Below are 57,671 nucleotides of genomic sequence, written 5' to 3' on the forward strand. Positions count from 1 at the left end.
AAGTCAACATGCAATGTTGATTTTATTTCTAAACTTACCACCTAAACCAGAACTCAACCATTTTAGCTAAATCCTTGTTTATCAACAAGTTTTTATCAACATCACCGCCGATGGATGTGCATTATAGGCGAAATATTTACGCTTGCAAGCCCTTTGATAAAAAAATTTAATCATCCGATTATTTTTTATTCATTTTACCTTTTTTAGCTATAAATTTCGGCCAAAAGTGTTTAAATACTCTCTTAAAATGTGCGCTGGGTCGAATGACCCTGCTTTCTCTTTTTTGCTTTCAGTATTCAAAGCACTAGGATCTTTTATGCGTCAACAACAATATGTATGGATTAGCCTGCTGACTTTAGGGATGGCCTCCCCTGCTTTTGCCAATGAATCTGCAGTAGACAGTTCTACCCGCACCACAGCAGAAGCAGACTCATCTGCAGCAACCAGCAAAGCCCCTTCACGCTTTGAATCCTTAAAAGAGCTGAAAAATATTAAAGCACAAGATTTGAAAGTGAATGCCAATGCCGCACAACCGGAAAGTGTTAAAGATCCACTACAACCTTTAAACCGTCAGGTCTATGCCTTAAATGATGTGTTAGACCGCAATATCGCCCGTCCGCTGGCTGTGCAATATACAGAAAAAGTTCCTGGCGATGTGCGTGGTTCTTATCGTAACTTCCGTAAAAACCTGGGTGAACCATGGAATGCAGTAAACCAGCTGATTCAGGGCCGTCCGCTCAGAGCAGCAAAAACGCTGGGCCGTTTTACTGTAAATACCATCACCACTTTAGGTCTGGCTGATCCGGCCCGTCGTTTGGGAATGGAAACTGAAGATGAGGATTTTGGTACCACTTTAGGCTATTTCGGGGTGCCGTCTGGCCCGTATCTGGTTTTGCCGATTATTGGCCCTAGTACCTTCCGTGATGGTTTTGGCCGTCTGGCTGACAGTCAGGCCCGTCCACAAAAATACATTCTAGAAGATCATGATGGACTGTACTGGACCGAGCAGGCTTTACGCGGCATTGATGCCCGCTCCCAGATTCTGGATGTAGAACAGGTGTTACAAGGAGATCGCTATGCCGCCATCCGTGATATTTACCTGCAGCGTAAAAACTTTGAAATTGCCGAGAAAAAAGGCCTAGAGGCCGAGAGCATTTCATTTATTGAAGATGTCGAAGACGACTACATCGAAGATGAAGAAAACTTTGATTCAGTTGCACCGCTCACTGAATAATTTGTAATACTTCTTTCTGGCGGGAAGTTCAACTTCCCCTAGTAATTCATTGATTGTTATAGTACATCTATCCCCTAAAGCGCATAGGATTATATTCTACATTTATGTATTTCATTCAGCCCACACGTGATATTCCCTATCTAGATCAGGTGATTGACACACTGCCCAGTGTGCAAATGATTCGCATAGATGACATCGACCTATATGATCAGACCATCATTGCCATTGCCGATGTACAGGATTATTTAACCCATCGCTGGAATTTACCGACCATTGTTTTGGGCTTTGAAGATGAAGGTCTGGCCCTGTCGCAAGCCTGGGAACAAGGCGCTCTGGCCGGCTGGATCTGGAGCAAACTGCCAGCAGAGCCGCAGCAGGCCCTGCTTAAAATTGATGCGCAATATAAACGCAATCAGGACAGCCGTGATTTACCCTCGGCTGCAGAGTTACAAAAACGTTTGCTGCCGAATCCGATTGAACTGGTCAATTATGAAATTGAAACCCTGTTTCAACCTTCGGCCTATTTATCTGGCGACTGGTTCGATTACTGGAAAATTAGTGACAAAGAGCTGATTTTTTATCTGGCCGATGTGTCCGGACATGGGGTAACCAGCAGTTTATTAACCTCGTGGATGGCGGCTTTTCATGGCCGCTCCAAAACCCCGCGCGAGTTACTGAAAAAACTGAACGGGATGCTGGTACAGGAAAATATTGAAAAGCATATCACCATGATTAGCGGGATTTTAAACCTGGAAACCCATCAGCTGCGCTGGTCCAGTGCCGGACATTATCCGCCTGCGATTATCTTTGAGCCAAATCAGCCACCGAAAATCTTAAACACCAGCAGCTTCCCGTTGGGCCTGACCGAAGACCTGGAAGTAGAAGAATATGAATGCGTGCTGTCACGTCAGGCGCGCTTTATTATCTGTTCAGATGGTGCGCTGGAACCCTATGTTGGCGGACTCAATGAACAGTTTGAACAACTGGTCTATCACTTGCAGAATCAGTCCTTTAAAGCGCCAGAACACGTGGCCGACGATATTGCCATCCTCAGTTTGTGCCGACTGAATTAATCACTTAATCAACCACTTAAAACCATCCTTAGACTTATGTCCATAGCAGACACTTGAGTCTGTGGTGTCCCTATGGGATAATTTTATCTATCCTTCTCTGCAAATGGCATTTATATGTCAACAGGTCATGTTGAATACGCAAGTTTGGATGGAACGCATATTTTCAAGCTGATCGGCGAAGTGCGTGCCCAATCTTGTATCAGTTTAGACAAACTACTCAGTAAAATTGAACAGCAAACCAATGTGGTCGGCGCCATTGTCGATTTAACTCAAACCACATTTATTGACAGTACTGTTTTGGGTGTTTTAGCAAAACTCGGGCTAAAACTCAAACAGGTACATCAGATTCAGGCGGTTATGCTGTCGACCAATCCGGACATCACCACACTGGCCAATAGCATGGGCTTGGGGCAGGTGTTTGTGATTCTGAATTACTGTGGCGATCCGAGTGTCTGCACCCGTGCCCTGATTGAAGAGCATGTGACGCATAGCAATATGCTCTCGACCGTACTGGATGCCCACAAAACCCTGATGAAACTCAACGACAGCAACCAGAATATGTTTGAACCCCTGGTCAAACAGCTACAAAAAGAACAGGACAACTTGGAACAGGTGTCTAATCAGCAAAACGTATAATTTTCAGTTTGGGAGAATGCCTGCATGACTTTCGTTTCTGTTGCACAGATGAACTCGCAAAATGATATTGAAGCCAATTTCAATACAGTCGAGCAGCTGATTCAGCAGAGTAAAGCCGCCGGCAGTGAACTGCTGGTTCTTCCTGAAAATTTTATCTGTTTTGCTGCCGGCAAGCAGCGCGAAACTGCAGCCCAGTTTGAATCTATTCAACAACGTCTGGAACAACTGGCCCATCAGCATCAAATCTGGCTGGTGGCGGGTACCCTGCCATGTCCATTCCGCCCGGATGGTTCGGTCATTGAAGATGGCCGGGTACGTACCGTTAGCCTGTGTATCAGTCCTGAAAAAACCGAAGCCCGTTATGACAAGATTCACCTGTTTGATGTACAGGTCGGTGATGCAGTCGGGGGGTATCAGGAATCCAAATTCTTTGAACCAGGCCAAGATGTGGTGGTGGCCAAAACCCCGTTTGGTACTATTGGCCTGATGGTCTGCTATGACCTACGTTTCCCGGAACTGGCGCTAAAACTGCGTGCACAAGGCGCCAATCTTCTGACAGCACCTTCTGCTTTTACCTACACCACTGGCCAGATGCACTGGCAGCTGCTGCTACAAGCACGTGCCATGGACAGTCAGTGTCAGGTTTTAGGTGCTGCCCAGCAAGGCTGGCACGGCGAAAAACGTCAAACCTGGGGTCATTCTGGTGCGACCAATTCCCGTGGACAATTACTGGCCATGGTGCAGGACGAAGGCGCGCAACTGATTACAGTCGAATTTGACCTGAAAGAACAGCAACAGGTACGCGAGTCAATGCCTTTAATGCAGCATCGCGTGTTAGTCAATTATTAAGTCTTTCCCTTGATCTCGCTGATATTGTTATCGACGTAAGCTTTCAACTTGCATATAATAATGATTCTTATTTTCAACAACAAATTATCCTGATGTTTAAAATCGTGATCACCAGTCTGGGGCTGCTGTGCTCGACACTGGCCTTGGCCGAGCTAAGTATTTCTGAAAAAATGTGTCCTGTGATTTATTCTCAGGTCAATCCGGAGATGGCACGTCTGCCGGTTCCAGCCACACCGAATCAGATGAATCTTCCGGCCTTTGGACAGGGACTGATTGGCTGGGGCAGCGGCCCGGAAGGTGCGCAAGCGCGTTTAGATTCCATCACAGCTGCCGATGTGCATCAGATGCAAATTCAAGGTTTAACCCTGGAGATGGTACAGGCCTGGCAGGCATTTTATACTCATGAAAGCCAGCGCAATCCCGGCAATCCGACGGCACCCTTACGCGCCCTCTTAATGCAAAAAATCGTCAGCCTGTGGTAGGGACTGACGATTTTTTTAAACAGGCTCTACAGCTCTGCTAGTCTGCCGCTTCATTGGTGACACGTAACACTTCTTCGACTGTGGTTTTACCGGCCAGTACTTTACGCAAACCATCTTCACGAATCGAACCAGATTGCTGGCGCGCATAGTTTTCCAGTTCATACTCTGCAGCATTGCCATGAATCAGGCGGCGCATGTGATCATCTACCGGTACAATTTCATAAATGGCGGTCCTGCCAGTAAATCCGGTATGCGCACACTGCTCACAGCCTTTCGGTTTCGGCAGGCGCAACATGGTTTCACTGCTAACAGGTTTAAACAGTTCTTTTTCAAAGTCATCGGCATCATGCCAGGTGGCACAGTGCGAGCACAAGGTTCGGACCAGACGCTGCGCAATCACACCAATCAGGGAACTGGACAGCAGGAAAGGTTCAATGCCCATATCTTTTAAACGGGTTACGGCACCAATCGCAGTATTGGTGTGTAAGGTTGATAATACCAGATGACCAGTCAGCGAAGCCTGTACCGCAATTTCTGCAGTTTCCAGATCACGGATTTCCCCGACCATCACCACATCCGGGTCCTGACGCAGCATGGCTTTTAAAGCACGCGCGAAAGTCATATCGACCTTGGTGTTGACCTGAGTCTGCCCAATCCCTTCCAGCTGATATTCAATCGGGTCTTCAGCGGTCAGAATATTTTTCGAGCCATCATTCAGGTCCGATAGTGCTGCATACAAAGTCGTGGTTTTCCCCGAACCGGTTGGACCAGTCACCAAGATAATGCCATGCGGACGATGTACCAGCTGTTTTAGCCGGTCATAATCATTTTGCATCAGGCCCAAATGGGTCATGTTCAGCCGTCCGGCCTGTTTATCCAGCAGACGCATCACCACCCGTTCACCATGCGAAGATGGCAAGGTCGATACCCGCACATCGACTTCACGGCCCGCCAGTCGCAGCGAAATACGGCCATCTTGCGGAATGCGTTTTTCAGCAATATCCAGTTTGGCCATGACTTTAATCCGCGATACCAGTAACGGCGCCAGCTCACGACGCGGCTGTACAATTTCACGTAATTGTCCATCTACCCGCAAACGCACCGATAAGCGTTTTTCAAACGATTCAATATGAATATCCGACGCACCGACCCGAATGGCTTCGGACAGCAGTGCATTAATTAGCCGGACAATGGGCGCATCATCTTCCTGATCCATTAAATCTTCGGCTTCAGGCACCGAGTCGGCCAGACTGAGTAAATCCGGATGATCTTCCAGACCTGCCGCAACCTGTTGTGATTCCCCGGTATCGCCGGCAAAACTGCTGCTTAACAGCTGATGAAATTCCTGATCGGTACATAACTGGAACTGGGCCGGATGCCCGAGAAAACGGCGCGCCTCCTGAATAGCCAGCAGCGGCGTATTTTCACGGCGCACGATAAAAGCATGATCCCCCTCATAGCGAATTAGCACGCCATGGCGTTTTGCAAAACTATAGGGAATTTGTAATTGTTTAAGTACTTGCATCAGCGATTATAATAATGATGAAAAAATCTCATTTGAGTGTACTCTAAGCTTATGACAGCGTGAAGTCTGTTTTTAGGGTTTTAAATTGAAAGGAAGACGCCCTTGCCGCATCCGAATGAATTACTGAATCATGATGAATTGCCCGATTTAAAATGGTGGGGCGAACACGAGTTTGAACTGCATCAGCCCAAAGCCTGGCAATTTGGCTCCCTGCTGTTTCGTTTAACACGCGGCATGCAGGAGTGGCGTCTGGAATATCATCGTCCGCAGGTGCAGTATGACTATGAACAACAATGGCATCGCATCAATGACCCGAATTTTTCCTTTCCGCAGCCGGTGAAAATTGAACGCTACATGTTCAAATCGACCACCAACAAACTCCAGCTGATGCCACGTCTGGCAGACCGTTCAGTGGTGATTAAACCGGTCGATCCGATTTATATTCCGGCTGGCCAGCGTGGCACGCTGTACATTAGTACCCCGTTATGGATTGCCGGTTTTGTCGATGGTCAGCGCGAGCCGATTTTTGATTTGCCGGTGATTTTGCCCAAAGATACCTGGTTTGGACCGAATCACCGTTATGGCGAAATCTGTTATGCCACCGCGGTGGATGGCCGGACCGAGCTGCACCAGCTACGCCCGCGCGCTTTTCGTGCCATTACGCCTATCGAGTTTCATAATATCAGCAACCAGCAATTGCGCTTTGACCGGATGAATGTACCGGTGCCGGCACTGCCGCTATTTTTTAGTGAAAGTACCGGACGTTTATGGACCTCCCAAATTAAAGTCTTGCACGAAGGTTCTGACCGGCCACCACGGGTACGAATTGAAAACCGTACCCCACCGCATGCCGGTGAAGTGATTTATGTGCATCCGCCACGTGAAACCGCGGGGGCGTTATTTAATATGTTTGATTCATTCTTCTAGGGAGTAGACATGGCCGATTCCAATATCCCTAAAGAAATTACCAATAGCCTGAAAGGGATTTTCACCAATATCAACACCGAGCGCCTGACTGAAATTCTGGTGGCGCTGGTGCTGTGCTTCTTAGGCTTTCTGGTGGCGCGTTTTGTCTCTAATGCCTTTATCCGCACCATTGGTAAACGCTTTAATGCGCATCAGAGTCTGGTCTGGCGTCGCGGGATTTTCTATTTTATTTTCCTGATTTTTGTGATGGCCAGCCTGAAAGAAGCCGGCTTTAAACTTAGTGTCTTCCTGGGTGCAGCCGGTATCTTAACCGTGGCGTTGGGTTTCGCGTCACAAACTTCGGCTTCCAACCTAATCAGCGGTCTGTTCCTGATTGGTGAAGGTTCCTTTGAAGTGGGTGACACCATCCAGATTACCCTCATTCGTGGTCATACCGTAGAAGGTGAAGTGATTTCGATTGACCTGCTCTCGGTGAAACTGCTCACCCAGGACAACGTGTATGTGCGTTTACCGAACGAACAGCTGATTCGGGCGCCGGTACACAACCTGTCCAAATTCCCGATCCGGCGGATTCCAATTACTCTGGCCATTAATTTCCATGAAGATATTATCAAGGTGCGTGAAGTGCTGCTGGATGTGGCCAATAAATATCCATTGGTGCTGGCCGATCCGAAACCTGCGGTGACAGTAACTGCCTTCCGAGAATCCTCAATTGAACTGTTATTTGCGATCTGGTGCCAGCAGGAAAACTTCCTGCGAGTGCGTGATGAAATGCAGGAACGGATTCGTAATGGCTTTGTCGATAACCAGATTGAAATTCCGGTACCGAAAATGGGCTTTGTCGATCATCCGCTGTCCCGACCGCTGGAAAATGCAGAGATTGATCAATATGCCAATGAAAAAGCCCTGAAACGTGAACCGGATGTAAAATAAACTTTGTAATATTAGCCTTCTCCACCAAGAGAAGGCTTTTTCTATTCAGAGGGTGAGCGTTCAACCGGTTGTTCTGGATCGGGCATTGGCGCAATATAGGCAATAATCAGCATCACCGCACCGGCAGCTAAAAATGAAATGACCCGGGTTAAAGTGCCAATATGCGACAGATCAAACAGCACCAGCTTTAAGTTGACAATCACCAGAATACTGCCGCCCAGGACCCAGACCGAGCGTAACTGTTTGCGGCTGGCCCAGCTCATGGTGACAAATGCCAGGCTGACCCAAAGTAAAGTCAAACTCAGTTGCACCGTGCCATTACGCCACAGCGCCAGTTCATTCAGCGGCGTTCCCACATAGACATGCAAGCCACGCAGCACAATATAGCTACTCAGCCACAATAAACTCAGCACCATCAACACTGCGGCCATACTGCGGTCCAGCCCGGCCTTAACCTGTAACGACAGCATCCATAAAAAGCCGACCAGCATGGCGATGCTGACCAGATCAAAAGGATTTAAGATGGGCAGCAGATAGCCATGAAACGCCTGCTGGCTTAACAGCTGCGAACAGATCATCCAGGCCAGCATCAACAGCAAACTGCTTCGGGCCTGCCAGAACATCTGCCAGTCGGGCTGTGCCTGCCAGTAACACCAGCCGCAAAACAGCAGCGGTAAAATCACCATACTGATATACGGTTGCTGCGGTAATAAAGTCAGACTGGTCAGTAGCAGACTGAGTAAAGTACCGGCACTGACCCATTCTTTTTCGGTTCGTACACCTAAAAGCGGCCTTAACCAGAGCAGACTGAGGATGATGCCAGCTCCGGCAAACAACAGCCGCTCATTGAAAGATGCCCAGACAATACTACCCTGCTGCATCCGCAGCATGACAATTCCTGCCGCAAACAGCAGCAAGGGAACCAGGCCCGACCATTTGCTGAATAACCAGGCCACCCCGGCCTGTCGGCGTAACAGGATTTCATTCACAACCCAATAGGCCAGACTCAGGCTGAACAGGCTCAGCACCGCACTGAGCTCGCCGGACCATTCATCTTGGAGCAGCACCAGCAGCATGGTGGTCGCCAGCAACATCAGCAGACATTGAAAGCCAATCATACTGCTACTAAGTTGTTGCTGAAATTGCAGCCGGCTATTGGACAGCAATACCACGCCCACATAGCTCAGGCACAATACCCAGAACATGGCGCGTGGAAATACAATCAGCTCCACCAGATAATACAGGCTCGACAGCCCCGCCACGACCAGCAGGCCCATGGCTAGATACAGACTGATTTTGGACTGCCGCACCAGCCCCAACAGGAAAATCAGCAGGCCTTCAATGGCCCAGCCCATGACACTTTTTTCAGCCGGCAATAAAATCGGCGGAATTAGGGCCAGAAAAATTAAGGTCAGGCTTAAATAGCTGTGCGCAATTAGCTGTACCGTTTGATGGTTTCTGGATAATCGGTACAACACGGCGAACAGCAGTGCAAACAGCAGACTGAGGCCCGCCTGCCAGGCTGTGTCCTGGAAATGCAGCACATATAAACTGCTATAGGCCAGCAACGGTGCAGCAAAAATCAGCCCAATATCCAGCGCCGGTTTAAGCTTAAACTTGTCTAAATCCTGCTGTGCCAATAACTGGCTAAAACGAAAACCCAGCCAGATAAAGATAGCGGCATGTGCCAGAATCAGCACGGTCATCAGGTCGCGGTCAGCATCGCTGCCATGCACAAAGGCATAGCTGCCACCGACCAGCACGGTCATTAAAAAAGCAATCTGATTCAGAAACTTCCACGGTCGCAGGCTGCTGAGCACGGCCACCGCAATATTAATCACCAGATAATAGCCAATAAATTCCGGTGCAGTTGCATCACGCACCGGTAAGGTAAATGGTGCAAGATAGGCCATCACCATGGCCATTAACGCCAGTTCAACCGACTGCTGTCTTAAACTCAGCCATAACGTCAGGGCCATTAGTAGCAGAAAATAGCCACTGGCAATCAGCAAGTTTGGAATTATTGCATTGTAATAGGCAAAGAATAAGGTCAGACACAAGGCTGCCAGCCCGAGCCCTTCCAGCCCCAGGGCAAAACTGCGATTGCGCTGCTGCAAGCGATAACCCAGTCCGGTCACGGCAGCACTACTCAGCGCGACCATGGCCAGTTTGGTGGCCAGGCTCAGCTGCCAATGTTCCGTGGCAAAACGCAGCAGCAGAATAATGCCGATCACCAGAATAGAAATCGCGGTTTTCAGCACCGGATTACCCTCAAAAATCCAGTGTTTGATTTGCTGGACTAAATTGGGAGCGGGCGCTGGTGCAGCTTCAGCTGTTGCACTAAACGGTAAAGGCGGTATGTCCGACTGTACCGAAGAAGCCGGCTGCGGCAAAAAATGCTGGGCCTGTTGAATCTGACCCAAATACTGTTCCAGACGCCGCAGCCAGCGCAGAAAAAAGAAAATCCAGGCCGCAGCGCCAGCGGCAATCATCCAGCCCCAATCCAGCAGCCCACCGACCACGGCAATAATCGAGGAGAGATACAGCGGCACTTTGGAGGTGGCACGAAATGCAATTAATCTTTGTTCGCCTAGCGCCTGGGCCGGTTGCTGAATAGCATCGACATAGTGCATGACACTCATCAGCAGTGCAAAACCACAGACATAGGTCAGCAGTGGAAATGATAAAAACCACGCGCTGATGGCGACAATCATCAGGCTCATCAACCAGATCATGCGGATTTCGCTCTGCCCTCTCAGCATCTTGTTTTATTCCTTTATTAATTGTGCTGATCATACAACAACTTGCACAGTGCTTATTTTATATTCATCAGATATTCGGTAACCTGCATATACAATCATCACTCAGCGTGCGTGTGTAAAATCACGTACAATAAACAGGTTTTTTGGATTAGGAAACTTTCAATGCCACCATTTGTCTTGGTCGATGGGTCTTATTTTTTATTTCGTGCGTTTCACGCCTTACCCCCTTTAACCACGTCAACCGGTATACATACCAACGCCATCCGTGGGGCAATTTCCGCAATCCAGAAACTGATGCGCCGTACCCAGCCCACCCATATGGCGGTGATTTTTGATACCCCGGAACCAACGTTCCGTCACGAACTGTCACCCATTTATAAAGGTGACCGTCCAAGTATGCCAGATGAACTGTCACAGCAGATTCCTTATTTACACGCCTTAATTCGCGCACTGGGGATTCCTCTTTATATGCTGCCGGGTGCCGAAGCCGACGATATTATTGGCACGCTGGCCAAACGCGCCGAAGCCGAAGGTCATCAGGTGTTAATTTCCACCGGCGACAAAGACATGGCTCAGCTGGTGACCGACAAAGTTACGCTGGAAGACAGCTTCAAAGAGAAACCAATGGATGTGCAGGGTGTCTTTGAGAAATTTGGCGTCTGGCCGAATCAGATTGTTGATTATCTGACCCTGATGGGCGATGCCTCGGACGGGATTATGGGTGTTCCGGGCGTGGGTGCTAAAACTGCCGCCAAACTGCTGACTGAATACGGCTCTTTAGGCGGAATTCTAGAAAATGTCGACAAAATTAAAGGTCGCGTTGGCCAGAATATTAAAGACAATGTCGATGGTATTGCCATTGATCATCAACTGGCCAGTATTGTCTGCGATCTGGACATGGGCCTGACCTTTGCAGATCTGAAACTATGCGATCCGAATACCGAAGAATTGCGCCGTCTGTATACCGAACTGGAGTTCCGGAACCAGCTACAGTCGCTCGATCATCCGAACAACCCGAACAGCAACAGCTATAAACAGGTCAGCCAGGCCATTAGCCAAACCCCAGCGGCCGCAGAAGTCGCTACTGAAGATCAGGCCCAGCTCAGCAGCAGTGAAGACCAGCTAGGTGAAGCCACCTATCATACGGTGTTAAGCCCGGCAGACTGGGATGCGCTATTCCAGCGTTTAAGCACCGCCACACGTTTTGCCTTTGATACCGAAACCACCAGCCTAGATTATCGGATTGCCCAGATTGTCGGCTTCTCGGTGGCTTTTGATGCTACGGAAGCCTTCTATGTGCCTTTGGCGCATGACTATGCCGGCGCACCGGAACAGTTAAACCGTGAAGCGGTGCTGGCGCAGATCAAACCGATTCTGGAAAATCCAGCGGTTGAAAAAATTGGCCATCATTTAAAATATGATGCACATGTGCTGGAAAACCACGGTATTCACTTACAGGGCTGGTACTTTGACACCATGCTGGCCTCGTATGTCTTAAATTCTGTCGCCACCCGTCATGGGATGGATGATGTGGCGCGTCTGTATTTAAGTCACCTGACCACCACCTATGAACAGATTGCCGGTAAAGGCGCCAAACAGAAAACCTTTAACCAGATCGAGATTGAAACAGCCGCGCATTATGCCGCCGAAGATGCACATGTGACGTATCGCCTGTATGAAGTGCTGAATGAAAAGCTGCAGCGTCATCCGGAACTAAGCAATCTGCTGCATCATATTGAAATGCCGGTAGCACGCGTGCTAACCCAGATGGAAGAAAACGGCATCAAGCTGGATCTGAATTTCCTGGATCAGCTGGGCGTAGAATTCTCCAATACCATGCTGCAACTGGAACAGCAGATTATTGAACTGGCCGGCCAGCCGTTTAATGTCAGCTCGCCCAAACAGGTTGGCGAAATCCTGTTTGAAAAGCTGGGCATCAAAGGCGGCAAGAAAACTGCCACCGGCCAATACAGCACCAGTGAAAGTATTTTAGAAAAGATTGAGCACCCGATTGCCAGCCTGATTGTGGAATATCGCGGTCTGTCTAAACTGAAAAGTACCTATACCGATGGCTTACAAAAGCAGGCTAATAGCAGCAGCCATCGCGTGCATACCAGTTATCATCAGGCACTGACCGCAACAGGCCGTCTGTCTTCGACCGATCCGAACCTGCAAAATATTCCAGTGCGTATGGATATTGGCCGTCAAATTCGTAAAGCCTTTATTGCACCAGAAGGCCGCGTGTTACTGGCTGCCGACTATTCGCAAATTGAACTGCGTTTAATGGCGCATTTCTCGCAAGATGACGCGCTGGTTGATGCCTTCAATCATGGTCAGGATGTACACCGCCGTACCGCTGCAGAAGTGTTGAATATTGCCCTGGAAGATGTCACGCCGGATCAGCGTCGCCAGGCCAAAGCGGTTAACTTCGGCCTGTTATATGGTATGTCCGAATTTGGTCTGATCCGTCAATTGGGCTTTACCCGGGAAGAATCGCAGAACTATATCAAGCAATACTTCCAGCGTTATCCGGGCATTTATGAATATATGCAGCGCACCCGTCAGGTGGCTCTGGAACAAGGCTTTGTTGAAACCCTGACCGGCCGCCGTTTATATACCCCGGATATTGATGCCCGTAACATGATGGTGCGTAAAGCAGCAGAACGTGCAGCAATTAATGCGCCCTTACAAGGCTCTGCGGCAGATATTATTAAAATGGCCATGGTGGAGGTAGATAAAATGCTGCCACGCCATCAGGCCAAAATGCTGCTACAGGTGCACGATGAACTGGTGTTTGAAGTCGATGCCAATGTCGCCGATGAACTGGCACCCAAACTGGCCGAAGTAATGCAGTCGGTGATTGAACTGTCTGTTCCGCTGGTGGTCGAAGTAGGTAAAGGCCAGAACTGGGATGAAGCACACTAAAGTCTTTCCACCTTCCTCCTCGGAGGAAGGCTGGGCTGAAGGTCATTTGCCTCTTGGGCGAAATATCAAGGTCTTCACCTCAAAACTTGAGCCATAAAAAAGGACTCAATTGAGTCCTTTTTTTCTTGAGCTGAATTTATTAGAAGCCGGTCAGCAAAACAATCGCCACCTGGTTCATCAGAATTTCAGCAATATATAACGCCAGAAATGCCAGAATTGGAGACAGGTCAATCATGCCCATATTCGGCATGATCCGGCGAAACGGCGCCAGTAAAGGTTCTGCCAGCTCCTGAATCACTTCAATATAAGGCCCGCGTGACTGGGTAAACATCACTACCCAACTTAAAATAATGGTGGCAAAAATCAGGTAACGACAGAAACGTAGCAGGTCCTGAATCATGGTCACAAAGGTGAGAATCAGCAGATGTACCGGGCCATTAGGCATCGCCCCGTTTAAATACATCATGCCGTAATTTTTCAGCAGATAAAGCACCACCAGCAGCGCCAATGCCGCCAGATTCACCCGGCCTTTTGCCACGGTCGGGAAAATACGGCTAAATACATCTACAATTTTCGTGGCCTTGATCGTAGACAACACCACCGGATTATAAGGACTCACCGCAGCCAGCTGCATGAGAAAACGGAAGAAGACGAGCAAAATCGCTACGTTAATGATGATGCCAAAAATTAGCGCAGAATTTGCACCCATACTTGAACGTTCCTAAAATTAAATACTTTATTTAATGCTGTCACTCAGCTCGGCAGCCAGTTCCTGACTGCGTGTTTTGGCAGCCGCCAACGCCGCCTGAATATTCTGCGACACTTGCGCACGGTCAAACACTTCCAACGCTGCCTGCGTGGTCCCGTTTGGAGAGGTCACGTTTTTACGCAGCTCTGCCGGGGTATTGGAACTGGTAATTGCCATTTGTGCCGCACCCAACGCAGTTTGCAAGGTTAAAGCCGTTGCCACTTTTTCATCCAGGCCCAAGTTTTTGCCGGCACGAATCATACTTTCCATCATATAGAAAAAGTAAGCCGGGCCAGAACCGGATACTGCCGTGACTGCATCAATTTGCGCTTCAGAGTTTACCCAAATTGTTAAACCCGTGGCAGCCAAAACCTGACTTGCCAATTCACGGTCTTTGCTATCGACCGCATCATGCGCATATAAACCATGCGCACCAGTTTGTACCAGTGCCGGGGTATTTGGCATCACCCGCACCACACGGTCGGTATCGAGCAATGCCGAAATGGTGGCAATTTCTGCACCGGCAACAATCGAAATCACCAGTTTGCCTTCAAACTGCCCTTTTAGCGGTTGCAGCACGCTGGCCAGCACCTGCGGTTTGACTGCGAACACCACAATATCGGCGTCACGAATGGCAGCCTGGTTGTCTTCGGTCACATGTACATCTTTTTCTTCAAGCAACAAACGGATTTTTTCGACCGGATCAGCAACTGTAATACGCGTTGAAGGCATGCCACGTGCAATCAGGCCACCAATTAAGGCCTGTGCCATATTTCCGCCACCAATAAAACTAATATTACAATTTAACACTGCACTCATGATTCACACTCTTGGTTGAGTTCTTTATAGTTAAGAGATTAAAGTCGGTTGCCAGCCATCCGGTTCGCAATAGGCAGAATCTGCCACCCAAAACCCTTTTGGCGTGAAAACCCCTAGCATAACATTATCTCTGCTTAATATTTGAATTGTATGACGCTTCCAGGGAAAAATTTGTGCCTGCTGTATCGCCTTTTTTAATGGCCAGGCCCCGACCCGTCCATGAAGATGGATTTTTTCTCCGCCCACTCGCGTACTTAAAGTCAATTCTTGTTGGAGTAATGCAAAAGACAAACCAACCTGATGCGGTGCATTCAACTGAAACTGTCCGGCAGGTAAATCTAGGGTTTGCCCCAACTGCCAGCACACCTGTTCCCGCGCAGGGATGGCCTGTTGACTGGCCAAATATTCCAGCTGAGGCAGACGGTAAATGACATTTTGATAGCGCACATAATAAAAGCCGTTGCAATGCAAAGCCGCTTGCGCATCGGCCCGGGCCTGAATCACTTCCTGCTGAATACGCTGCACCATGTCAAAACTTGGCCGGTACTGGCTGTCCCCTTTCATCCAGAACGACAGTAACTGGCGTTGCCGTGCCTCTGACAATTGCTGAATACGGTGTAAATCCAGATGCTTGGCATCGCCACAGCTGGCCAAATCCTGCAGCAATACTTCGGCTAAAATCTGCTCAGCATCCTGCATCAGCTGGCTGCTGCGGCAAATGCTTTGCTGCATTTTGGGGAACCGTGCATTTAACAGCGGCCACAACTGTTCCCGACACCAGGCCCGGTCGTAGTGAATATCCTGATTGGTCGGATCTTGAATATGTGGAATCGAAAGCTGCTGGCACCAGGTCTGAATCTGCTCACGCGATAAAGCCAATAACGGCCGCCAGATTGACAGCTCAGGACGTGAATCGAAAGTTTTCATGGCCGACAAGCCAGGAATACCGGCACCAGAAAACAGGCGCAATAACACTGTTTCTGCCTGATCCTGCTGATGATGGGCCAGTACCAATATCTCATTGGTTTGAATATGCTGCTGAAATGCCTGATAACGTGCGGCGCGTGCCTGCTGTTCCAGATTGCCTTCGGCGACCTGTACCGCTTGAATGATGCAAGGAATATTGAAGGTCCGACAATACTGCTGGACAAATTTGCCCCAGGCCTGACTAGAAGGCTGCAATTGATGATCAATATAAATGGCCCGGACTTTTTCCGGGCATAAAAACGCCATCAGATGCAGCAGCAGCATGGAATCCATGCCGCCACTACATCCGATGAGAAAATGCGTATCTTCTGGAAAAGACTGAATCTGGGTTAAGACGCCAGTCCTAAATTGTCGCTGCCAAACTTCATCAAACGCTGGTAACGTGCTTCGCATCGTTCTTGTGCATCCATCGGTTGCAATTCTTCTAGAGCCTGTTTTAACACGGCTTTTAAATCTTGCATGACTTTTTCTGGTTGCAAGTGAGCTCCCTCACCTTCATCAACCACATATTCAACAATGCCCATCTGCTGTAATTTTTCAGCAGTCAGTGCCAATGCTTCACTTGCTTGTTCTGCTTTTTCAGCAGTTTTCCACAAAATAGATGCACAGCCTTCTGGAGAAATTACTGAATAAATACTGTGAGATAACATCACCACACGGTCCGCCACACCAATACCCAAGGCACCGCCTGAACCACCCTCACCCAGAACTGTTGCCACGACCGGCACTTTCAGGTTCGATAATTGAGCAAGACTGGTGGCAATCGCTTCCGCCTGACCACGTTCTTCTGCACCCACACCCGGATAAGCACCCATGGTGTCAATAAAGGTAAAGACCGGCAGCTTGAAACGTTCTGCCATATCTAGCAAACGCTGTGCCTTACGGTAACCTTCCGGGTTACTCATGCCGAAATTGTGCTGCAATTTCTCGCGGGTACTGCGACCACGATGCTGGCCCACGACCATGACCGGCTGACCATCGAAGCGTGCCAAGCCACCCACCATTGCACCATCATCACCAAATAAACGGTCGCCGTGCAGCGCATCAAATTCAGTGAAAATTTCGCCTACATAGTCCAGGAATTGCGGACGCTCTGGATGACGTGCAATTTGGACCGTTGTCCATGCTTTTGATTGAGCAGCTTTATTTTTCATAAGTCGACTGTTATCCCTAAATTAACCAAAACGTTAATCGACAAATTGTTCCGAATGAATTTTTAATTCAATGTCCCAATTCTTGAACTGCACTTGTTCATCGTGCAATTCAGCGACAAGCAATGGCCATTGTTTAGCATCACCCGAAACGCTGAGCTGCCATTGTTGCGCATTCTGAACACTCAATTCAATGGCAGGAAGCATCTGATCGCTACGACTGTGATTGACTAAAACTGCTAGGCGTAGCAGCAGACATAAATGCATTAATTTATGGCCACCGACCTTGTTGACATCAATTTTATCGTCCTGACGCAGCTTGCGGCGATGATGCGCAACCAGATGCGACAGATGGTTTTGATCAATTTGTGAAAAGCCCGGAATATCCGAATGTTGTAATAAATAAGCACCATGACGATGATAGCCACCATGACTGATCGCCAGACCAATTTCATGTAAATAGGCCGCGCGGCGCAGTAAATCACTGTCATCGCTGGTCAATTTCAGCTCCGCGGCCACGCCTTCAAACAGGTGCTGCGCGGTTTTGACCACACGTTCTGCCTGTTTCGGATCGGCGTTATAACGGCCCATCAGCGCCTGCACACTGCGGTCCCGGATATCTTCATGCTGGAAACGGCCCAGCAGGTCATACATTACGCCTTCACGTAAGGCACCATCGGAATAAACCAGTTTATCAATATCTAAAATATCAAAAACTGCATATAAAATCGCAATCCCGGCTGGCAAAACTGCTCGTCGATCTTCTTTTAAACCGTCAAAGTCCATTTCAGAGACATGCTTGTATTTAAGCAGTTTATCTTTGAGTTTTTCCAGGCCCTCACGGGTCAGATTTTCCTGCGCATTGCTCCAGCCCATATTCACGGTAATCTGGCGGCAGGCTTTAATGGTACCACTTGAGCCTACTACGGTATCCCAGCCGGCATTTTTATAGGTATTGGCAATGGTGGATAATTCTTTGCGTGCGGCAAACACGGCTTTGTCAAAACTTTTATGGTTAATTTCACCTTCGGCGAAAAAGGCTTTGGTATAGGCCACGCAGCCCATCTGTAAAGATTCGGTATGAATAGGTTCGAATTCTTCACCAATAATCAGCTCGGTTGAACCACCGCCAATATCAATCACCAGGCGGCGACCACTGTTTTCCATGGTGTGCGACACACCCAGATAAATTAAGCGGGCTTCTTCACGACCGGCAATAATTTCAATGGGTTTTGGCAAGATTTCTGCGGCTTTTTGAATAAATTCATGTCCGTTTTTGGCCTGACGCAAGGCGTTGGTGGCAACAATACGTAAACGGTTCGGCTGTACAGCGCTTAAACGTCCGACAAAGCGTGCCAAACAGGCTAAACCGCGCTGCTGTGCGGCTTCGGTTAAATTTTTATTCTCATCTAAACCAGCGGCAAGCTGTACTTTTTCTGACATTGATGCCACTTTTTTTACTTCACCATGATCCACACGGGCAATGGCCAGGTGGAAGCTGTTCGACCCCATATCGATGGCTGCAAGTAACTCTTCATCAATTAAAAAATCAGACATTCTTCAAACAAACCTATACAGAATTGTGCCTAGAGTAATTCACATACATGCAATTTAAAAGCCATTTGTGCGCACATTTCGATGAGTATTTAAATTTTCGGCAGATGTGACAATTGTGTGACACGATCATCAGCATCGTGAGCATCAATTAGACAAATTCACAGGAAAGATCGAAAATTTACATATTCCTCTACATTGTTCTAGATGGCTATGTAATACTAATAAATATAGCTATCTATACAAAAATTCATTTGGAGCACATTCCATGTCTGGCAACATCGTAAACACAACGGATGCAAACTTCGAAGCAGACGTTCTTCAATCTGAAACACCTGTATTGGTTGACTTCTGGGCGGGCTGGTGTGCGCCTTGTAAGGCAATTGCGCCAGTACTTGAAGTTTTGGCGACTGAATATGAAGGCAAAGTTAAAATTGTGAAAGTTGACGTGACCGCTTGCGAACAAACTGCCGTGAACTACAACATCCGTAACATCCCTGCACTGTTGATGTTCAAAAATGGTGAAGTGGTTGCCCAGCAGATTGGTGCTGCACCAAAATCGAAACTGACTGCATTTATTGATGAAAACATCTAAATCCTGTCTGTTTAGAAAAATTAAAATACGCTATGTTTCATAGCGTATTTTTTTCGTCTATAAATTGACAAATCGGCGTTTCTCTCTTATATTGCTTGCTCAAGAAATAAAGGACTTCCCGTCCCGCCCGTTTCTTAAAAGACACAACACAAAAATGCCGCTCGGCAACAGAAATTGTTTTTTCACATTTTTCTCTGAAACAATTAATCAGTCCTCTGAATTGTTATTGTGCAAATACAATTGCGTTCGTTTTATTGCCTGCATGCGGTCAAATGTTGCTTCCCTTCCAACCTGTACCCCAGAATTTTTGATTCTATCTGATCACCTATGAATTTAACCGAACTCAAGAAAAAACCGATTGGCGAACTCATCAAGATTGCCGAGTTTATGGGCCTTGAAGGAATGGCTCGTAACCGTAAGCAAGACATTATTTTTGCCATCTTAAAACGTCATGCAATGAATGGCGAAGAGATTTTTGGTGATGGCGTGCTCGAAATTCTGTCAGATGGTTTTGGCTTCTTACGCTCTGCAGCAGGCTCTTATTTAGCCGGTCCTGACGATATCTATGTCAGCCCTTCGCAAATTCGTCGTTTTAACCTGCGTACCGGTGACACCATTACCGGCACCATTCGCCCACCAAAAGAAGGCGAACGTTATTTTGCCCTGTTAAAAGTTAACCAGATTAACTACGACACGCCAGAAAACTCGCGCAATAAAATCCTGTTTGAAAACCTGACCCCGCTGTTCCCAACCGAACAACTGGTCATGGAACTTGGTAACGGCACCACTGAAGATTTAACCGCGCGTGTGGTGGATCTGGTTGCGCCAATTGGTAAAGGCCAGCGTTCAATTATTGTAGCGCCGCCAAAAGCTGGTAAAACCATGTTATTACAAAACATCGCCCAGTCGATTGTACGTAATAACCCGGAAGTATTCCTGATTGTTCTGCTGATTGACGAACGTCCGGAAGAAGTGACCGAAATGGAACGTACCGTGCGTGGTGAAGTGGTTGCCTCAACCTTTGATGAATCTCCAGCCCGTCACGTACAAGTGGCTGAAATGGTAATTGAAAAAGCCAAGCGTCTGGTGGAGCACAAAAAAGATGTGGTGATTCTGCTTGACTCGATTACCCGTTTAGCGCGTGCCTATAACACCGTGGTGCCATCTTCAGGTAAAGTCCTGACTGGTGGTGTCGATGCTCACGCACTGGAACGTCCAAAGCGTTTCTTTGGTGCCGCACGTAATATTGAAGAAGGCGGCTCACTGACCATCATCTCAACCGCGTTAATTGAAACCGGCAGCAAGATGGATGAAGTGATTTACGAAGAATTCAAAGGTACCGGTAACCAGGAAATTACGCTTGATCGTCGTATTGCCGAAAAACGCGTGTTCCCTGCCATGAACATCAAGAAATCAGGTACCCGTCGTGAAGAGCGCCTGATGTCTGAAGACAACCTGCGTAAGGTCTGGATTCTGCGTAAGCTGCTGCATACCCAAGATGAACTGGCAGCCATGGAATTCCTGCTGGATCGTATGAAAGAAACCAAAACCAATGACGAGTTCTTTGATCATATGAAGCGTAAAGCCAGCAACTAAGATCAAAACTTTTTAAAAAGGCCATCGTATAACGATGGCTTTTTTATTTCGGTTGACCATCTTTACATAAAGACACAATTGGACGTTTTCTGTGTAAACTTATTTTTAAGTAAATGATTATAAATAAGTATTTCAAAAAAACCCTATAGTTTTTAATGATTTAAATCGCCTTTCGCCAATATAAACTGAACTCTTGATTGTTTTTTTCTGTTAAAAAACAACGCATTTTAGGGCTTTTTTCGGCTTTTTTTAGAGCAAGCTAGTAGTAATTAAAAAAACTCAGTGATAGCATATTCGCAGACCAGTTAGACTGCTCCTGCGTTGTTAGTGCCTAACAAAATTAGGAATAATAAAAGCATATAACAGGCTAACGTCGGTTTTTTTTAATCTCAATTTTTTAGAGAGTGATGCCATGTTATTCAAAAAAATCGCTATTGCTGCTGCAGTTGCTACTACTTTAGCTTTCGTTGGTTGTGCTAAAAAAACTGAAGAAGCTGCTGCTGACGCTAACCAAGCTGCATCTGAAGCTGTTGTAGCTGCTTCTGAAGCTGAAGCTGCTGCTGACGCTGCTGCTGTTGAAGCTGCTTCTGGCGCTGATGCTGCTGTAGACGCTGCTGCTGATGCTGCTGACACTGCTGCTGCTGCTGCTACTGACGCTGCTGATGCTGCTACTGACGCTGCTGATGCTGCTGTTGACGCTGCTGATGCTGAAGCTCAATAATCTTAGATTATTGACAAAAAGAGAGCCTTTTGGCTCTCTTTTTTATTGTCTGAATATTTCTTACAACATCTCATCATCACATACAAGGAACACGGTAATACCTGCCGTTAGAACCTCAGCCCTTACTTTTTTAGCGGCATAAAAAAGCAGATCAATCGATCTGCTCATTTCCAACACGTTGGCGGAACTTCTGTCCGGCACGGAAGGTTACCACCCGGCGTGCAGAAATCGGAATTTCTTCACCCGTCTTCGGATTTCGGCCTGGACGTTGACGTTTATCACGCAACTCGAAGTTACCAAAACCTGAAAGTTTCACCTGCTCCCCAGAGATTAGCGCCTGGCTAATCTCATCGAAGAATAACTCGACCATTTGTTTCGCTTCACGACGGTTTAAACTCGTGAGCTCACTTAAATGATCAGCCATTTCTGCTTTTGTTAATGCTGTCATGAAGCCCTCAATGTCGCTTGATAAGTGTTTTCTAACACTTTTAGGATATTGTCCATACCTGATTTAATTTCAGCATCTTCAAGCGTACGTGTCGGATGTTGCCATAACAGTGCAAATGCCAATGAGCGTTTACCCGCTTCAACACCTTGACCAGTGTACACATCGAATAACCAGGTTGAATGCAGAAGCTCGCCGCCCGTTTGTTCGATAAGTTGCTGAATTTCGCTAACATTAATCTTATCACTAATTAAAAGCGCAATATCACGTCTTACCGACGGAAAACGTGATAATTCTGTAAAATTAGATACATAAGTTTGCAAAACAGCCTGCTGATCCAGTTCCGCCACCCAAGTGGTGCCCAAATCCAGTTCATTTTCCAGAGATGGATGCAAACGGCCCAAATAACCAATTGACTGACCATTGACCAGAATCTCTGCAGATTGGCCTGGATGCAACCAGCTACGCTCTGAGCGTACATATTCGACCTGTACACGACCTGCTGCCAGCAACTCTTCAACTTCACCTTTCAGGTCAAAGAAGTCCATGGCTTGTGGCTTGCCATGCCATGATTCTGCTGTTTTAGCGCCCACAGCAATCATTGCCAGGGTTGGAATCTGTTTCAGGTCATGAATTGAGGCTGCGTTCTGATAATCAAAACGTAAACCCAGTTCAAAGAAACGCACACGGCTTTGCTGACGGTTAATATTGTACTGTACGCAAGGAATCAGGCTCGACAGCAAGGTTGAACGCATCACCGCCAGATCGCTTGAAATCGGGTTCGCCAATGCCAGCGGGTTGACCGCCGCATTTAGCTGTTTTTCCAGTTTCAGGTCAGCAAAGCTAAAGCTGATTGCCTCCTGATAGCCCAAAGTCACTAGGGTTTGACGCAGCTGTGCCACTTCAAACTGATCCTGATACTTCGCCAGTTTGGTGTCAATCACCGGCAGGCTGATTTGAATATTGTCATAACCGTGAATACGCGCGACTTCTTCAATCAGGTCCTGGTAAATGGCCATGTCATAACGATGCGATGGCGGTACCACAGACCATTGGCCTTGCGCTTTTACCGTCACTTCACAACCCAAGCGTGTTAAAGCATCGGTAATAAAGTCTGAATCTACGCTATAACCCAGCAGCTGATCGACCTGTGCCTGTTTCAGTTCAATCGCGTCACGTGTTGGCAATACTGCTGCATTTTCTGCCACCGTAATTGGGCCAAACTCACCGCCTGCAAGCTCAGAAATTAACTGAGAGGCACGGTGCATGGCGATCAATGGCAGTTCAAAATCCACACCACGCTCATAACGCTGAGAGGCATCGGTATGCAGGCCAAAACGGCGCGCACGACCGGCAATATGCAGCGGTGCAAAGAAAGCAGATTCCAGGAAGATTTCAGTGGTTTCCTCGGTAACCGATGAAGACAGACCACCCATGATGCCGGCAATCGCCAGAGCTTTTTCATCATCGGCAATCACCATGACATCGTCTTGCAGTTCTACTTCTTGTTCATTCAATAGAACAAGTTTTTCGCCCGCAGTCGCCTGACGCACCTGTACAGCACCTTGCACTTTTGCAGCATCAAAGGCATGGAGTGGTTGACCCAGTTCCATCAAGACATAGTTGGTAATATCAACCAGAATGCTGTGCTGACGGATACCCGAACGTGCCAATGCGCGCTCCATCCATTCAGGCGTCGCGGCTTTGGTATTCACGTTCTTGATCACACGACCTAAATAACGTGGACAGCCTTCAGTCGATACAACCACTTTCTTTTCATCAGCAATGCTTGCAGCCATTTCTTTAATTTCAGGCGCAGTCACAGGCAGTTGGTTAATCACCCCAATTTCACGTGCGATCCCACGAATACTGAAACAATCACCACGGTTTGGCGTGATGCTGATGTCAATCACGTTGTCATCTAGGTCCAGATATTCACGGATGTTGACACCGACCGGTGCATCCACAGGAAGTTCTAATAGACCGTCGATTTTATCTTCTAAGTCAATTTCAGATGCACCGCAGAGCATGCCTTGTGATTCCACACCACGCAGTTTGCCTTTCTTGATTTTAAAATCGCCTGGTAATACTGCACCAATAGTTGCCACAGGTGCTTTCATACCTGCTCGTACGTTTGGCGCGCCGCAGACGATTTGTAAAGGCTCACCTGAACCAATGTTCACCGTCGTTACACGTAAACGGTCTGCATCTGGATGTTGTTCAACCGTCAGCACTTCACCAACCACTACACCAGTAAATGGTTTTGCAGCTGGAGATAAATCATCAACTTCCAAACCCAGCATGGTTAACTGGTCAGAAAGTTTTTCGCTATCGATGGCTGGGTTGACCCACGTGCGTAGCCAATTTTCGCTAATTTTCATTAATATAAAACCTGTAATTCAAATCTCTAAAATCCCCCTCTAACTCCCCCTTAAAAAAAGGGGGAGAACCCTATGTCACCGATGGACAACCCCTCTCCTTTTAGGAGAGGTCAGGGAGAGGTATAAATTTGTTTTAAGCAAACTGGCGTAAGAAACGCACATCATTCTGGTAGAACATACGTAGGTCGTTAATGCCATAACGCAACATTGCAAAACGCTCTACGCCCAGACCAAAAGCAAAGCCTTTATATTTGTCCGGATCAATACCTGCAGCGCGTAATACATTTGGATGCACCATACCGCAGCCCAGCACTTCTAACCATTTACCGCGCTCATCCATAATATCCACTTCAGCACTTGGCTCGGTGAACGGGAAATACGACGGACGGAAACGGACTTTCAAATCTTTTTCAAAGAATTCGTTCAGCAAGTTCACCAGTAAACCTTTCAGTTCAGCAAAGCTGGTGTTTTCCGCCACGTACAAACCTTCAATTTGGTGGAACATTGGTGAATGCGTCTGGTCGGAGTCACAGCGATAAACACGGCCCGGGCAGACAATACGGATTGGCGGCTGCTGGGTTTCCATAGTCCGAATCTGTACACCAGAGGTATGGGTACGCAGCAAATGAGTCGCATCAAAATAGAACGTGTCGTGCATGGCACGGGCCGGGTGATGGCCTGGAATATTCAGCGCTTCAAAGTTGTGATAATCATCTTCAACTTCTGGGCCAGTAGCCACAGTAAAGCCAGCTTTGGTAAAGAACTGGCAAATACGCTCTTGCACCTGAGTTACCGGGTGAATGGAGCCAATGGTCTGACCACGGCCTGGTAAAGTAATATCCACCGTTTCGCTGGCAAGTTTTTGTTCTAATGCCGCTTGCTGTAATGCTGCCTGACGCTCGGTTAATGCAGTATTAATGGCTTCACGCACCGCATGGATTTGCGCACCAAACGCTTTACGCTGTTCAGGATCCATTTTACCAAGTGACTTAGATTGTTCCGCGAGCTGGCTTTTCTTCCCCGTAAATTGCACCCGTACTTGATCGAGTGTAGCAAGGTCGTCTGCTGCTGCAATGGCAGCGAGCGCTTCAGTGGTCAGGGCTTCCAGTGACATAGTAACTCTCAAAGCAACAAATTTTGAATATAATTAAAAAACCCCACATTCTAACAGTTTTTGGACAGTAGAATGAAGTTGCATTGCAGGAAAATTAGATTGGCATCGCAATTTGGAAAAAGTATAAGATAATCAAAATATCAATGAGATCAAACACTATGGCGCTCGATCAAATTTGGAAACAGCAACTGACCCTGGTCACCTATGGCAATGAATATCTGAGCCAGGATTTGAGTTTCAGTCGCTGGCGTGCGCATCCCATTTTTAATCAGCACATGTTCTGGTTTCGTGATTTAAATTCCCAGCATCTGCTGGCCCAGCATTTTGAAATCTGGCTGGAAGGCTTAAAACGCCAGGGTACAACCCGACTGAGTCTGCACAATGCCAGTCTGCTGGTCGATGAAAAAAATCCCAATGCCAATGTCGAGTTACTTCCCTACCCGCATTTTATTGTCAGCCATGAAGCACATAAAAAATTTGCCTGGATTTGTGGCAAGGAATTGCCGGAATGGTATAACGCCGACAATGATTATGAATTTCCATCGGCACAGCGTATTGAATTGCGCCAGGAAACGTTCTGGCGTTATGAACTCAATAGTAAGCTGGCCAAAAAGGTAGAGGCCGATCTAGAACCCGCTCACTGGGATGAAATTCATCTGTTTACCGAGCAGGAGCTGTTTTCTCATACACTGGCGGCCGACTTTCAGCCACCTGAACAGCAGAATTTACCCTATTATGGTGTTCCGCTTACGGCAGATACACCTGATCCGCATCAGCTGTCTTTATTACCGACTCACTATCAGGCCGATTATGCACATCGCATGCTGTACCGTTTAGAAGCGCTAAAAGATGATATTCAACAGAAAATCCAGCATCCCTATAATGCAGATAATGAAGTGCTGAGTCCGGAAGAGCAGCTTGACCTGCGCCATTTTGCCCAGAAGCTGGATGATTTAAGCGCCAAATTTATTGTCAAGGTGGCCAACCATTACCAAAGCGCCCAGCTGACGCCTGTCGCACAGCCGAATCCGCTGGAACCGTTCGCATCTGACAACAAGGCTACCCATGCGCAAGCAGCGCATTCAGCCAAAGCCCCGTCTCATCATAAAGTTGGTGCGACTGGAGTCATCAAGCTGATTCTTATTACTGTGGTAATTTGTTTATTGGCCTATTATTTCGGACTTTAAACGCGATTCAGAAACCGTTCAACTTCAGTCGCTGAAGTCAGCCGAATCCAGTGCAGATGGGCATATTCGGGAGATTGTATCAGCTGCAGATAATGCCGGCGATTTTTCTGATGGGTTTTAATCATCCACCAGACAATCGAATCGCGGCTAAACAGCTGTCTGATCGTTTCCTGATTATTGGAATTAGGCCAGAGGGTTTGCTGTGAAACCGCGCGCTGCACGGCGCGTTGTACAGAACGCAGTAAATTGCTATGAAACGGTAAATCCAGCCAGATGATGGTATCGGCCTGCGCCCATTTAATGGGAATGGTGCGAGTATAGTTGCCATCAATCACATAGCCATTGGGTGCCTGCTCAATGGCTGCCTGAATTTTGGCAAAAAAATCTGTATCAGCACTTTGCTGCCAGTCATCTAACCAGAACAGATTATCCAGCTCGATATAGGCCAGTCCCAGCTTTTCTGCCAGCGCCCGGGCAAAAGTCGATTTGCCTGAAGCCGAAGTACCAACCACATTAATTCGCTGCATACAATTTCCCTACTCTATCATTCAGACCCTGATTCTGCGCAATAAAAAAGACCGCATAAAGCGGTCTTCTTTTAAGTCACGAGGACTTAGGCAGCCAATGCACCTTTCGCTTTTTCAGCTAAAGCAGCAAATGCAACTGCGTCATGCATAGCGATGTCAGCAAGTACGCGACGGTCGATGATCACTTGAGCTTTCTTCAAACCAGCAATCATACGGCTGTAAGACAAGCCGTTTTGACGAGCACCAGCATTGATACGCGCAATCCATAGAGCACGGAATTGACGTTTCTTCTGACGACGGTCACGGTAAGCGTATTGACCTGCTTTGATTACCGCTTGGAACGCTACGCGATATACGCGTGAACGAGCACCATAGTAACCTTTAGCACGAGCAAGAATTTTTTTATGACGGCGATGAGCCTGTACACCACGTTTTACACGAGCCATTTATAAATCTCCTTAGATGTATGGGCACATACGACGAACTGAAGCAACGTCACTCACGTGAACCATTACACAGCCGCGCAATTGACGGATACGTTTAGCAGATTTTTTGGTCAAAATGTGGCGTTTGAACGCTTGTTTACGCTTGAAACCGTTAGCAGTCGCTTTGAAACGTTTAGCTGCACCACGGCGAGTTTTTAACTTAGCCATAACAACCTCTTTTAAGTACCTGTTCGGCTCATTTGCACCATTACAAACGACCTGCAGGTAAGGGAGCACGTATTCTAAAGCATCTTTGTCTAAAACAAAAGCAGATATTGCAAAAGTCGCTCGCCTTCTATCGGCAGATGAGGTCTTTGAGATTAGCAGGATCTCTCCTTTTTATTGAACAGCCAAAACATACAGATGGAACCTCTTATTTTTATAGCGGAAGACTTGTACTGACGGCCAATTCAGGAAATACTGCGCAGCGTTCCTTCTTTTGCCCAACAACAAGCTAATCCTCATGAAAAAAACCATTTGCCTGAGTCTGTGTCTGGCGCTGCCGCTTAGTGCCACGCTTGCCATTGCTGCCCCTGCCGAACAACTGCAAGTACAAAAAACCTCGGCGTTGGCTGCCCATCTGACCACGCGTATTCAATGGACCGAGTTTCCGCAGCTGCGTTATAGCAATGCCGATTTAAAGCAGCAAAACCGCGCGGCCATTTTACGGATTCATGCCGATGAATCGGGGCAAATCAACAAGGTCACGGTACAGGAAAGCACCGGACTAAAATCTTTAGATCAGCTGATTAGCCAGGCGGTAAAACAGGCCAGAATCAAACCACATCTGGTCGATGATACCCCGGTTCCAGTGATTGGTTATCAGGTCTTTCATCTGGATTTAAAAGATACTGCTCAGGACTGCCACTACAGCTTTGACTCGACTGTCTGGCAAGCGCAGCAAGCCGGCGCAAAAAGCGCGTTTCAATATCGCAGCCAGCCTCAACTGAACGTCACCGAAGATGAGTTAAATGGTCATGCCCGCCGGATTCAGTTCAAAATGAAAGCCGATAAATACGGCAACATCCACAAGGTTAAAATTCAGCAAGGTTCCGGCCGTTATGCGCTGGACCAGAAACTGATTCAGGCGCTGCAAGGTGCACAGGTCGATGTACCACGCAAATTCTGGATCTATAAAAAATCCAACCTGAAAGATGAAGTCCGTTTTCAGCCAGCAGAATGTGAGGGCTAAACTAGAACATGGCATAAGCCAGATAAATAAACAGATAACGCCCGATTTTGGCTACACTCACCATCAGCAGAAATCGGGCGAAGTTTTCTTTCATTAAACCGGCAATTAAGGTGATTGGATCACCAATCACCGGCACCCAGCTCAGCAGTAAGGACCAGAAGCCATATTTCCGATAAATCTGCTGTGCCTGCTGCAGCTTGGGTTCAGACACCGGAAACCAGCGCTTGTCTTTATACTGCTCGATCTTGAGTCCTAACCACCAGTTCACACAGCTGCCCAGAATATTGCCCAGACTGGCGATGGCTATTAAAGCCATCACCGAATGTTGCTCTTGAATGAGCAGGCCCAGTAATACCGCTTCAGATTGCAACGGCAATAAGGTAGCCGCCCCAAAGGCCGACAGAAATAACAGCAGATAAGCCATAACAGATGCAGTTAACAGGTTCTGCCCATCTTAACTGAAATCACAAAAAAAGCACCCGAAGATGCTTTAGGTGATTTTATGATGATTATTTAAACCTGAATCGCCAGGGCGCGTTGTACTGCCGGACGGGCGGTTAAACGCTCAATATAATCCTGCACATGCGGATAATCTTCTAGCGGAATCTGCTGCCATTCATGGCGTAACAACCACGGTAAAATCGCCATATCGGCAATTGAATATTCACCGGCTACATATTTCTGCCCGATCAGCTGCTTGTTTAACACGCCATACAGACGTTTGCTTTCATTGACATAACGCTCGGTGGCATAGGCTATACGCTCGGGTGCAAAGCGGCTAAAGTGATGGTTCTGCCCCAGCATCGGGCCTAAGCCACCCATTTGCCACATCAGCCACTGCTCCACCTCTACCCGCTCGAGCTCATCTACCGGATAGAACATACCGGTTTTACGGCCCAGATATTGCAAGATCGCCCCCGATTCAAAAATCGAAATCGGCTGGCCATTCGGTCCATCCTGATCGACGATAGCCGGAATTTTATTGTTGGGAGAAATGCGCAGAAAATCTGGCTGAAACTGGTCGTTTTCAAGGATATTAATCGGGAAAATCTGGTATGGCAGCGCCATTTCTTCTAAGGCAATCGTAATTTTATGACCATTGGGCGTGCCCCAATAATAAAGATCAATCATGTGTATATCCTTGCGCTCTTGTCGTTGTCATGTGTTATTGCTCTGCCGTTAAAGATACGAGATAAGCCTGAGCAGGGCAACTGTTGTCACATAAAAATTAAACACCAGAGATGACCCGCAGCTGTTCGAAAGTCACCGAGCTTTTATCATGCAAAGTATGCTGAGCTGCTCAACATACCGAACGATCATTACGTCAAAATATTAGTGACCTCATAAACTGTAGTCACAAAAAAAGCACTGCTGGGCAGTGCTTTTTTGATTCGGAGATGCTTACTTTTTCTTTTTCGGTCCAAGCAGCATACCCATTTGACGACCTTCCATTTTTGGCGCCTGTTCAACTACACCAATTTCAGCTACATCCGCTTCAATTTTCTGTAATTGTGCCAGACCCAATTGTTGGTGCGCCATTTCACGACCACGGAAACGCAGCGTGATTTTGACTTTGTTGCCTTCTTCCAAGAACTTTAAAATGGCACGCAGTTTTACGTTGTAGTCACCTACATCGGTTGCTGGGCGCAATTTAATTTCTTTTACCTGCACTTGATGCTGCTTTTTCTTGGCATCTTTTTGCTTTTGCTTCAGGTCAAACAAGTGCTTGTTGTAATCCATGATTTTACAAACAGGCGGCTCTGCATTTGCCACAATCTCAACGAGGTCAAGATCTGCATCCTCTGCAGCACGCAATGCTTCCGCTAAAGAAACAATTCCTTTTTGTTCACCATCCGCTGCAACGAGGCGTACTTCTTTTGCACGGATCTCGTCATTAATTGCAGGGCGGTTACTCTTAGCACCTTGTTGTTGGTTACGGTCAGGCTGTTTAATCTTTCTTACTCCACAATGTACCGGCCGCGTTCGGCAACGGCTGCTTTTACTAGGTCAATGAAAGCATCAATTGACATAGTACCCAAATTTTTTCCTGAGCGGGTACGCACGTTCACTGTACCTTCCTCTACTTCACGGTCGCCAAGAACCAGCAAGTAAGGAATACGCTCTAAAGTACGTTCACGAATCTTAAAGCCGATTTTCTCATTTCTCAAGTCAGAAATCGCACGGATACCGTTTTCTTTCAGTTTCTCGACGACTGACCCACAGGCTTCAGCTTGCGCGTCGGTAATATTCATTACACAGGCTTGTGTTGGCGATAACCAAGGTGGCATAAAGCCCGCATAGTGTTCAATAAGTATACCAATAAAACGCTCAAAACTCCCAAGAATCGCACGGTGTAACATTACCGGCTGATCACGGTCGTTATCTTCCGTCACATAAGAAGCATCTAAACGTTCTGGCAAGTTAAAGTCACACTGAATGGTACCGCACTGCCATACACGGCCTAAGCAGTCTTTCAATGAGAATTCAATTTTCGGACCATAGAATGCACCTTCACCCGGCTGTAATTCCCAGGCCAGACCCGCTGCATCCAAAGCATCGGCCAGTGATTTTTCCGCCAGATCCCACAGTGCATCATCACCCACACGTTTTTCAGGACGAGTCGATAACTTCATTTGCACATCTTCAAAGCCAAAGTCTTTGTAGACATCTAAGGTTAACTGAATAAAGTCAGCAACCTCTTGGCCAATCTGCTCTTTGGTACAGAAAATATGCGCGTCATCTTGCGTGAAACCACGTACCCGCATAATACCGTGCAATGAACCCGATGGCTCGTTACGGTGACATGAACCAAATTCTGCCAGACGGATTGGTAAATCACGATACGACTTTAGGCCCTGGTTAAACACCTGCACGTGACATGGGCAGTTCATTGGCTTCACTGCGTAGTTACGGTTTTCAGAATGCGTGGTAAACATGTTTTCCGCATAGTTCGCGGCATGACCCGATTTTTCCCACAGGGTGAAATCGACCACCTGCGGGGTACGGATTTCCTGATAACCGTTGTCCTGCTGCACTTTACGCATGTACTGTTCCAGCACCTGGTAAATGGTCCAGCCATTTGGATGCCAGAACACCATACCCGGTGCTTCTTCCTGCATATGGAACAGGTCTAAGGCTTTACCAATTTTACGGTGGTCACGCTTTTCTGCTTCTTCAATACGTTTGATGTAGGCAGCCAGCTGTTTCTTGTCAGCCCAGGCGGTACCATAAATCCGTTGCAGCTGCTCGTTTTTGGCATCACCGCGCCAGTAAGCACCCGAGATTTTGGTCAGCTTGAATGATTTTAAGAATTTGGTATTTGGTACGTGCGGACCACGGCACATATCCAGATAGTCCTGATGGTAGTACAAGCCCATTTGAGTTTCTTCAGGCATGTCTGCAATCAGGCGCAGTTTGTATTCTTCGCCACGCGCAGTGAATTCAGCAATGACTTCATCACGCGGGGTCATTTTTTTCACAACATCGTAGTCCTGGTCGATGAGCTTTTTCATACGCTCTTCGATGGCCGCCATGTCATCTAAAGTAAATGGACGTGGCATCCAGATGTCATAGTAGAAACCTTCTTCAATGACTGGACCAATCACCATTTTTGCTTCAGGGAACAATTGTTTTACCGCATGGCCCACCAGGTGCGCACAAGAGTGACGAATAATTTCGACCCCTTCTTCGTCTTTCGGTGTGATGATTTGTAAGGTGGCATCTTCAGTAATTAAATCGCAGGCATCGACTAAACGATCGTTCACACGACCTGCCACAGTATTTTTGGCAAGACCTGGGCCGATGCTTTGTGCAACTTCCATCACAGATACAGCTTGATCAAATTGTTTTTGATCACCATTCGGCAAAGTGATAATTGGCATAGAAAATCCTTAAGGAGTGATGCCCCGTACCATGGAGCATGTCACCGCGAGATTATGATCGAGGAGAACCTCAAAAGATAAAAAACGGTGGTAAATAAAAAATCGACTAGAATTTTACACGTCTTGGTGCGGTGATTAAACCTTTTCTCCGAGAAAATTCAAATTAAGCCTCGTGTTTATGCTTAATTTTTTCCGATTTAAAAAAATGTGCTGCATGGGCCAATTTTATTTCCGGATTTACCGGTCAAACGGATGATGTGGCTTTTTATATGCTGATCTGGCCAATCTATCTGCAACTGCCATCATCAGCTACACCCAGATAAAAAAGAAATATCTCCATACAATTTTACCGGATCAAAAAAGGTTTATATTTCAGGTGATAGCGTGCCTATTTAGCTGCAATACCGCTCACTCGACTAAAGAATAACTGCAAGCCTGCACTGAAATGAATATCTTTAAACCAGAGAAACAATAAATATGATTAGGGAGTAATAATAATGGTTAGCGCATATGATCAATTGCCGCGTACCCCTGCCAATTTCGTGGCCTTGTCTCCACTGAGATACCTTGAACGCGCTGCTTATATCTACCCGCATCAGGACGCCATTATTCACGGTAAACGCCGCATTACCTGGCGAGAAAAATATCAGCGCTGTCGCCAGTTTGCCCATCAGCTACAACAGCTGGGGGTCGGCAAGAATGATACCGTGTCCACCTTACTCCCGAACGTACCAGCCATGCTGGAAGCACATTTTGCCGTGCCAATGGCAGGCGCCGTCCTTAATACCCTCAATACCCGGCTCGATGCCAAAAGTCTGGCCTTTATGCTGGAACATGCCGAATCCAAAGTGTTACTGGTTGATCCGGAATTTTCTGCCGTGGCCAAAGAAGCGTTGGCGCTGGTGCCACAAAAAATTTTTGTGATTGATGTTGAAGATGAGCTGTATGAGCAGTGCTTTACTGCCCCGATTGGCCAGATTGAATATGAAGACTGGCTGGCTGAAGGCGATGCCAATTTTGAATGGTCACTCCCACAAGATGAATGGGATGCGATTAGCCTGAACTATACCTCTGGCACCACTGGCAACCCGAAAGGCGTGGTCTATCATCATCGTGGGGCTTATATCAATGCCGCCAGTAATATTATTGCCTGCGGTATGACCCCGCGCGCGACCTATTTATGGACCTTGCCGCTGTTCCACTGCAACGGCTGGTGTTTTGCTTGGACCATGGCAGCCAATGGCGGTACCAATATCTGCCTGCGTAAAGTCGATCCTGAACTGATTTTTAAGCTGATTGCTGAACACAAAGTTGATTACTTCTGCGGCGCACCGATTGTACTGTCGATGCTGATTAATGCCCCGGAACAGCAGCAGATCAAAATTGAGCATCGCGTAGAAGTGATGGTGGCCGGTGCTGCACCGCCTGCGGCAATTATTGAAGGGATGCGTAATCTCGGCATTAACGTGACCCATGTTTATGGCTTAACGGAAACCTATGGCCCATCAGCGCTCTGCGCATCACAAGCTGGCTGGTCCGAGCTGACCATTCAGGAACAGGCGCAATTACATTCACGCCAAGGTGTGCCGTATCCGCTGCAAGATGGCATGAAAGTCCTTGACCCGGAGACCATGCAACCGGTACCGAACGATGGCGAAACCATGGGCGAAATTATGTTCCGTGGCAATATCGTGATGAAAGGCTATTTAAAAAATCCGGAAGCGACGGCCGAAGCCTTTGCCGGCGGCTGGTTCCATACCGGCGACCTGGCCGTTTGCCAGCCGGACGGCTATGCCAAAATTACCGACCGCTCCAAGGATGTGATCATTTCCGGCGGTGAAAATATTTCCTCGCTGGAAGTTGAAGAGGTGTTGTATCAGCACCCTGCGGTCCTCACCGCGGCAGTGGTGGCCAAACCGGATCCGCGCTGGCAGGAAGTGCCGTGCGCCTTTATTGAAATTAAAGAAGGTAAAACCGTGACCGAAGATGAAATCATTACCTTCTGCCAGCAGCATCTGGCGCGCTTTAAAGTGCCAAAAGAAGTGGTGATTACCGAGATTCCTAAAACCTCGACCGGCAAATTACAGAAGTTTGTATTACGTGAATGGGCCAAAGAACGCGCTGTCGGCGAGTTCGGTTAAAGCCAGCTGAGATGTTGATGCGGGTCATAGTGCCCGTTTTCAAATCAGTCACCCAAAAATGAACCGCAATAAAAAAACGACTCCATTGAGTCGTTTTTAATGGCTTCGGACCAGATGAAGTCTGATTAGCTTAATTGTCAGATAACAGCGCCACTTGCTGCACATAGTTAAACAATTTTAACTTGGATGCTTCCAGCTCTGCTTCCGGCATTTCCACTTTCAAATCACGGTGAATGCGCAACACATGCTGACGCAGGGTATGTCGTTCTGCCGCATTATAAGTTTTGCAGAAATCATTAATTACCGGATCACCATCTTTAATAATCCGCTCGACCCAGCGTTGCAGCTGTGCGGTTTTTTTGGCACCCTGCTGCGGGGTTAAATAAGACAGAATCACCGATTCATCTTCATTGCGCAGCAGTTTCCCAATCCGCTGGAACTGACGGCGACGCGCCTCATGCGAACTGATATTCTGCACTTCAATGAGTGCATCAATTAAACGCTCATCTACAGGAAGCTTTTGAATTTGCTTCGGGTTCAGTTGAGCCAACTGCTCGCCCAAAGCAGCCATACGCTGTACGGCTTTTTTCTGTTCAGTTTTACTTGCACGTCCTTCTAAAGATTCGAAATCATCTTCGGTAAAACGGTGCGGTCGACGTGCCACGATTAATCTGCCTCGTAAAATTTTGCTGCAAAAAGTGCCTGAATTTCAGATAAAGCTTGTTCTTCATCTGCACCTTCAATCACTAAACGTAAAGTTGTGCCCTTACCTGCGCCGAGCATGAGCAGGGACATGATATTTTTTGCATCGACCAACTTGTCACCTTTGCCAATTTGAATGGACGAACGGAATTTCGTGGTGACTTCAATCAGTTTGCCTGATGCACGCGCATGTAAACCTAGTTTATTAATTACGTCAACAGTTGTGTCAATCATGACCAGTGCTTCATTTCCCGGTGTAAGACTTGAATAGACCATTGTGCCTCAAGTGCCTTTTTTAGTCTATCCACCATATAAACAGATCGGTGCTGCCCACCGGTACAGCCAATAGAGATGGTCATATAATGACGATGCCCTTCTGCAAATGCAGGCAGCCATTTATTTAAAAACTGATAAATATCCTGGAACATTTCATTGGTCTGTTCATGCTGTTCCAGAAACTGTTGCACCGGCTCATCCAGTCCGGAATATTTGCGCAAAGACAGATCCCAATGTGGGTTCGGCAAATGCCGGATATCAAAGACATAGTCGGCATCCAGCGGAATACCATACTTGTAGCCAAAAGATTGCAAAATCACAATCAGTTTATCGGTCTGACCCAGCTTCGACAGCAAGGTATGCTTTAAGTCATGCACACTCTTGTCGGTGGTATCAATGTGCACCGTGGAGCGCAGCTGAATCGGCATAAGCAGGACTTTTTCTTCCTGAATGCATTGATGCAGACTTTTAAACCGGCTGGCCAGAGGATGCGGACGGCGCGAAGCACTAAAGCGGGTGATCAGCTCCTGATCTTGGGCAGTCAGATAAATAATATCGACCGAGCCATGACCTTGCAGCTGTTCAAACACCTGGTCAAATTCCTGCAAATTGGCGCGGGTACTGCGTACATCGACCCCTAGCGCCAGCTGTTCCAGATTATTTTCCAGATCAAGCTTGGCCACAATTTCGGGCAGCAATGCCAGAGGAAGGTTATCAATACAGTAATATCCGAGGTCTTCGAGAACCTGCAAAGCCGAGGATTTTCCTGAACCTGATTGTCCGGTCACAATCAAAATACGCTTCATGACAAGGCTGTCCTTTCCATTGCTGAGCTATGCAGTCGGTTTGATCTGCATATTATCAATTAAGCGGGTGCTTCCCAATTTTGCCGCCACGAACAAAACAATCTCTTGATTAAATTCATCAATTTTTTGCAGTTCAGGTGTACGTGCCTCTACATAGTCCACAACAAAGCCGGCCTGCGTCAATGCTGCCTTAATATTCGCTAACACTTCTGACAGCTTTTCACCCTGTTGCAGTGCCTGTTCAGCATTTTTCAGGCTTTGATAAATTACTGGTGCCGTTTTACGTTCCTGTTCACTTAAATAACCGTTACGTGAACTGAGCGCCAGACCATCCTCTGCCCGGACAATTGGCACGCCAATCACTTCCAGTGGAATATTCAGGTCACGTACAAACTGACGGATCACCGCCAGCTGTTGATAATCTTTTTGGCCAAAGAAGGCATAGTTCGGCTGCACAATATTAAACAGCTTGGTCACCACCACCGCGACACCATCAAAATGTCCCGGACGCTGCAAACCACACAGGTCTTCGGTAATTTCAGACACACTGATGTTGGTTAAACGCGGGCTTTTGCCATACATTTGCTCGACAGAAGGCGCAAATACAATGTCACAACCGGCTTCTGCCAGCAATTGACTGTCTTGTTCCAGAGTTCGCGGATAATTGTCAAAATCTTCATTTGGACCAAACTGAATCGGGTTCACGAAGATGCTGACCACCACCACATCACATAATTGACGCGCTTCACGCACCAAGCTCAGATGGCCTTCATGCAAATTGCCCATGGTCGGGACAAAACCAATAATTTTACGCGCTGCACGTGCAGGATTTAATGAGGCTGCCAATCCCTGAATCGTGGTTTCTGTTTTCATGTTTTACAACTCAACTTGGAAAGTTTGTTCACGTGCCGGGAAAGAACCGTCTTGTACCGCAGCATGATAGGCTTTGAAGGCATCTAAAATGGCTGTTTCACCAGACTGCTCTTTCATAAAGTTCCGTACAAATTTGGCAACGCGGCCAAACGTCAGACCCAGCATATCTTGCACCACCAGCACCTGACCATCGGTGTCTGCACCGGCACCAATCCCAATTACCGGAATATGCGGGAACAGGGCGCTAATTTCCTGACCAAGCTGCGCCGGTACACATTCCAGCAATAACAGCGCAGCACCGGCATCAACCACCGCCTGACAGTCGGCAATCAACTTGTCCGCCGCTTCACGGGTACGCGCCTGGAGTTTATAACCGCCAAAGACATGTACCGATTGCGGCGTCAGGCCCAAATGCACACACACTGGAATTCCGTTACGGGTCAGCACTTCTACGGTTTCAGCCAGCCAGGCACCACCTTCCATTTTGACCATTTGCGCACCGGCCTGCATCACGGTTTTCGAGCTTTGCAGTGCATCATTCAAGGTGGCATAACTCATAAATGGCAGATCGGTCATGATAAAGGCATGCTGATTGCCACGACGCACTGCTGCCGTATGATAGGCCATATCTTCAACGGTCACCGGCAAGGTAGAGTCACGGCCCTGAATCGACATCCCCAGCGAGTCGCCAATTAAAATACTATCAATTTCAGCAATTTCCATTGCCTTGGCCATACTCGCATCATAACAAGTCAGGCAGGAGAATTTGCGACCATCGGCTTTAAATTGTCTTAAGTCACTGAGACTAATCATGGAGATGTTCCTCTAGGAAAAGCATAGAACATGCTAAAAATCACTTTAAATATTTGCCCAGTGTTCATGGTCCAGCACATCCAGTGCGGGCTGTTGAATGAACGGCAAGTCTTTTAATAATTGCGTATGCACACGCAGTTCGGGGTCTAAATCCAGTAATGGAATGACCACGAAATCGCGTTCTAAAACGCCGACATGCGGCACAGTCAGACGTTCATGCTGAATCTGCTCCTGTCCATAGAGGAGTAAATCCAGATCGAGCGTGCGTTCACCCCAATGGCGTAAACGCACCCGTCCGGCTTCCTGCTCAAAACGCTGCAGCTGATCCAGCAATTCCAGCGCCGGTAAATCTGTACGCAGCTGTACCACCGCATTTAAATAATTCGGCTGGTCTTGTGGCCCCATTGGCGGACTTTGATACAGTTTAGAGGTTTTGACCTGACCCAACGTCGCCAGCTTGTGCACAGCTTCGGTCAGAATCTGGCGTGAATCGCCCAGGTTACTGCCCAGGCCAATATAAGTCACCCTACTCATTGTGTTGGCCCGAAAATAACCTGACTTAAATCCCGTTGTACCCGCTTGCGCTTCAGAATTGGATGGTCTGCACCAATCCCCGAGCCATTGCTTGATGATGTTGATGCAACCTGGGCACGGGCATCTTCCTGCTGTTTGGCTTTACGGGCACGGCGGCTGCGTGGCTCCGGCTCATTCACCAGCGGTTCAATTTCGGCGGTCTGCGCGGCATTCAGCTGCTGCTCCAGATGTTCTTCCTGTGCAGCTTTGCGACGGCTCTTGGCCCGCTGACGGTTGTACTGGCCAATGGCACGTTCTTTTTCATCGGTGCTCATGGTCTGGTACTGATCCCACCACGTACCCATCTCTTGAGTCTGGGCATCGCCAGATCTTTCACGCAGCAGCAAAAAGTCGAAACCGGCACGGAAACGTGCATGGTTGGACAGGGCAGCAATTTGCTGAGGTTTTGGATTCAGCAAACGGGTTTGCATTTCCCAGACTTCACGAATAAAGGTTTCGGCAAAACGCGGAATCACCGTGCGGGTGGCCTGACGTTTCAACACATCCAGCCCAGCCTGTGCACGTGCTTCTGCCGGAATTACCCCTTTGGACAGATAAAAATCACAGCGCTCTAAAAATGGCTTCCACAGCAGCACCGCATAGAAAAAGGCCGGGTTGATGGTTTTGCCAATCGCAATGCGCTGATCGGTATTTTTTGCAGCCAGTTCAATAAAGGGGGTGATGTCCGGCTTGATGTCGGCAAAAAGCTGACGCCAGATACCGAAGTCGATTAGCATCGGCAAGACGCGATTTAAATGCCCCATGGTGAACAGTTTTTGCGATTCATCATACAGACGGTGCGGAGAAACATCGCGCAGCAACTGAGTCATTTCCGGAGTAAAAATCTCCAGAATGGCCGGATCAATATTGAAATTCAGCTTGGCCGCAAAACGTAAGGTCCGCAGCATCCGCACCGGATCTTCTTCAAAACGGACGGTCGGATCACCGAGCAGACGCAAGGTTTTGGATTTAATGTCATCAACTGCATGACAGAAATCCAGCACGATTCCTTTACGTGGCTGGTAATACAAAGCATTGATACTGAAGTCACGACGGGCAAAATCCTGCTCAATCGTGCCCCAGTTATTGTCTCTTAAAATCATGCCCGCAGCAGAGGTCACCGCTCTTTTCGGCGGTGCACGGAAGGTAGCAACTTCCACCAGTTCACGTCCAGAATAGACATGAGCCAGCTCAAAGCGGCGTCCGATAATGCGACAGCGGCGTCCGAACACCTCTTTGACCTGAGATGGCGTGGCATTGGTCACGGCATCAAAATCCTTCGGATTCAGGCCCAACATCAGGTCACGAACACCACCACCAACGATATAAGCTTCATAGCCAGCTTTGGTTAAAGCATCAATAACATCTAGAATGTAAGCAGGTAATTGCGTGGTTGATAAACCACATTTTGACGCGCGCAAAGTTTGCAAAAGACGCTGTCTCCTACGTCTGAACGTAAAATAGATTAGATGACGCTAATCATATCTCTAACACAATCAAAGGGCAATTTGATTATCTCAATACTCGGGCCCGGCTGATGCGGTGTTGGCCGATGATCAGACCCGATTAAATACCCAGCCGGTGCCGGTTTTTGGCCAATAATGCCGGTCCAATCCCTTTGACCAGCTGTAAATCTTCAATCCGTTTGAATTTTCCATGCCGATTGCGGTACTCAATAATAGCTTCCGCCTTCTTTTGTCCCACGCCAGATAATTGCTGTAATTGCGCGGCTGTTGCCATATTCAGATTAATTTTTTCACTACTGCCTGCGCTAGCTGAACGGGGTTGGGAAGTCTTCGTAGAAGCCGACGAGCTTAAGCGGGCATCAATCGCCTCTTGTTCAGCCTTCCATTGCAGATAACGCGCATCATAATTTTCTGCCTGCACATTTTGCAGCGCGAAAAAACTACAAAACAGGCAGAACATTAACGCCAGTTGAATTAGAGCTTGAGCGTGTTGAAATCTTATTCTTCTTGTCATGGTCACTCTGTCATTTTAATTGTTGTTTTGCCTGCTCCCACAGCTGATCCATTTCAGCCAACGACACCTGTTCTATATTTTTATGCTGCTGTTGTAACTGCTGTTCAATGAAAGCAAAGCGGGTTCTAAATTTATGTACGGTACTCAGCAAAGCCATTTCGCTGGACAGATTCAGTTTACGGCCAACATTAATTAAAGAGAATAAACAGTCGCCCAGCTCATCCAGAATTTCGTCGGAATTTTGCCGATCCACCGCCTGTTTCAACTCCTGCAACTCTTCATCGACTTTTTGCATCGCACCAGTGACATCGGGAAAATCAAAGCCAATCTGCGCGACATTGTGCTGTAACTGCTGTGCCTGCTGAATGGCCGGGCCATGTTTGACCTCAGATAAGCGCGATGCAGGTTTGCCGGCTTTTTCCTGCTGTTTAATCTGCTGCCACAATGCACTGACATCTTCCGGGCTTAAGGCCGCAAACTGCTCGGGCTGAAATACATGCGGATGACGGCGAATCATTTTATCGGTAATGGCCTGCACCACATCCTGAAAGTCAAAAGCACCCTGCTCGCTATACATTTGCGACTGGAATACCACTTGCAGCAATAGATCACCCAGTTCTTCTTTGACGTCCTGAGCATGACCACTGCGCACGGCCGCTTCGACTTCATAGGCTTCTTCAATCGCATACTTGGTCAGCGATTCTGGGGTCTGCTTCTGGTCCCACGGACATTGCTCACGAAGCTGTTTCATCACTGCCAATAACTGATCCATGCCGATTTCTACCTTCTTTAACCATCATCTACATAAAAATATTTGCTATGCTCTCAACAGAACAACACTTTGAAAAACAAAAACACAAGGAGTTAGCCACATGCACAGTATCTTCATTAGTGGTGCAGCACAAGGCATTGGTGCAGCAGTGGCCCGCTTATTTTATCAGGCGGGTTATAAAGTCGGAATTTATGATTTAAATGTTGCACAGGCCGAGCAACTGGCGCAGCAGCTGGGTCCCAATGCGCAAGCCGGCGGGCTGGATGTCGCGGATTATGCACAGTGGCAAACGGCTTTGGCGCGTTTTGTAGACTGGGCTGGCGAGCTGAATATTTTAGTCAATAATGCCGGTATCTTATATTCGGGTGCTTTTGAAGACACCGAGATTCAGGCGCATCAGCGCACCATGCAAGTTAATGTCAATGGGGTACTAAATGGCTGTCATGCCGCACTGCCTTATTTAAAACAGGCGACTTTTGCCCGGGTGGTGAACCTGTCATCAGCTTCGGCCATTTATGGACAGGCCGATCTGGTGTCGTATTCGGCCAGCAAATTTGCGGTACGCGGTATAAGCGAAGGGCTGGATGTTGAATGGCAAAAATATGGTATCCGGGTGCTGGATGTGATGCCTCTGTTTGTACAAACCGCCATGGTCAAAGATATGGATGCCGGCACCATCCAAAATATGGGGGTACATTTAAGCGCGGAAGATGTGGCCGATGAAATTTTCAGTTGTGTTACGCGAAAAAGCTCGCTATTTACCGCCACCCATCAGCCGGTCGGATTAAAAAGCAAATTCCTGTTTACCCTGTCACGCCTAAGCCCGCAGTGGGTGAATCGTTATAGCAATATGTGGCTGGCACGGCGTCCAGACTAGAAACTGATGGCCATAAAAAAGCCCGAATCTGATTCGGGCTTTTTTTGTATCAAGCGACAAACCGCTTAACCGCGTTTAAATTTCTTCTCGGCTTTCTTAAACTTCTGTACATAACGACGACGACGCGCAGCAGTACGTTCATCCACCTGTGATTTACGTCCTTCAAACGGGTTCTCAGAGGTTTTAAATTCAATCTTCACCGGAGTTCCTTCCAGCTTATAGACCTTACGGAACACGTTTTCCAGGTAACGACGATAATCGGCCGGGGTTTTATCAACCTTGTTACCGTGAATTACAATCGTTGGCGGGTTCTGGCCTCCCATGTGTGCATAACGCATTTTAATGGCACGACCCTGCACTTTTGGCGGATGGTGCGCTTCAGTTGCATCATTCAGAATCTGAGTCAGTTTGGCTGGTGATACTTTTAAGCGCGAAGACTCATAAGCACGATGAATTGATGGATAAAGATCACCCACCCCAGTGCCATGCAGCGCTGAAATCAGGTGAATACGCGCCCAAGGAATAAAGTCAAAGCGGCGCTCGACATCCAGCTTACACTGCTTGCGATCATATTCAGACATGTTGTCCCATTTATTGATCGCAATCACCATGGCACGGCCAGCTTCCAGCGCATAACCAATCAGGTGCAGGTCCTGCTCGACAATCCCTTCACGGGCATCGACCACCACAACCACCACGTTGGCATCTTTCATCGCCTGCAAGGTTTTTACAATCGAGAATTTCTCGATCATTTCATCGACCTTGCCTTTACGGCGTACACCGGCAGTATCAATCAGGGTGTATTTACGCCCTTCACGCTCAAACGGAATATAGATCGAGTCACGTGTTGTGCCCGGCTGGTCAAAAGCAACCACGCGCTCTTCACCCAGCAAACGGTTCACCAGCGTCGATTTACCCACGTTTGGACGACCAATAATCGCTAGACGCAGACCCGTGTCTTCATCACGCTCTTCCGGGTTTTCATCTTCCGGCACATCTTGCAGTACTTCTTCCAGCATCTGCTGAACACCGCGACCATGGCTGGCGGCCACTTGCATTGGCTCGCCCATCCCCAGTTTAAAGAATTCAACCAGTGCGGCTTCTGCATGTACGCCATCAACCTTGTTGGCCACCAGAAAGACTTTTTTACCCAGCGTACGCAGTTCACGGGCAATCTGTTCATCCGAAGCCAGCAGACCGGCACGTGCATCGACCACGAAGATGATCATATCGGCTTCATGGATGGCGGTTTTCGACTGCTCGGCCATGTAAGAATCGATACCACCTTCAGATTCGCCAATACCGCCGGTATCGACCACGATGAAGGATTTATTCTGATAGGTCGCATCACCATATTTACGGTCACGCGTCAGGCCGGCAAAGTCTGCGACCAGAGCATCACGACTCTTGGTGATCTGGTTAAACAACGTTGATTTTCCGACGTTCGGACGACCAATGAGCGCAATTACGGGTTTCATAGATTAACCTTTATTTGTGATCAGTCCACTACACGGGTCTGAACATCAGAAACAAATGGGAAGAAAAAATTTCAGTCAAAGACCTGAATAAAAACACGGGGCATTGAACATTCAATCACCCCGCGTTAAAAAATACGGAAATTGTCGCCTAGTTTAACATAAGGCAACAAAAAGTTAACGGTTCTGCCAAATGCTGAATGCACCCTTTTGCGTACCAACATATAACTGGTTGTCGATGACACGTAAAGAACGCACTTCACCGCTGGTTTTGGCGCGACCAATCAGCTGACCGTTGCTCGGGTTAAACAGATGCAAGACACCATCCATATCTCCCACCACCAGGTCCTGACCCAGCATTACCGGGTTACTTAAACGACGGTTAAGCAACTGGTTATTTTCCCACAGCTTCTGGCCACTGGTAATTTCATAAGCCACTAAACGGCCATCGGCACTGGCGACAAAAACCCCATTGCCGACCACTTCCGGACGTTTGGTGCTGCTCAGGTCTTCGCTCCAAACCACTTGCTGTGAAGCCAGATCAGTGACGGTCACCTGGCCCTGGAAGCTGGTAGTGACCAGGAACTGGCCAGCTACTACCGGATCGCCATCAATATCATTTAAACGCTGAATATCGGAGCGACCTTCACTGATGGCCACACGGCGCTGCATACGCGGCGTACCGGTCACCACATCAATTGCATAAATATAAGCATTGGCGGTTGCTACCAGCACGGTACGCGGATCAACCGCTACCGGTGCAGCGCTACCACGCAGGCTAAACTGGACATTCGGCAAATTGTAAGTCCACATTTGCTGGCCAGTCGCCAGGTTATGCGCATAGACAATACCATCATTGCTGATGGTCACCACACGGTTGGCATGCACCAGCGAAGGTGCCAGAATGGCGCCAGTCAATTGTGCGGTCCATTTTTTCTCACCTGTAGCCTGATCCAGTGCAAACAGTTGACCTTTCTGATTCCCAACAATCACCAGACCTTCTGCCGCTTCTACACCTGAGCTGAGCCCCTGTTTGCTGACTTCGGTCTGCCACAAACGCTGCTTGCCACGATAGGCCGCTACTTCACCTTTAGGATCAATACTAAATACCACGCCATTATCGACATCTAGCTGTAAACGCAGCGGATCTTCTTCAGCAGTCGATGAGGTGTTTTGAGAAAATACAGGCACCAGGGTTTTGGCCTGTTGCAGTTTTGGCAAAGGATTCGGTTTTACTTTTTCAACTTTAATGCTGTTGCTTGAACAGCCAACCAATGCAAGGCTTAAAACAGTTAGTGCAAACGGGATCTTATATTTTCTATTCATTCAGTTTCATCCACTTGTGTGTCGATTACAGGACGTTCAATTTCAGGATCATCAACTAAAACGCCGACACTTTCGAGTTTAATTTGTAAAATTTGACGTTCCTGTTGACGTTCAAGTAACGCATTCCATGCGTTCTGATACGCTTTTTTGGCATTTTCAATATCATTTTTCGCCACGTACACATCACCACGCGCTTCTTCAGCTGTTGCTTTAAAGGCAGGATCGTTGACGGCAGACAAGGTTTTCAGTGCCTCATCATATTTCTTTTGTGCCAATTGCGCATAGGCCAAACGCAGTTTTAATACCTGCATTAAGCCGGCATCATCGACTTTAGAATTTTCAACTTTCTTTAAGGCTTTTTCTGCACCGGCATAATCGCCCTGATCATAGGCCAGTTTCGCCATTAAGAACTGGGTCTGAATGGCCTGGACGGAATCTGGAGCTTCTTTCACAATCTTATCGGCCGTGGTCGACAGATTCTGGAAAGCTTTGTCATCGCCTTCAGCCGCACGCGCCTCGTCCATCAGTTGCTGGACTTTGGCGGTGTTGGTCTGATCTTCAGCCAGGTTTTTCTTCTGCCAGTATTGCCATCCGAAAAAGGCAATCAGCGCAATCAAAATCCCGCTAATAATTGCAGAACCATATTTCTTAGCGAATGATTTTAAATGATCAAGTTGTTCATCATCACTTAATGCGCTCATTGAATTACCCTTTTCCTTATGTTCTTTGGCTTATTTTGAAGAAAATTTTTCAATCATAAATGGCACAATCCCTGCCACAGCTACATCCAACTGCTCGGCAGTGGCCAGTTCTTTAACGGCGAAGCGCTGGTTTTCCCACTCACGCTCACCCAGAATTAAAGCATACAGTGCACCCGACTGGTCGGCTTTTTTCATCTGGCTTTTCATCGAGCCTTGTGAGCCGACTTTCAGGCGAATGGCACTACCACTGGCTTCAAGCTGGTCACGAATCTGCTCTGCCAGCACCAGTGCTTTACCTTGTGATGCCGGATCGGCCACCAGGAACACTTCACAATCGCGGCTTGGGCTGTTGTCTTCGACCTGTTCCAATAGAAGCAATAAACGCTCCATGCCCATGGCAAAACCAACTGCCGGAACCGACTGTTCTGGCTTGCCTTTTAACTGCCCCACCAGACCATCATAACGGCCGCCGGCACACACTGTCCCCTGTGAACCCAAATGGGTGGTGGTCCATTCAAATACAGTTTTGTTGTAATAATCCAGACCACGGACCAATTTTTGATTAATCACGAAGCTGACACCGGCATCAGTCAGATACTGCTGCAACTGGGAAAAATGCGCCATGGTGTCTTCACCCATAAAGTCGTGAAGTTTTGGTGCATTTTCCAGGATGCTTTGAGTTTTGGCATCTTTAGAGTCCAGAATACGCAGCGGGTTGGTGCTTAAACGGCGCTGAGAATCTTCATCGAGATCGGCTTTGTGCGTTTCCAGGAACTCAACCAAGGCGGCGCGATACGCGGCACGTTCATCTGACTCACCTAAAGTATTCAGTTCAAGTTGAACTTTATCTGCAACGCCCATACGTTTCCATAAACGCGCGGTCATTAAAATCAGCTCGGCATCCATATCTGGGGTAGCGACACCAAAAGTTTCCACACCAAACTGATGGAACTGGCGATAACGGCCTTTTTGCGGTTTTTCATAACGGAACATTGGGCCGATATACCACACGCGAGGCGTTGCACCGCGCAGCAGGTTATGCTCAAGCATGGCACGTACACAGCCTGCCGTACCTTCCGGACGTAAAGTCAATGACTCTGGCGGATTGCCTTTGTCCAGGAAGGTGTACATTTCTTTTTCAACGATATCGGTTGCATCACCAATGGAACGCTTGAACAGATGGGTCTGCTCAACCATCGGCAAACGGATTTGCTGATAACCATAAGCATCCATAAGACTGGACAGATGCTGTTCCAGACGTCTCCAAGCCGGGGTCTGGGTTGGGAGAATGTCATTAAAACCTTTGATTGCGACGATTGAACTCATGATCTACTCAGAAAAACCTGTGCGAATAATCTCTTTTGACTTAGCTTCTTCAAGCTCTTTAACACGTTGACGAACCATTGTTTCGATTTCATCAACCAATTGATTGGTATCAATTAAATGGCTCTTTTCACCATTACGATACACCAGTGAACGCGGACTTGCACCTACCACGCCAATATCAGCTTCTTTGGCTTCGCCCGGACCGTTAACTTTACAGCCAATCACCGACACATCCATTGGAGTGCGGACATCTTCCAGACGCTCTTCCAACATCTGCATGGCTTTAATCACGTTAAATTCCTGACGTGAACAGCTTGGGCAGGCAATGAAGTTAATGCCATTAGAACGCAGGCCGAGCGATTTTAAAATATCAAAGCCAATTTTGACTTCTTCTTCCGGCTCTGCTGCCAGGGAAATACGCATAGTGTCGCCAATGCCTTCCATCAGCAGGCCACCTAAGGCAATCGCTGATTTCACCGAACCGGTCCGATAGATTCCCGCTTCAGTCACACCTAAATGTAGCGGATTATCAATTTGCTGCGACAGCAAACGATAGGCATCCATGGTTAAAAATACATTCGATGCTTTCACCGAGACCTTAAATTCCTGGAAATCCAGACGGTCTAAAATATCAATATGGCGCATGGCCGATTCAAGCAAGGCTGCACCGGTCGGCTCGCCGTATTTTTTTTGAATATCTTTTTCCAGTGAACCGGCATTGACCCCAATCCGCATGGAAATATCATGATGTTTGGCCGCAGCCACCACTTCACGGATTTTCGCTTCCGAACCGATATTACCCGGGTTAATCCGCAGACAGTCAGCACCGAAATCGGCCACAGCCAAAGCAATTTTATAGTCGAAGTGAATATCAGCCACCAAAGGAACAGAGACCTGCTTACGGATTTCACCAAAAGCCTGTGCGGCTTCCATGCTTGGTACCGATACCCGCATGATGTCTGCACCAGCATCAACACAGCGCTGAATTTGCGCAACCGTTGCAGCGACATCACAGGTTTCGGTATTGGTCATACTCTGAATGCTGATTGGCGCATCACCGCCCACATAGACTGAACCGACACGAATTTTACGGGTTGGACGGCGTCGAATTGGATTCTCAATCATGATTTCGCTCTACTCTGTGCCATTAAGGCGACAAACGGAATTCCGCTTTGCCATTGACGGTATATGGAGACAATGAAATATTTTCATTGTTTAGACTTAATGACACTGCGGTTGCATCATCTAAACGAATCTGAAATGGTGCCTCACCAGTTAAATTCAAGCTGGACGCCTGACGGCCAGTGGCCAGCACCTTCCCGGTCGAATCCACAATATGAACCGACGTCGGACGATTAAAGCTTAAAGACAGCTGATCGCCGGTCACGGCACTGCTGTTGTCTAAATTAATAATTTCGACATCAGACATTGGCACAATATTCTGCTCAGTGTCGCTCGACTGCGAAGATGACCAGTTTTGCACGGCCGCGATGATAATCCAGATTAAGGCCAGTGCCACTACCGCCAGCGCAATACGTTTTAACCATTTGCGGTTACGGTCACGATTCGAGCCAGGCAGTTTGCCCATAATTTTAATTGGGGAATTATTCAGGGCATGATTCGGCAGCATGCCGGTATCATTGGCATAGATTTCATCAAAACGCTGGATGATACTGGTGGCATCGACTTTTAAATATTTGGCGTAGGTGCGGTAATAACCCTTGATAAAGGTCGCTTCAGGCAGTGACTTGTATTCATCCTGCTCCAGCGCCGTCAGGGTTTTGACCGGAATATTCAATTCTTGCGCCACATCTTCAAGCTCAAGCTTCTGATTTTGACGGATTTGACGCAGATACTCACCTGGGCGTTGGATATTTCCTAATGCATTGGGCGCTACATTTGTATTTGATTGCGGTGAATTAGGATTTACTTCCATACGGCCTCAGTACTGTGCTGTAATTGCAAATAACGTTGATATTCCTGGCTTTCAGGGAACAATGCCCGGAGCTGATTGACCAGCACCTGCTGTCCTAACTGATCGCCATTTGCACGCGCAACACGGATCCCAATCCATAAGGCACGCGCACCTTGATTTTTTTGTCCCACAGCACGCACAAACTGTTCATACATTCTGGATGCGGCAGGAGTCTGCTGGTTGAAATAAAAAATTTCCGCCAACTCTAACATTGAAACATAGGAGTCACGGTTTGCCTGCAGGGCCTGCTTGAATGATTTTTCAGCATTCGCCATATCGCCCAGTTTCAGGTAAATCCGCCCCACGTTTTCCAATGCACGAAAACGTTGATCATAACCGAGTGTTGCCCCGGCAATACTCAGCTGTTCAATGGCATCATTATAGCGTTCAACCTGATACAAATACGTACCATAGTTGTTACGCGCCTGCGCATTGTTCGGATCGGCAGAGATGGCACGCTTGAAATACGTATCGGCCTTCTCCAGATTCAGCTTGCTACCTTCTTGCTGTAGCAGCACGCCCATCATCATATTGGCCATAGAATCACGCGAATCTGTTTCCAGTGCCTGATCCAGGGCACGTTTGGCCGAGTCTAAATCACCCGATTTTAAATACTCGGCCGCCAGCTGGGTACGCACCTGAATTGCCTTTTCCGGATCTTTCGGACTTAAAGTAGGAGTTGTGGTTTGACAGCCGGTGCTCATCCATGCAGCCACACACAATGTGCTGATGGTTGTGAATTTATACATCAACTTAGTCAATGGACCTCTCCCCCTAAATTTAATTATCCTTGAGAGCGCATAATTTCATTTCGCTCTGCAACTTTCTTTTTCCATTGTTCCGCACGACGGGTACGGTCTGCCACCTGTCCCACCAGCTGGCCACACGCAGCATCAATATCATCACCGCGTGTCTGACGAATCGTACACACAAATCCGGCATCAGACAAAGTTTTTTGGAAAGAAATAATCCGGTTCCGGCTTGAACGGCCATATGGCGCATGCGGGAACGGGTTAAACGGAATTAAATTGATTTTGCTTGGCAGGTCTTTGAGCAGCTTGATCATCTCTTTGGCATGTTCAATGCTGTCATTCACGCCATCGAGCATGACATATTCAATGGTCACGTGCTTACGCGCACTTTCGTTGCCATCTTTTTTGATATAACGCTGGCAGGCTGCAATCAGCTGTTCCAGTGGATATTTCTTGTTGATTGGCACCAGCTCATTGCGCAGTTCATCGTTGGTGGCGTGTAAAGAAATCGCCAGCGCGACATCAATATCTTCAGCCAGCTGGTCAATTTTTGGCACTACACCCGAGGTCGACAGCGTTACACGGCGTTTTGACATGCCATAGGCGAAGTCATCCAGCATAATACGCATCGAGTTTAAGACCGCATCATAGTTCAGCAGCGGCTCGCCCATGCCCATCATCACCACGTTCGTCACCGAACGCTCACGCTCTGCAACCGGCACATCTTCCATATAGGAATAGTTGGCCATCCACAGCTGACCAATAATTTCAGCTTGGGTCAGGTCACGTTGAAAGCCCTGTTTACCGGTTGAACAGAATGAACAGTCCAGCGCACAGCCAACTTGTGAAGAAATACACAAGGTCTTACGTGAGCCAGTTTTATCTTCCGCAGGAATCAGCACGGTTTCAACCAAGGAACCCGCACCATCACCAACACGGAACACCCATTTACGCGTACCATCTTTAGAATAGTTTTTATGCACCACATCTGGCGCTTTAATTTCACATATCTGTTCCAGTTTTGCGCGCAACTTGCCTGAAATATTGGTCATTTCGGCAAAATCAGTCACGAAATACTGGTGAATCCATTTCATCACCTGGCCGGCACGAAATTTCTTCTCGCCTAAATCTTCGAAGAATTTTTCCAGCTCAGCACGCGACATGCCCAGTAAATTCACTTTCTGCACAGAAGTTGATTGCGCTGGAGTGGACAAAGATTGTTGCTGCTCATCAGATGTTGCAGATGAAGCGACCACTTCATTACTCATGTGTATTACCTAAATCATGTCTGAGGATGAAAGGAGATGCTCAAGATCTGAGCGAGGGATTATTCAGAGAATAAAAAAACCAGATAAGTATAATAACACTTATCTGGTTTGAATACTGCGTATTAACGAGTACGTGGAGCAATCTCAGTTTGAGCGAAGAAGTAGTTAACTTCACGGTCAGCAGATGCTACAGAGTCAGAACCGTGAGCAGCGTTTTCGTCGATGCTTACAGCGAAGTCTGCACGGATAGTGCCAGGAGCCGCTTCTTTAGGGTTAGTTGCGCCCAGGATTTCACGGTGAGCAAGAACTGCGTTTTCACCTTCAAGAACTGAAACAACAACTGGACCAGAAGTCATGAACGCAACTAAGTCAGCGAAGAAACCACGTTCTTTGTGCTCAGCGTAGAAGCCTTCAGCTTCAGCTTGAGTCAAGTGTTTCATTTTAGTTGCAACGATTTTAAGACCCGCTTTTTCAAAACGCGCGAAGATTTCGCCGATTACGTTTTTAGCAACTGCGTCTGGTTTAACGATAGATAATGTACGTTCGATAGCCATGATTGGCTCCTTAAAGTCAAAGTTGACAGAAATTTTGCCGCATTATACCGAAAAATGGGCTTTTTTCTGCGTTTAATCTGTAAAAAAAATCGGTTTTTTGAAGTCGCTGTTAACGTGCTTCGTCAATCCATGCCATTTGAATGGCTTCTAACAGACCTTCGGTTGACTTGGTCGGATCATCTTCAAAATCTGAAAGTGCACAAACCCAGGCATGCAGGTCAGTAAAACGGATCCATTGCGGATCGACATCTGGATGTGCTTCATACAGTTCAATGGCGATATCGATGCTATCTGTCCAACGTAAACCCATGTCTATTCCTAAGGCAATTTAGTGTGATGCACTACTTTAGCAAATTTTGCAAATGCTGTACCAGCTTTGACAGGCCGTACCGCCGGTGAATGGGCTATAGCGCAATTTCCAGATACGGCGCAGCCGAAATAATGCCGCTGGCCACCACACCGCCAATCAGTGCACCGACCGCCACATCACTTGGATAATGCAGCCCCAGCACCATACGTGATAGCGCCACCAGAATGGTAAAAGGTAACATCAACACCAGCAGTAGCGGCTGAATATAGCCCAGCACTGTGGTAATCATGACCGCGTGCAAAGTGTGACCGGAAGGAAAACTAAAGTGATCAAGCGGACGCTCGCCCAAGCGAATCACCTGATGTACCTGATAAGGACGGGGACGCACGGTTTTGCTTTTAAGCAGTTTATAGATGCCCGTACCGACCGATCCACCTAACAGCAAGTAGATAATCTGCAATCCATACAGCAGGCCCTGCCATAACCAGACCGTGGCCAGCATGACATACCAGAATAAACCGTCGCCTAAGCGGCTCACCACTTTAAAGAAATAAGCCACCCGTTCGGAGTGGGAAAAATGATTGAGATACAAACAGCCTTTCAAGTCGAGATCAAGTATTCTTATTTTTGCATTTTTAAGTTTCATTCTATGCTCTCCTTTAAGCTTGAGCTTAAAATCTAGGTCGTCATATGCGACTCCTGCACCACCCGATAAAGTGCCTGTTCAAATTGTTGGATCGGATATTGCCAGCCGATATGCTGGGTAGATTCACGGGCTTTTTTACCCATCTGTCTTAATACTTTTGCGCTTGGCAACTGATAAATCGAACGCATAATTCCGGCGACATCACCCAGTGGACTAAGCCAGCCGGTTTCATCTTGCTTGACATGCAAATTGGCGCAGGCATAGTCATACGCCACAACTGGCAAGCCACTGGCCATGGCTTCAAGCACCACATTGCCAAAGGTTTCTACCTGACTGGCAAAGACAAACACATCTGCACTGGCATAAGCTTCAGCCAGTTTTTGCCCGCTTAAGCTGCCCATAAAAATGACCTCGCCATCGGTGTTCAGCCCTTCCAGACGTTTCAGGTCTGGGCCATCGCCTACCACCACCAGCTTGGTTGGATATTTGGCAATGGCCTGCATGGCCCGATAGGCATCAATCACCACGTTCACTTCTTTTTCTGGCGACACCCGGCCCACATAAATCAGCACCCGGGTCTGTTCATCGGCGCCCCAACGTAAACGTAAGGCTTCTGAACGATGTTGCGGTGAGAACCTGTCGACGTCGACCCCACGACCAACGACCACCAGTGGGCCTTCCACACCAAACTGGCGTAAAGACTGCTCGGTATCAGTACTAGGCACACAGGTCAGTTGCGTATTGTTATGGAACCAGCACAGATAACGCTGGATCGGTTTAACCAGAAAAGCCAGGTCAAAAAAGCGGCTAAAGTCCTGAAAGGCAGAGTGAAAACCGCTAGATACCGGAATCTGCTTGGATTTTGCCACCTGTAAAGCAGCCAGACCCAGCGGCCCTTCGGTCACCACATGCACGATATCTGGCTCAAACTCATCCATGGCGGTAGAGAGTTTATACAGCTGTGGCCAGCCAAACTGCAGATGGCCATATTTCGGAATAGACTGCGCCTTGACCAGACATTCTTTGTTGGGACTAAAATCGGTACAAGGTTGTTTTTGTTCAGGACGAATCAGTAGAATTTTGTGTCCCAGTTTTTGCAATCCTTTGCACAGTTGTAATAATGAATTGGCCACACCATTAATTTCTGGCGGCCAGGTTTCTGTCACTAACGCAATTCTTAAACGAGGTCGCACCAGCTCTTCAATTTCAATAACTTCATTAATCGCGTTTTTTTGTTTTTCCTGTTTAAAATAAAATTTAAAATTCTCAGGAATATTAGGCGACTTTAATACCAGTGTGCGTGAAGACGCTGACATCCGCGTATTCCTCTGTTGTTGTTGTCTGCCCAGCATAATCCTTACAGTTTGCAGTTTTATGATAAATTCATGAAATTAATTTCATACATGTATCAAACTCGTGGTATTGCACCCGCCTGGTTAGAGCCTTGGAAAAATATTCGATATTTCCAATATTTAAAGCATAATTAAAACATCAAATTAATATATAGACTGTCCCGGTATACACCGGCAGGTGTTCTTGCCGTTGGACGTTCCATTAATTGAACCAACACCACAAATTTATCTTGACCAGTAGGGGCCTGACTAAGCGGAACATTCCAGCGTGAAGAACTGGCGCCACTAATATTCATCTGGGTTCTGAGCTTATAATTCTTCTCATTCACCAGATAACTGCTGCCTGTACTATTCACCAGATTTCGGCTATTAAATTTAATAGCATAACGACTATCACAATTCACCGAAAAGGAAGTCGCAGCCTGACTTAAATAAGAGGCATTCAAATTCAATTGGGTTGCCGTTAAACGCTCAATTTGGCATTGTCTCGCATGTGCCAGAGACAGACTGCTGCTGATACAACAGACTAAAAACAGTACACTCGCTTTCATCACCCCTACTCCTTTTATTTACACACAAGTTCAACCGGTACAGTTATATCTTGTGCCTGAGCTGAAACCTGTAATACAGCGCTACAGGTTTGCGCCTCTCGGGTTTTAATCCGGACACTATAATTCCCTGGAATCAAGCCATATAAAGTGACCGTTCCATCCGAACCAATCGGATAAACCTCGCCACCTTCATTGTTAATATGCAGCTCTGATCCCGGTACAAAACTGCGATTTTGGACATCTACCGGCCGGATACGAACCTGTTTAGCATGGAAAACCGGGAAATTGATTTTGTAGCCGCGCTGGTTTAACGCGGTAATTTGTTTACTTGAATAAAGAATTTTATCTTCGATAGGTAACTGATTTTCATCAAAGGCAATGTCGTATTTCACATAAGGAATAATGTCATGCACAAAGGCATAGCCGTCTTTGTTGGTTTTATCGACATAAACCAGTGAGCGTAGAATATCAATATCTTGATAATCCCCGACTTTGACCAAACCAAAAGCATGTTCAACAATTTTGGTAAAACTTAGCTGATTACCCAACCAGACAACAGCACCACGATAAGCCAGTTGCGAGTCACGCGTTTCCTTGCCCTGAACATGGTAAAAATCTAGATCACCCACCTTGGTTTTCAGCAGGCCATTTACATTATAAAGTGTGTCATCATTGCGATGATTCACACCGACAGCATAGTCAAAGCCGACCTGACTCGAGTCACTTTTTACCAGCTGCAGGTTGGTGTTCTGGTCTGCAGACTGACTAAAATAGACGGATTTATCATTATCAAAATTATAACTAAGAGATAATATCCCGCCAGAATCTTTACGATCGCCAAAAGCATTGAAATAACTGAGCCCAACAGCAAATTGGCGTCCAAAATTTCGGTTAAATCCGACATTGATCACCCGCTGGTTCTGCTGTTCAAATTCAGGATGATCATAGTATTTCTGTTCAGCATAGTTCAGATTAATATTGTGCACATAAGGCACATTGGTCAGCCCTAAATACACCAGATTTTCAAATTTTGGATAATTCGAAACATTGTCCAGATCATCGCCTAAAAACTTAAAATCCCGTTCGGTATACTTGGAACTGGCACCCAGTGAAAAATTCCCGAAATCTTTGCTGGCGGATAAACCATAGGAATAGTTCATCTGATTCCGGTCATCATGCGAGGCCATGACCACACTGTCTACAATTAAAATATTACTGATGGCCTGAGTCCACATAACCCCTGCATTCTGAATATCTTCACTATAGGACAGGTTGGTTCCCAAGGTGGTTGCGTTAGAAAGCCCCCTGCGGTAAAAGCCATTAACAAAGAAATCCCGATAATCGCTACTGTCCAGATTGTAGTTATAACGCAGCTTACCTAAGGCAATATTATATTCATCCAGGCCATCACGTAATAAACGGTTAGTGACCAGCACTGGAAAAGTTTGCACACTGCGATTACCTAAAACATCTTCAACTACAATTTGTGCATCACCCGCCTGCTGAATTTGCGCCCCTGTTTCCAGCATGTAATCACCCGGGCTGACTTTCTGGCTATAAATACTCACCCCGTTAATAAACAGCTCAACAGTAGATGGAATACGCGCGCTACCCTGTAAGGTTGGAATATTCCAATAGACAAAACTTGGTCGCTCGGTGTAGTTGGTTCCCCAGTTTAAACCGGCAAAACGCAAAGAGTTAATTAACGGGTTATAGGTTGTTGTGGTGTCGCCCAGGGTTAGACGGGTCATGCTTTCCGGAAATTCCAGATCAAAACTGCTATTTAAACGTACCACCTGCTCCTCGACAGAGGTATTCTGATACAGCACCGAATTCTTGAGAATCCAGTAATCTTTAAAGATCCCCAACTCGGCCAGACCACTATAAGCTTCATTTGAATCGCTGTTGGCATAGACCCAGTCATAATTCATAAAGCCACCAAAACTGGCTTTTTCAGGAATCACTTTCTGGTTAAAAACGTTTAAATCGGATTGAAAATAGTGAGTGGGGATGGTTAATTTAATGGACTGCGATGAACTATCAAAAACCGCTTGAATATCGCCTTCACTGACCAGACAGAAATCCGCACGCTGCTGATGTTTCTTTAACTTCTGCACTTGAATTTGCCGTTCGGACAGCACATCACAACCCATATAATAATGCTGCCCTTCTGTGATTAAAATAATATCAGTATGATGATCAAGTTCATTAATCCACAGATTGGCAAGACTTTCTTCTATCGGATTTTCATTCGCATTCGCTGCGAAGCTAAATAAAATATGAACAACAATAAACCACCGATTTTTTATATTCATCGCAAATTCCCCTTATACCGCTAGTCCGAGAATTTAAGCTCCACCATGTTATCGTTCTTATCCGTAAAAAATTGGACAGTATACTTTTTTGGATCTGCAATCTTGGTTCCATTTAACTCATAGCTGTAATTCATTTTGGCCAATAAGTAAGCCATAGTATCGGCCTTAAACACTTCCTTCTTATTGGCATCAACAATCTTCAAATTATTAATCTGAACATGCGAATTGGCCTGATTTTGTGCAACCAGCCGGTTATTCTCAATATTAAATTTAACGTTCGTATCTTCCTGCTTACCGACAAATAAAGGCAGGTTAAAGCTGAGCAGAAAGTTAACTGAGGTTTCTTTCACGGCCTGTGGAATTTCTTCCACCAGAATGCGCCATGCACCCTCCTGATTACCGGTGAGTACCGACTCTAAAGGACGATTAAAACCAACACGGATAGTCTGTTTACCATTCGGCTGCAGAATAAAGTTTTTGGGATTTAAAATAAGGGTGTCATCTGGTACCAAAACATTCTCACCATTGCCTTGTTGCGTCCATTTAAAGGCTTTAATTTCAAAAATTTTTGCTTCAGT

Annotated in this window: 56 protein-coding genes (1 of these 56 running past the window's edge); 15 read left to right on the forward strand and 41 right to left on the reverse strand. The window is 47.2% G+C overall.

Annotated elements, in window-relative coordinates; genetic code table 11:
• The first annotated feature begins 316 nt into the window (after positions 1-316).
• The 5 genes from FTT63_RS08380 (at position 317) to FTT63_RS08400 (ending at position 4,274) form a co-directional block, all read left to right on the forward strand.
• Complete coding sequence (locus FTT63_RS08380) at positions 317-1,234, forward strand: VacJ family lipoprotein (RefSeq protein ID WP_180192169.1); 918 nt, start codon at positions 317-319, stop codon at positions 1,232-1,234.
• Between the two features lie 104 nt (positions 1,235-1,338).
• Entirely contained in the window at positions 1,339-2,307 is a 969-nt protein-coding gene (gene gigA / locus FTT63_RS08385; RefSeq protein WP_016659506.1) for an RsbU family protein phosphatase GigA, read from the forward strand.
• A 114-nt stretch (positions 2,308-2,421) separates the two neighbouring features.
• A complete protein-coding gene (gigB, locus tag FTT63_RS08390) occupies positions 2,422-2,943 on the forward strand; it encodes an anti-anti-sigma factor GigB (RefSeq protein ID WP_005182525.1) in 522 nt (173 codons plus the stop codon).
• Positions 2,944-2,967: 24 nt separating this feature from the next.
• Complete coding sequence (locus tag FTT63_RS08395) at positions 2,968-3,792, forward strand: carbon-nitrogen hydrolase family protein (protein WP_127799100.1); 825 nt, start codon at positions 2,968-2,970, stop codon at positions 3,790-3,792.
• Positions 3,793-3,884: 92 nt separating this feature from the next.
• Positions 3,885-4,274 carry a DUF4951 domain-containing protein gene (locus tag FTT63_RS08400; protein WP_180192170.1) on the forward strand — a complete coding sequence of 130 codons (390 nt, stop codon included), beginning with the start codon at positions 3,885-3,887 and terminating at the stop codon, positions 4,272-4,274.
• A gap of 37 nt (positions 4,275-4,311) precedes the next feature.
• Here the strand turns inward: FTT63_RS08400 and gspE are convergent, their stop codons facing one another.
• Positions 4,312-5,799 carry a type II secretion system ATPase GspE gene (gene gspE / locus FTT63_RS08405; protein ID WP_075167381.1) on the reverse strand — a complete coding sequence of 496 codons (1,488 nt, stop codon included), beginning with the start codon at positions 5,797-5,799 and terminating at the stop codon, positions 4,312-4,314.
• A 123-nt stretch (positions 5,800-5,922) separates the two neighbouring features.
• Between gspE and FTT63_RS08410 the strand changes: the two genes are divergently transcribed.
• On the forward strand, positions 5,923-6,726 hold the full coding sequence (locus FTT63_RS08410) for a hypothetical protein (RefSeq protein WP_034598323.1): 804 nt from the start codon (positions 5,923-5,925) through the stop codon (positions 6,724-6,726).
• A 9-nt stretch (positions 6,727-6,735) separates the two neighbouring features.
• Entirely contained in the window at positions 6,736-7,659 is a 924-nt protein-coding gene (locus FTT63_RS08415; protein ID WP_005182510.1) for a mechanosensitive ion channel family protein, read from the forward strand.
• Positions 7,660-7,700: 41 nt separating this feature from the next.
• On the opposite strand, the gene FTT63_RS08420 is transcribed toward FTT63_RS08415, so the two are convergent.
• Positions 7,701-10,421, reverse strand: a complete 2,721-nt coding sequence (locus FTT63_RS08420; RefSeq protein WP_127799098.1) for a DUF2339 domain-containing protein — start codon at positions 10,419-10,421, stop codon at positions 7,701-7,703.
• Positions 10,422-10,583: 162 nt separating this feature from the next.
• Between FTT63_RS08420 and polA the strand changes: the two genes are divergently transcribed.
• Positions 10,584-13,346 (forward strand): DNA polymerase I, encoded by a 2,763-nt coding sequence (gene polA / locus FTT63_RS08425; RefSeq protein WP_127799096.1) that lies wholly within the window; start codon positions 10,584-10,586, stop codon positions 13,344-13,346.
• A 139-nt stretch (positions 13,347-13,485) separates the two neighbouring features.
• Here polA and FTT63_RS08430 read toward each other — a convergent pair whose 3' ends face one another.
• Genes FTT63_RS08430 through ppx form a run of 5 tightly spaced genes read right to left on the reverse strand, consistent with a single transcriptional unit; the run spans position 13,486 to position 18,608 of the window.
• Positions 13,486-14,055 carry a YggT family protein gene (locus tag FTT63_RS08430; RefSeq protein WP_005182501.1) on the reverse strand — a complete coding sequence of 190 codons (570 nt, stop codon included), beginning with the start codon at positions 14,053-14,055 and terminating at the stop codon, positions 13,486-13,488.
• Positions 14,056-14,082: 27 nt separating this feature from the next.
• Positions 14,083-14,913, reverse strand: a complete 831-nt coding sequence (gene proC / locus FTT63_RS08435; protein ID WP_005182498.1) for a pyrroline-5-carboxylate reductase — start codon at positions 14,911-14,913, stop codon at positions 14,083-14,085.
• Between the two features lie 30 nt (positions 14,914-14,943).
• Positions 14,944-16,293: a tRNA lysidine(34) synthetase TilS gene (tilS, locus tag FTT63_RS08440; protein ID WP_127801705.1), complete on the reverse strand. Its 1,350-nt coding sequence runs from the start codon at positions 16,291-16,293 to the stop codon at positions 14,944-14,946.
• Positions 16,230-17,054 (reverse strand): acetyl-CoA carboxylase carboxyltransferase subunit alpha, encoded by an 825-nt coding sequence (locus tag FTT63_RS08445; RefSeq protein WP_045795976.1) that lies wholly within the window; start codon positions 17,052-17,054, stop codon positions 16,230-16,232. Before FTT63_RS08445 ends, tilS begins: the two co-directional genes overlap by 64 nt.
• Before the next feature lie 33 nt (positions 17,055-17,087).
• Complete coding sequence (gene ppx / locus FTT63_RS08450) at positions 17,088-18,608, reverse strand: exopolyphosphatase (RefSeq protein ID WP_005182484.1); 1,521 nt, start codon at positions 18,606-18,608, stop codon at positions 17,088-17,090.
• A 265-nt stretch (positions 18,609-18,873) separates the two neighbouring features.
• Here ppx and trxA point away from each other — a divergent pair, with 265 nt between their 5' ends.
• The 3 genes from trxA (at position 18,874) to FTT63_RS08465 (ending at position 21,517) form a co-directional block, all read left to right on the forward strand.
• On the forward strand, positions 18,874-19,200 hold the full coding sequence (gene trxA, locus FTT63_RS08455) for a thioredoxin (RefSeq protein ID WP_016659515.1): 327 nt from the start codon (positions 18,874-18,876) through the stop codon (positions 19,198-19,200).
• Between the two features lie 327 nt (positions 19,201-19,527).
• Positions 19,528-20,796, forward strand: coding sequence for a transcription termination factor Rho (gene rho, locus FTT63_RS08460; protein WP_005182456.1), 1,269 nt, complete (start codon positions 19,528-19,530; stop codon positions 20,794-20,796).
• A gap of 412 nt (positions 20,797-21,208) precedes the next feature.
• Positions 21,209-21,517: a hypothetical protein gene (locus tag FTT63_RS08465; RefSeq protein ID WP_075175283.1), complete on the forward strand. Its 309-nt coding sequence runs from the start codon at positions 21,209-21,211 to the stop codon at positions 21,515-21,517.
• 151 nt (positions 21,518-21,668) lie between these two features.
• Here FTT63_RS08465 and FTT63_RS08470 read toward each other — a convergent pair whose 3' ends face one another.
• From FTT63_RS08470 to pheS, 3 genes are all read right to left on the reverse strand, one after another.
• Positions 21,669-21,965: an integration host factor subunit alpha gene (locus FTT63_RS08470; RefSeq protein ID WP_004649746.1), complete on the reverse strand. Its 297-nt coding sequence runs from the start codon at positions 21,963-21,965 to the stop codon at positions 21,669-21,671.
• Positions 21,962-24,343 carry a phenylalanine--tRNA ligase subunit beta gene (gene pheT / locus FTT63_RS08475; protein WP_180192171.1) on the reverse strand — a complete coding sequence of 794 codons (2,382 nt, stop codon included), beginning with the start codon at positions 24,341-24,343 and terminating at the stop codon, positions 21,962-21,964. Before pheT ends, FTT63_RS08470 begins: the two co-directional genes overlap by 4 nt.
• A 133-nt stretch (positions 24,344-24,476) precedes the next feature.
• Positions 24,477-25,457: a phenylalanine--tRNA ligase subunit alpha gene (gene pheS, locus FTT63_RS08480; RefSeq protein ID WP_016659518.1), complete on the reverse strand. Its 981-nt coding sequence runs from the start codon at positions 25,455-25,457 to the stop codon at positions 24,477-24,479.
• A gap of 158 nt (positions 25,458-25,615) precedes the next feature.
• Here pheS and FTT63_RS08485 point away from each other — a divergent pair, with 158 nt between their 5' ends.
• Positions 25,616-26,644: a hypothetical protein gene (locus FTT63_RS08485; protein WP_016659519.1), complete on the forward strand. Its 1,029-nt coding sequence runs from the start codon at positions 25,616-25,618 to the stop codon at positions 26,642-26,644.
• On the opposite strand, the gene FTT63_RS08490 is transcribed toward FTT63_RS08485, so the two are convergent.
• The 3 genes from FTT63_RS08490 to rpmI all read right to left on the reverse strand — a co-directional run bounded on the left by FTT63_RS08490 (position 26,641) and on the right by rpmI (position 27,824).
• Positions 26,641-27,171: an AAA family ATPase gene (locus FTT63_RS08490; protein ID WP_127799088.1), complete on the reverse strand. Its 531-nt coding sequence runs from the start codon at positions 27,169-27,171 to the stop codon at positions 26,641-26,643. The genes FTT63_RS08485 and FTT63_RS08490 overlap by 4 nt on opposite strands.
• 86 nt (positions 27,172-27,257) lie before the next feature.
• Positions 27,258-27,617 (reverse strand): 50S ribosomal protein L20, encoded by a 360-nt coding sequence (gene rplT, locus FTT63_RS08495; protein WP_005182440.1) that lies wholly within the window; start codon positions 27,615-27,617, stop codon positions 27,258-27,260.
• A 12-nt stretch (positions 27,618-27,629) separates the two neighbouring features.
• Complete coding sequence (gene rpmI, locus FTT63_RS08500) at positions 27,630-27,824, reverse strand: 50S ribosomal protein L35 (RefSeq protein ID WP_001096359.1); 195 nt, start codon at positions 27,822-27,824, stop codon at positions 27,630-27,632.
• 295 nt (positions 27,825-28,119) lie between these two features.
• Between rpmI and FTT63_RS08505 the strand changes: the two genes are divergently transcribed.
• Complete coding sequence (locus FTT63_RS08505; RefSeq protein ID WP_127799086.1) at positions 28,120-28,848, forward strand: energy transducer TonB; 729 nt, start codon at positions 28,120-28,122, stop codon at positions 28,846-28,848.
• A gap of 1 nt (position 28,849) precedes the next feature.
• On the opposite strand, the gene FTT63_RS08510 is transcribed toward FTT63_RS08505, so the two are convergent.
• The 4 genes from FTT63_RS08510 to thrS all read right to left on the reverse strand — a co-directional run bounded on the left by FTT63_RS08510 (position 28,850) and on the right by thrS (position 32,729).
• On the reverse strand, positions 28,850-29,272 hold the full coding sequence (locus tag FTT63_RS08510; protein ID WP_005182435.1) for a YqaA family protein: 423 nt from the start codon (positions 29,270-29,272) through the stop codon (positions 28,850-28,852).
• 89 nt (positions 29,273-29,361) lie between these two features.
• On the reverse strand, positions 29,362-29,979 hold the full coding sequence (locus FTT63_RS08515) for a glutathione S-transferase N-terminal domain-containing protein (protein WP_045795980.1): 618 nt from the start codon (positions 29,977-29,979) through the stop codon (positions 29,362-29,364).
• 270 nt (positions 29,980-30,249) lie between these two features.
• A complete protein-coding gene (infC, locus tag FTT63_RS08520; protein ID WP_075167371.1) occupies positions 30,250-30,801 on the reverse strand; it encodes a translation initiation factor IF-3 in 552 nt (183 codons plus the stop codon).
• A 5-nt stretch (positions 30,802-30,806) separates the two neighbouring features.
• Complete coding sequence (gene thrS / locus FTT63_RS08525) at positions 30,807-32,729, reverse strand: threonine--tRNA ligase (RefSeq protein ID WP_104472408.1); 1,923 nt, start codon at positions 32,727-32,729, stop codon at positions 30,807-30,809.
• 497 nt (positions 32,730-33,226) lie between these two features.
• Between thrS and FTT63_RS08530 the strand changes: the two genes are divergently transcribed.
• Positions 33,227-34,870: an acyl-CoA synthetase gene (locus tag FTT63_RS08530; protein WP_127799084.1), complete on the forward strand. Its 1,644-nt coding sequence runs from the start codon at positions 33,227-33,229 to the stop codon at positions 34,868-34,870.
• Between the two features lie 130 nt (positions 34,871-35,000).
• Here the strand turns inward: FTT63_RS08530 and yjgA are convergent, their stop codons facing one another.
• From yjgA to mazG, 9 genes are all read right to left on the reverse strand, one after another.
• A complete protein-coding gene (yjgA, locus tag FTT63_RS08535) occupies positions 35,001-35,534 on the reverse strand; it encodes a ribosome biogenesis factor YjgA (protein ID WP_005182421.1) in 534 nt (177 codons plus the stop codon).
• Between the two features lie 2 nt (positions 35,535-35,536).
• Positions 35,537-35,806, reverse strand: coding sequence for an HPr family phosphocarrier protein (locus FTT63_RS08540; protein WP_034598158.1), 270 nt, complete (start codon positions 35,804-35,806; stop codon positions 35,537-35,539).
• Positions 35,803-36,654 carry an RNase adapter RapZ gene (rapZ, locus tag FTT63_RS08545; RefSeq protein WP_016659525.1) on the reverse strand — a complete coding sequence of 284 codons (852 nt, stop codon included), beginning with the start codon at positions 36,652-36,654 and terminating at the stop codon, positions 35,803-35,805. The genes FTT63_RS08540 and rapZ overlap by 4 nt, the downstream gene beginning before the upstream one ends.
• A gap of 27 nt (positions 36,655-36,681) precedes the next feature.
• Positions 36,682-37,527, reverse strand: a complete 846-nt coding sequence (panC, locus tag FTT63_RS08550) for a pantoate--beta-alanine ligase (RefSeq protein WP_016659526.1) — start codon at positions 37,525-37,527, stop codon at positions 36,682-36,684.
• 3 nt (positions 37,528-37,530) lie between these two features.
• Entirely contained in the window at positions 37,531-38,340 is an 810-nt protein-coding gene (gene panB / locus FTT63_RS08555) for a 3-methyl-2-oxobutanoate hydroxymethyltransferase (RefSeq protein WP_005182412.1), read from the reverse strand.
• Positions 38,341-38,385: 45 nt separating this feature from the next.
• Entirely contained in the window at positions 38,386-38,874 is a 489-nt protein-coding gene (gene folK / locus FTT63_RS08560) for a 2-amino-4-hydroxy-6-hydroxymethyldihydropteridine diphosphokinase (RefSeq protein WP_005182411.1), read from the reverse strand.
• Positions 38,871-40,343, reverse strand: coding sequence for a polynucleotide adenylyltransferase PcnB (gene pcnB / locus FTT63_RS08565; protein WP_005182410.1), 1,473 nt, complete (start codon positions 40,341-40,343; stop codon positions 38,871-38,873). Before pcnB ends, folK begins: the two co-directional genes overlap by 4 nt.
• Positions 40,344-40,479: 136 nt before the next feature.
• Positions 40,480-40,893 (reverse strand): ComEA family DNA-binding protein, encoded by a 414-nt coding sequence (locus FTT63_RS08570; protein ID WP_127799080.1) that lies wholly within the window; start codon positions 40,891-40,893, stop codon positions 40,480-40,482.
• 10 nt (positions 40,894-40,903) lie between these two features.
• A complete protein-coding gene (gene mazG / locus FTT63_RS08575; RefSeq protein WP_104487792.1) occupies positions 40,904-41,665 on the reverse strand; it encodes a nucleoside triphosphate pyrophosphohydrolase in 762 nt (253 codons plus the stop codon).
• 100 nt (positions 41,666-41,765) lie between these two features.
• Here mazG and FTT63_RS08580 point away from each other — a divergent pair, with 100 nt between their 5' ends.
• Positions 41,766-42,542 (forward strand): SDR family oxidoreductase, encoded by a 777-nt coding sequence (locus FTT63_RS08580; protein ID WP_016659529.1) that lies wholly within the window; start codon positions 41,766-41,768, stop codon positions 42,540-42,542.
• A gap of 65 nt (positions 42,543-42,607) precedes the next feature.
• On the opposite strand, the gene der is transcribed toward FTT63_RS08580, so the two are convergent.
• From der to FTT63_RS08655, 15 genes are all read right to left on the reverse strand, one after another.
• Entirely contained in the window at positions 42,608-44,020 is a 1,413-nt protein-coding gene (gene der / locus FTT63_RS08585; RefSeq protein ID WP_005182406.1) for a ribosome biogenesis GTPase Der, read from the reverse strand.
• A 174-nt stretch (positions 44,021-44,194) separates the two neighbouring features.
• Positions 44,195-45,343, reverse strand: coding sequence for an outer membrane protein assembly factor BamB (gene bamB, locus FTT63_RS08590; protein ID WP_127799078.1), 1,149 nt, complete (start codon positions 45,341-45,343; stop codon positions 44,195-44,197).
• Positions 45,340-46,044 carry a tetratricopeptide repeat protein gene (locus FTT63_RS08595; protein ID WP_005182401.1) on the reverse strand — a complete coding sequence of 235 codons (705 nt, stop codon included), beginning with the start codon at positions 46,042-46,044 and terminating at the stop codon, positions 45,340-45,342. The genes bamB and FTT63_RS08595 overlap by 4 nt, the downstream gene beginning before the upstream one ends.
• A 30-nt stretch (positions 46,045-46,074) precedes the next feature.
• A complete protein-coding gene (gene hisS, locus FTT63_RS08600; protein WP_127799076.1) occupies positions 46,075-47,370 on the reverse strand; it encodes a histidine--tRNA ligase in 1,296 nt (431 codons plus the stop codon).
• A 3-nt stretch (positions 47,371-47,373) separates the two neighbouring features.
• Positions 47,374-48,495: a flavodoxin-dependent (E)-4-hydroxy-3-methylbut-2-enyl-diphosphate synthase gene (ispG, locus tag FTT63_RS08605; RefSeq protein ID WP_005182396.1), complete on the reverse strand. Its 1,122-nt coding sequence runs from the start codon at positions 48,493-48,495 to the stop codon at positions 47,374-47,376.
• Between the two features lie 22 nt (positions 48,496-48,517).
• A complete protein-coding gene (locus FTT63_RS08610) occupies positions 48,518-49,306 on the reverse strand; it encodes a helix-turn-helix domain-containing protein (protein ID WP_127799074.1) in 789 nt (262 codons plus the stop codon).
• Complete coding sequence (gene pilW, locus FTT63_RS08615) at positions 49,297-50,094, reverse strand: type IV pilus biogenesis/stability protein PilW (protein WP_104470591.1); 798 nt, start codon at positions 50,092-50,094, stop codon at positions 49,297-49,299. The genes FTT63_RS08610 and pilW overlap by 10 nt, the downstream gene beginning before the upstream one ends.
• Positions 50,095-50,129: 35 nt before the next feature.
• Positions 50,130-51,365: a 23S rRNA (adenine(2503)-C(2))-methyltransferase RlmN gene (rlmN, locus tag FTT63_RS08620; protein WP_005182389.1), complete on the reverse strand. Its 1,236-nt coding sequence runs from the start codon at positions 51,363-51,365 to the stop codon at positions 50,130-50,132.
• Positions 51,366-51,487: 122 nt separating this feature from the next.
• Positions 51,488-51,919 (reverse strand): nucleoside-diphosphate kinase, encoded by a 432-nt coding sequence (gene ndk, locus FTT63_RS08625; protein WP_005182388.1) that lies wholly within the window; start codon positions 51,917-51,919, stop codon positions 51,488-51,490.
• A 109-nt stretch (positions 51,920-52,028) separates the two neighbouring features.
• Positions 52,029-52,229, reverse strand: a complete 201-nt coding sequence (gene iscX, locus FTT63_RS08630) for a Fe-S cluster assembly protein IscX (protein WP_127799072.1) — start codon at positions 52,227-52,229, stop codon at positions 52,029-52,031.
• A 94-nt stretch (positions 52,230-52,323) separates the two neighbouring features.
• Positions 52,324-52,875 carry a phosphatase PAP2 family protein gene (locus FTT63_RS08635; protein WP_104470590.1) on the reverse strand — a complete coding sequence of 184 codons (552 nt, stop codon included), beginning with the start codon at positions 52,873-52,875 and terminating at the stop codon, positions 52,324-52,326.
• Between the two features lie 32 nt (positions 52,876-52,907).
• Positions 52,908-54,191, reverse strand: coding sequence for a glycosyltransferase family 1 protein (locus tag FTT63_RS08640; RefSeq protein WP_127799070.1), 1,284 nt, complete (start codon positions 54,189-54,191; stop codon positions 52,908-52,910).
• 167 nt (positions 54,192-54,358) lie between these two features.
• Positions 54,359-54,778, reverse strand: a complete 420-nt coding sequence (locus FTT63_RS08645; protein WP_005182377.1) for a hypothetical protein — start codon at positions 54,776-54,778, stop codon at positions 54,359-54,361.
• Between the two features lie 14 nt (positions 54,779-54,792).
• On the reverse strand, positions 54,793-57,093 hold the full coding sequence (locus tag FTT63_RS08650; RefSeq protein WP_127799068.1) for a fimbria/pilus outer membrane usher protein: 2,301 nt from the start codon (positions 57,091-57,093) through the stop codon (positions 54,793-54,795).
• A gap of 20 nt (positions 57,094-57,113) precedes the next feature.
• Positions 57,114-57,671, reverse strand: the 3' portion of a protein-coding gene (locus FTT63_RS08655; RefSeq protein WP_005182375.1) for a molecular chaperone. Its footprint extends 147 nt past the window's final position; 558 of the gene's 705 nt are visible here — the last part of the coding sequence; its start codon lies off the right edge, out of view — the gene reads right to left on this strand; its stop codon occupies positions 57,114-57,116.

Origin of the sequence: Acinetobacter sp. C15 (genome assembly GCF_013420645.1) — a bacterium.
GTDB lineage: Bacteria > Pseudomonadota > Gammaproteobacteria > Pseudomonadales > Moraxellaceae > Acinetobacter > Acinetobacter indicus.

Excerpts from the sequence above, each read along its gene's own strand:
- FTT63_RS08380 (WP_180192169.1), top strand. The coding sequence starts at position 317 with ATGCGTCAACAACAATATGTATGGATTAGCCTGCTGACTTTAGGGATG.
- gigA (WP_016659506.1), top strand. The coding sequence starts at position 1,339 with ATGTATTTCATTCAGCCCACACGTGATATTCCCTATCTAGATCAGGTG.
- gigB (WP_005182525.1), top strand. The coding sequence starts at position 2,422 with ATGTCAACAGGTCATGTTGAATACGCAAGTTTGGATGGAACGCATATT.
- FTT63_RS08395 (WP_127799100.1), top strand. The coding sequence starts at position 2,968 with ATGACTTTCGTTTCTGTTGCACAGATGAACTCGCAAAATGATATTGAA.
- FTT63_RS08400 (WP_180192170.1), top strand. The coding sequence starts at position 3,885 with ATGTTTAAAATCGTGATCACCAGTCTGGGGCTGCTGTGCTCGACACTG.
- gspE (WP_075167381.1), bottom strand. The coding sequence starts at position 5,799 with ATGCAAGTACTTAAACAATTACAAATTCCCTATAGTTTTGCAAAACGC.
- FTT63_RS08415 (WP_005182510.1), top strand. The coding sequence starts at position 6,736 with ATGGCCGATTCCAATATCCCTAAAGAAATTACCAATAGCCTGAAAGGG.
- FTT63_RS08420 (WP_127799098.1), bottom strand. The coding sequence starts at position 10,421 with ATGCTGAGAGGGCAGAGCGAAATCCGCATGATCTGGTTGATGAGCCTG.
- polA (WP_127799096.1), top strand. The coding sequence starts at position 10,584 with ATGCCACCATTTGTCTTGGTCGATGGGTCTTATTTTTTATTTCGTGCG.
- FTT63_RS08430 (WP_005182501.1), bottom strand. The coding sequence starts at position 14,055 with ATGGGTGCAAATTCTGCGCTAATTTTTGGCATCATCATTAACGTAGCG.
- proC (WP_005182498.1), bottom strand. The coding sequence starts at position 14,913 with ATGAGTGCAGTGTTAAATTGTAATATTAGTTTTATTGGTGGCGGAAAT.
- tilS (WP_127801705.1), bottom strand. The coding sequence starts at position 16,293 with ATGCGAAGCACGTTACCAGCGTTTGATGAAGTTTGGCAGCGACAATTT.
- FTT63_RS08445 (WP_045795976.1), bottom strand. The coding sequence starts at position 17,054 with ATGAAAAATAAAGCTGCTCAATCAAAAGCATGGACAACGGTCCAAATT.
- ppx (WP_005182484.1), bottom strand. The coding sequence starts at position 18,608 with ATGTCTGATTTTTTAATTGATGAAGAGTTACTTGCAGCCATCGATATG.
- trxA (WP_016659515.1), top strand. The coding sequence starts at position 18,874 with ATGTCTGGCAACATCGTAAACACAACGGATGCAAACTTCGAAGCAGAC.
- rho (WP_005182456.1), top strand. The coding sequence starts at position 19,528 with ATGAATTTAACCGAACTCAAGAAAAAACCGATTGGCGAACTCATCAAG.
- FTT63_RS08465 (WP_075175283.1), top strand. The coding sequence starts at position 21,209 with ATGTTATTCAAAAAAATCGCTATTGCTGCTGCAGTTGCTACTACTTTA.
- FTT63_RS08470 (WP_004649746.1), bottom strand. The coding sequence starts at position 21,965 with ATGACAGCATTAACAAAAGCAGAAATGGCTGATCATTTAAGTGAGCTC.
- pheT (WP_180192171.1), bottom strand. The coding sequence starts at position 24,343 with ATGAAAATTAGCGAAAATTGGCTACGCACGTGGGTCAACCCAGCCATC.
- pheS (WP_016659518.1), bottom strand. The coding sequence starts at position 25,457 with ATGTCACTGGAAGCCCTGACCACTGAAGCGCTCGCTGCCATTGCAGCA.
- FTT63_RS08485 (WP_016659519.1), top strand. The coding sequence starts at position 25,616 with ATGGCGCTCGATCAAATTTGGAAACAGCAACTGACCCTGGTCACCTAT.
- FTT63_RS08490 (WP_127799088.1), bottom strand. The coding sequence starts at position 27,171 with ATGCAGCGAATTAATGTGGTTGGTACTTCGGCTTCAGGCAAATCGACT.
- rplT (WP_005182440.1), bottom strand. The coding sequence starts at position 27,617 with ATGGCTCGTGTAAAACGTGGTGTACAGGCTCATCGCCGTCATAAAAAA.
- rpmI (WP_001096359.1), bottom strand. The coding sequence starts at position 27,824 with ATGGCTAAGTTAAAAACTCGCCGTGGTGCAGCTAAACGTTTCAAAGCG.
- FTT63_RS08505 (WP_127799086.1), top strand. The coding sequence starts at position 28,120 with ATGAAAAAAACCATTTGCCTGAGTCTGTGTCTGGCGCTGCCGCTTAGT.
- FTT63_RS08510 (WP_005182435.1), bottom strand. The coding sequence starts at position 29,272 with ATGGCTTATCTGCTGTTATTTCTGTCGGCCTTTGGGGCGGCTACCTTA.
- FTT63_RS08515 (WP_045795980.1), bottom strand. The coding sequence starts at position 29,979 with ATGATTGATCTTTATTATTGGGGCACGCCCAATGGTCATAAAATTACG.
- thrS (WP_104472408.1), bottom strand. The coding sequence starts at position 32,729 with ATGCCAATTATCACTTTGCCGAATGGTGATCAAAAACAATTTGATCAA.
- FTT63_RS08530 (WP_127799084.1), top strand. The coding sequence starts at position 33,227 with ATGGTTAGCGCATATGATCAATTGCCGCGTACCCCTGCCAATTTCGTG.
- FTT63_RS08540 (WP_034598158.1), bottom strand. The coding sequence starts at position 35,806 with ATGATTGACACAACTGTTGACGTAATTAATAAACTAGGTTTACATGCG.
- rapZ (WP_016659525.1), bottom strand. The coding sequence starts at position 36,654 with ATGAAGCGTATTTTGATTGTGACCGGACAATCAGGTTCAGGAAAATCC.
- panC (WP_016659526.1), bottom strand. The coding sequence starts at position 37,527 with ATGAAAACAGAAACCACGATTCAGGGATTGGCAGCCTCATTAAATCCT.
- panB (WP_005182412.1), bottom strand. The coding sequence starts at position 38,340 with ATGATTAGTCTCAGTGACTTAAGACAATTTAAAGCCGATGGTCGCAAA.
- folK (WP_005182411.1), bottom strand. The coding sequence starts at position 38,874 with ATGAGTAGGGTGACTTATATTGGCCTGGGCAGTAACCTGGGCGATTCA.
- FTT63_RS08570 (WP_127799080.1), bottom strand. The coding sequence starts at position 40,893 with ATGACAAGAAGAATAAGATTTCAACACGCTCAAGCTCTAATTCAACTG.
- mazG (WP_104487792.1), bottom strand. The coding sequence starts at position 41,665 with ATGGATCAGTTATTGGCAGTGATGAAACAGCTTCGTGAGCAATGTCCG.
- FTT63_RS08580 (WP_016659529.1), top strand. The coding sequence starts at position 41,766 with ATGCACAGTATCTTCATTAGTGGTGCAGCACAAGGCATTGGTGCAGCA.
- der (WP_005182406.1), bottom strand. The coding sequence starts at position 44,020 with ATGAAACCCGTAATTGCGCTCATTGGTCGTCCGAACGTCGGAAAATCA.
- bamB (WP_127799078.1), bottom strand. The coding sequence starts at position 45,343 with ATGAATAGAAAATATAAGATCCCGTTTGCACTAACTGTTTTAAGCCTT.
- FTT63_RS08595 (WP_005182401.1), bottom strand. The coding sequence starts at position 46,044 with ATGAGCGCATTAAGTGATGATGAACAACTTGATCATTTAAAATCATTC.
- hisS (WP_127799076.1), bottom strand. The coding sequence starts at position 47,370 with ATGAGTTCAATCGTCGCAATCAAAGGTTTTAATGACATTCTCCCAACC.
- ispG (WP_005182396.1), bottom strand. The coding sequence starts at position 48,495 with ATGATTGAGAATCCAATTCGACGCCGTCCAACCCGTAAAATTCGTGTC.
- FTT63_RS08610 (WP_127799074.1), bottom strand. The coding sequence starts at position 49,306 with ATGGAAGTAAATCCTAATTCACCGCAATCAAATACAAATGTAGCGCCC.
- pilW (WP_104470591.1), bottom strand. The coding sequence starts at position 50,094 with ATGTATAAATTCACAACCATCAGCACATTGTGTGTGGCTGCATGGATG.
- rlmN (WP_005182389.1), bottom strand. The coding sequence starts at position 51,365 with ATGAGTAATGAAGTGGTCGCTTCATCTGCAACATCTGATGAGCAGCAA.
- ndk (WP_005182388.1), bottom strand. The coding sequence starts at position 51,919 with ATGGCTATCGAACGTACATTATCTATCGTTAAACCAGACGCAGTTGCT.
- iscX (WP_127799072.1), bottom strand. The coding sequence starts at position 52,229 with ATGGGTTTACGTTGGACAGATAGCATCGATATCGCCATTGAACTGTAT.
- FTT63_RS08635 (WP_104470590.1), bottom strand. The coding sequence starts at position 52,875 with ATGAAACTTAAAAATGCAAAAATAAGAATACTTGATCTCGACTTGAAA.
- FTT63_RS08640 (WP_127799070.1), bottom strand. The coding sequence starts at position 54,191 with ATGTCAGCGTCTTCACGCACACTGGTATTAAAGTCGCCTAATATTCCT.
- FTT63_RS08645 (WP_005182377.1), bottom strand. The coding sequence starts at position 54,778 with ATGAAAGCGAGTGTACTGTTTTTAGTCTGTTGTATCAGCAGCAGTCTG.
- FTT63_RS08650 (WP_127799068.1), bottom strand. The coding sequence starts at position 57,093 with ATGAATATAAAAAATCGGTGGTTTATTGTTGTTCATATTTTATTTAGC.